At 42.5% G+C, this 42,948-nt stretch carries 32 protein-coding genes; 23 read left to right on the top strand and 9 right to left on the bottom strand.

Features of this window, described 5'->3' with window-relative positions; translation table 11 throughout:
* From BUE31_RS31270 to BUE31_RS30230, 14 genes are all read left to right on the top strand, one after another.
* On the top strand, positions 1-1,035 hold a 1,035-nt coding region (locus tag BUE31_RS31270), incomplete at its 5' end, for a hypothetical protein (RefSeq protein ID WP_073407671.1).
* A gap of 3 nt (positions 1,036-1,038) precedes the next feature.
* Positions 1,039-4,551, top strand: a complete 3,513-nt coding sequence (locus tag BUE31_RS30285; RefSeq protein ID WP_143167312.1) for an RHS repeat domain-containing protein — start codon at positions 1,039-1,041, stop codon at positions 4,549-4,551.
* An 18-nt stretch (positions 4,552-4,569) separates the two neighbouring features.
* On the top strand, positions 4,570-8,016 hold the full coding sequence (locus BUE31_RS30280; RefSeq protein WP_073407669.1) for a DUF6443 domain-containing protein: 3,447 nt from the start codon (positions 4,570-4,572) through the stop codon (positions 8,014-8,016).
* Positions 8,004-8,444, top strand: coding sequence for an SMI1/KNR4 family protein (locus BUE31_RS30275; protein ID WP_073407668.1), 441 nt, complete (start codon positions 8,004-8,006; stop codon positions 8,442-8,444). Before BUE31_RS30280 ends, BUE31_RS30275 begins: the two co-directional genes overlap by 13 nt.
* An 83-nt stretch (positions 8,445-8,527) precedes the next feature.
* Positions 8,528-8,683 carry a hypothetical protein gene (locus BUE31_RS31265; RefSeq protein ID WP_159440773.1) on the top strand — a complete coding sequence of 52 codons (156 nt, stop codon included), beginning with the start codon at positions 8,528-8,530 and terminating at the stop codon, positions 8,681-8,683.
* A gap of 12 nt (positions 8,684-8,695) precedes the next feature.
* On the top strand, positions 8,696-9,121 hold the full coding sequence (locus BUE31_RS30270) for a DUF4265 domain-containing protein (protein ID WP_159440772.1): 426 nt from the start codon (positions 8,696-8,698) through the stop codon (positions 9,119-9,121).
* 432 nt (positions 9,122-9,553) lie between these two features.
* Entirely contained in the window at positions 9,554-10,633 is a 1,080-nt protein-coding gene (locus BUE31_RS30265) for a hypothetical protein (RefSeq protein WP_073407666.1), read from the top strand.
* A 173-nt stretch (positions 10,634-10,806) separates the two neighbouring features.
* Positions 10,807-11,271 (top strand): nuclear transport factor 2 family protein, encoded by a 465-nt coding sequence (locus BUE31_RS30260; RefSeq protein WP_073407665.1) that lies wholly within the window; start codon positions 10,807-10,809, stop codon positions 11,269-11,271.
* A 242-nt stretch (positions 11,272-11,513) separates the two neighbouring features.
* A complete protein-coding gene (locus tag BUE31_RS30255) occupies positions 11,514-11,849 on the top strand; it encodes a hypothetical protein (protein ID WP_143167311.1) in 336 nt (111 codons plus the stop codon).
* Positions 11,850-12,501: 652 nt separating this feature from the next.
* The gene (locus tag BUE31_RS30250; protein ID WP_073407663.1) at positions 12,502-13,473 is read left to right on the top strand and encodes a hypothetical protein; all 972 of its coding nucleotides are present in this window, start codon (positions 12,502-12,504) and stop codon (positions 13,471-13,473) included.
* A gap of 11 nt (positions 13,474-13,484) precedes the next feature.
* Positions 13,485-14,495: a hypothetical protein gene (locus tag BUE31_RS30245; RefSeq protein ID WP_143167310.1), complete on the top strand. Its 1,011-nt coding sequence runs from the start codon at positions 13,485-13,487 to the stop codon at positions 14,493-14,495.
* 18 nt (positions 14,496-14,513) lie between these two features.
* A complete protein-coding gene (locus BUE31_RS30240; protein ID WP_234997939.1) occupies positions 14,514-17,903 on the top strand; it encodes an RHS repeat domain-containing protein in 3,390 nt (1,129 codons plus the stop codon).
* Between the two features lie 49 nt (positions 17,904-17,952).
* Positions 17,953-21,549 (top strand): DUF6443 domain-containing protein, encoded by a 3,597-nt coding sequence (locus BUE31_RS30235; protein ID WP_159440771.1) that lies wholly within the window; start codon positions 17,953-17,955, stop codon positions 21,547-21,549.
* Positions 21,539-22,216, top strand: coding sequence for a hypothetical protein (locus tag BUE31_RS30230; protein ID WP_143167309.1), 678 nt, complete (start codon positions 21,539-21,541; stop codon positions 22,214-22,216). Before BUE31_RS30235 ends, BUE31_RS30230 begins: the two co-directional genes overlap by 11 nt.
* Before the next feature lie 167 nt (positions 22,217-22,383).
* On the opposite strand, the gene BUE31_RS30225 is transcribed toward BUE31_RS30230, so the two are convergent.
* Positions 22,384-23,124 carry an SDR family NAD(P)-dependent oxidoreductase gene (locus BUE31_RS30225; protein WP_073407658.1) on the bottom strand — a complete coding sequence of 247 codons (741 nt, stop codon included), beginning with the start codon at positions 23,122-23,124 and terminating at the stop codon, positions 22,384-22,386.
* Positions 23,125-23,216: 92 nt separating this feature from the next.
* Between BUE31_RS30225 and BUE31_RS30220 the strand changes: the two genes are divergently transcribed.
* Entirely contained in the window at positions 23,217-23,591 is a 375-nt protein-coding gene (locus BUE31_RS30220) for a winged helix-turn-helix transcriptional regulator (protein WP_073407657.1), read from the top strand.
* Between the two features lie 15 nt (positions 23,592-23,606).
* On the opposite strand, the gene BUE31_RS30215 is transcribed toward BUE31_RS30220, so the two are convergent.
* Entirely contained in the window at positions 23,607-23,798 is a 192-nt protein-coding gene (locus tag BUE31_RS30215; protein ID WP_073407656.1) for a hypothetical protein, read from the bottom strand.
* 235 nt (positions 23,799-24,033) lie between these two features.
* On the opposite strand from BUE31_RS30215, the gene BUE31_RS30210 reads away from it, so the two are divergent.
* Together BUE31_RS30210 and BUE31_RS30205 are read left to right on the top strand one after the other, a co-directional pair.
* Entirely contained in the window at positions 24,034-26,109 is a 2,076-nt protein-coding gene (locus BUE31_RS30210) for a beta-galactosidase (protein ID WP_083620544.1), read from the top strand.
* Between the two features lie 118 nt (positions 26,110-26,227).
* Positions 26,228-26,971: a carbonic anhydrase gene (locus tag BUE31_RS30205; protein WP_083620546.1), complete on the top strand. Its 744-nt coding sequence runs from the start codon at positions 26,228-26,230 to the stop codon at positions 26,969-26,971.
* A 252-nt stretch (positions 26,972-27,223) separates the two neighbouring features.
* On the opposite strand, the gene BUE31_RS30200 is transcribed toward BUE31_RS30205, so the two are convergent.
* Both BUE31_RS30200 and BUE31_RS30195 read right to left on the bottom strand, forming a co-directional pair.
* Positions 27,224-27,946: a LytR/AlgR family response regulator transcription factor gene (locus tag BUE31_RS30200; RefSeq protein ID WP_073407655.1), complete on the bottom strand. Its 723-nt coding sequence runs from the start codon at positions 27,944-27,946 to the stop codon at positions 27,224-27,226.
* Positions 27,933-29,003, bottom strand: coding sequence for a sensor histidine kinase (locus tag BUE31_RS30195; protein ID WP_073407654.1), 1,071 nt, complete (start codon positions 29,001-29,003; stop codon positions 27,933-27,935). Before BUE31_RS30195 ends, BUE31_RS30200 begins: the two co-directional genes overlap by 14 nt.
* Positions 29,004-29,422: 419 nt before the next feature.
* On the opposite strand from BUE31_RS30195, the gene BUE31_RS30190 reads away from it, so the two are divergent.
* Positions 29,423-29,911, top strand: a complete 489-nt coding sequence (locus tag BUE31_RS30190) for a hypothetical protein (RefSeq protein ID WP_083620541.1) — start codon at positions 29,423-29,425, stop codon at positions 29,909-29,911.
* 363 nt (positions 29,912-30,274) lie between these two features.
* On the opposite strand, the gene BUE31_RS30185 is transcribed toward BUE31_RS30190, so the two are convergent.
* Complete coding sequence (locus BUE31_RS30185) at positions 30,275-30,517, bottom strand: hypothetical protein (protein ID WP_143167308.1); 243 nt, start codon at positions 30,515-30,517, stop codon at positions 30,275-30,277.
* 148 nt (positions 30,518-30,665) lie between these two features.
* Between BUE31_RS30185 and BUE31_RS30180 the strand changes: the two genes are divergently transcribed.
* Positions 30,666-33,947 carry a SusC/RagA family TonB-linked outer membrane protein gene (locus BUE31_RS30180; protein ID WP_073407652.1) on the top strand — a complete coding sequence of 1,094 codons (3,282 nt, stop codon included), beginning with the start codon at positions 30,666-30,668 and terminating at the stop codon, positions 33,945-33,947.
* Between the two features lie 28 nt (positions 33,948-33,975).
* Positions 33,976-35,814, top strand: coding sequence for a RagB/SusD family nutrient uptake outer membrane protein (locus BUE31_RS30175; protein WP_073407651.1), 1,839 nt, complete (start codon positions 33,976-33,978; stop codon positions 35,812-35,814).
* 157 nt (positions 35,815-35,971) lie between these two features.
* On the opposite strand, the gene BUE31_RS30170 is transcribed toward BUE31_RS30175, so the two are convergent.
* Positions 35,972-36,661 (bottom strand): chloramphenicol phosphotransferase CPT family protein, encoded by a 690-nt coding sequence (locus tag BUE31_RS30170; protein ID WP_083620539.1) that lies wholly within the window; start codon positions 36,659-36,661, stop codon positions 35,972-35,974.
* A 96-nt stretch (positions 36,662-36,757) separates the two neighbouring features.
* On the opposite strand from BUE31_RS30170, the gene BUE31_RS30165 reads away from it, so the two are divergent.
* The 3 genes from BUE31_RS30165 (at position 36,758) to BUE31_RS30155 (ending at position 40,417) form a co-directional block, all read left to right on the top strand.
* Entirely contained in the window at positions 36,758-37,918 is a 1,161-nt protein-coding gene (locus BUE31_RS30165) for an acyltransferase family protein (protein WP_073407650.1), read from the top strand.
* Positions 37,919-38,251: 333 nt separating this feature from the next.
* Entirely contained in the window at positions 38,252-38,680 is a 429-nt protein-coding gene (locus BUE31_RS30160; RefSeq protein ID WP_234997938.1) for a hypothetical protein, read from the top strand.
* A gap of 195 nt (positions 38,681-38,875) precedes the next feature.
* Positions 38,876-40,417, top strand: a complete 1,542-nt coding sequence (locus BUE31_RS30155; RefSeq protein WP_073407649.1) for a S53 family peptidase — start codon at positions 38,876-38,878, stop codon at positions 40,415-40,417.
* Between the two features lie 127 nt (positions 40,418-40,544).
* Here BUE31_RS30155 and BUE31_RS30150 read toward each other — a convergent pair whose 3' ends face one another.
* The 3 genes from BUE31_RS30150 to BUE31_RS30140 form a co-directional block, all read right to left on the bottom strand.
* On the bottom strand, positions 40,545-40,925 hold the full coding sequence (locus tag BUE31_RS30150) for a YybH family protein (RefSeq protein WP_073407648.1): 381 nt from the start codon (positions 40,923-40,925) through the stop codon (positions 40,545-40,547).
* A gap of 34 nt (positions 40,926-40,959) precedes the next feature.
* Positions 40,960-41,727, bottom strand: a complete 768-nt coding sequence (locus BUE31_RS30145; protein WP_073407647.1) for an isocitrate lyase/PEP mutase family protein — start codon at positions 41,725-41,727, stop codon at positions 40,960-40,962.
* A gap of 86 nt (positions 41,728-41,813) precedes the next feature.
* On the bottom strand, positions 41,814-42,626 hold the full coding sequence (locus tag BUE31_RS30140; protein WP_073407646.1) for a helix-turn-helix transcriptional regulator: 813 nt from the start codon (positions 42,624-42,626) through the stop codon (positions 41,814-41,816).
* Between the last annotated feature and the right edge of the window lie 322 nt (positions 42,627-42,948).

Genomic DNA, 42,948 nt, shown 5'->3' with positions numbered 1-42,948 from the left:
GGAACCGCTACTCCTGCGGCATCATCACTCCTGCAGGTACAGAAAAACACGAACGGACCCACAATTTCAACGGTAGTGAACAACGACCCGGGCGCAAATGCAAAAGCGTCCTTTATTGTTGGGTCAGTACCGGGAACAGGATTACCTGGTGGTACTTTCGGCAGCCTGGAATACCTGGGAGCCGGCCAACTTTTAACCGGGCTGTTTGGTCCCGATCGTACAATGGTTCGCGGTTCCGGTGCGGGCGGGCTATTCCTTACCGCCGAAAACACTGCCGGCGTAATATCTTTTGCCACAGGCGGCCCATCTATCGGGAACCAGCGAATGCTGATCAATTCAGCCGGCAATGTTGGGATCGGAACAACGAGCCCCGGAGCAAACCTATCGATTGTTGGAAACACAACAGGAGTTGCAGGTATTGTAGTAGCATCAAACAATGCCAGTGCCGGATATGCAAATGCTGCTGGTATTCAGTTTAACTACAATTCAAATACAACACCCTCAACCTTCCGGGTTGCCCGCATAGTTGCAGGGGTAGAAACAGGTGGTGGCGGCGACCTGTATTTTGATACCGCCCCCAGCGCATCAGGCGCCTTTGACACAAAAATGGTTATTTTACGGGGTGGCAATGTGGGCATAGGCACACCAAGCCCCGATGCAAGATTAACGGTAAACGGAACCGTCCACTCCACATCGGTTTTGGTTGATCTGACTGTAACCGGGCCCGATTATGTTTTCAAAAAAGACTATAACCTTCCTTCACTTACCGAAATAAAAGCCTACACTGATAAAAACCACCACCTGCCCGATGTGCCAGCCGCTGTCGAAATGGAAAAGAATGGCATTAACCTGGGCGAAATGAATATGGTGCTATTGAAAAAGGTGGAAGAGCTGACGCTGTATTTGATAGAGAAGGACAGGGCTGAGAAAGAACAAAAGGAAACCAATAAATTGTTGACAGGACGATTGGAATCACAGCAAACACAAATAGATACGCTTAAAAAGCAATTGGAATTAACTCTTAAACAAAAATAATGCATGAAAAAGAAAATAATTTATTTCCGGCAAAACTTATCGCATAGAGTTATAAATACTCAAAGTGTTATAATCAATCGATCATTAAAATATAAGCTTCATTTATATAGTTTTTGTTTGTTTTTCTTAGGGGTACTAACAGTGAAAGGTCAAAATGCAGGGGTTTATACATCCCCTCCTACAACTTCATCTTTGGGGAAATATGTTGATAATCCCGTTTCCCTCTATACCGGGACTCCGCAAATTACCATTCCGCTATACGAAATTCATTTAGCAAATGGGTTTAAATTGCCAATAAACTTAAGCTATCAGGCAGGTGGAGTAAAGATTGAGGAACAGGCATCGGATGTTGGCTTGAACTGGTCATTATTGGCAGGCGGCATGATTACCCGTGTAGTTAAAGGGTCACCTGATGATTCTGATCCATTAGCTGCTAATTTGTATCCCAATACAAGTGGCCATATTGACGGTACAGTGAGTATTGGAAGATTTTATCACAATGATTCATCTCTACCTAGTAAATGGCAAAAACCGGTTAATTTAGTTGAATTATTTAATCCAACAAGCACCGATCCTGCCTATCTTAAAAGTTATTTACTTAATTGGTACTATGGATCACCTGGACCAGATTATATGCTTTATTCTGGTAGTCCTTATTATGACCTTGACCCTGATGTGTTTTATTTTAATTTTGCTGGAATTTCTGGAAAATTTGTTTTTAATGTCGAAAGTGGTCAAATAGAAGCAAAAACTATTCCGTTTCAAGATTTGAAAATTTCCTTCACCTTTGATAGTTCAAAAAAATTAAATTCATTTACAATAATAGACGACAAGGGAAATACTTATTTTTTTAATGATGTAGAAAACATTTACCAGGATGTTATAAGTACATCAAACAACAATCCTACAGCTAATTTACTTAGTCGTCCTACTTCTGATGGCTCATTCAGCCAAGTCTATACTTCTGGCACAAGTGATGCGGTAACGAATTATAATTCAAGTTGGTATTTAAGTAAAATAATTGCCTCAAATGGTCAGGAAATAGATTTTACTTATGAAAATGACCAAATTAGGTCTTACGAAGCTTTACCAGACTATGAAACAGGGGCGCCCAATAGTCCAGAAAATACAAGAAATGTAGTTTTTCAAAATCAAAAAAATGGTTTTTGGGGCACTACTAGCGCTAAAAGGTTAACTAGTATTTCTACACCAAATGAACTTATAACATTTCCTGCACAATTAAATAGATTAGATGTTGATAATCAGGCAACTTTTGCAACCAATGGTAGCGGTATAGCAAAAGCAATTACAGGTATAAATATTTATCAAAAACAAACAAACCAATTAATAAAATCATTTAGTCTTAATTACTCATATTTTCAAAGTGCAACACTATCTAGCTTTAACTTAAATAACACTAACCATGTAAACACCGAGACCGGTTATAATTCATATTTTAAAAGATTAAGGTTAGATAGTTTACTTGAGATTGGGAATAATAATAGTAAAAGACCTCCCTTTGTTTTTAGCTATGATACGACTTATGCGCTTCCTTTTAGGTTTTCATACCAACAAGATTTATGGGGATATTTTAATGGAGCATCGGGCAATCAGGTTTTGATTCCGAAAATATATATATATCCCGATTTGGCAGGAGATGACCGGTTTCGAATTTATCCTAAAAGCAATTATTCAGGCTCTCCATCCACCTACTTAAATACAGTAGTTTGGGGTAGTCAAATTAATGCGGCAGATCGTTTACCAAACCCAATATATACTGGAGCAGGGTCACTGATTAAAATGACCTATCCTACTGGAGGATATACCATTTATACATATGAACCTTCTGCTTTTTTCTATGATGGAGAAACCTATAGCGGAGGTGGATTAAGAATAAAGCAATTAGATAACTATGATGCAACAGCTTCTTCAAATCCCGCCACTTCCAGGCAATATTTTTATACAGATGATACAAATCAATCTAGTGGCAGAGTTATAAGTCTTCCACGGATGGGGCTTTTAGATGGTAGTTATACGAATATTGTAAATGAGGTTAAAAGAAGTAGTGTCAGTCAAGCGCCATTAGGATCTACATCGGGATCAAATATAGGATATAAACAAGTTACAGAAATAATTAAAAATATCAGTAATGGAACACTAGGAAAAACCATTTATAAATATGATCTGTCTGGAACCCAAGGAGAAATCAATGATTCTTATAGCTATGGCCTTTATAATGCAACACAAATTTATAGATCGCCGATTGATCAGGTATCTAACATTGCAAACTATTCGTTTACCCCTAATTCTTATCCTTTTTCTGAAAATACAGATTATGATTGGAACAGAGGGCAACTTGTTTCAAAAGAAGATTATGATGTAAATGGTAAACTTGTAAATAAACTTGTAAATAAATACGATTTTTTTTATAATCAAAAAGGTGTATCTCCTACAAAGGTGTATGGCTTAACCATCGGTACATTCATAGCAGCTCCTGCGGATGCTCCTAATCCTGATAAAGTTTATGATTATTATGTATTTGGGAAATATTCCTATTTAACCGATGTTGCTAAAATTTTAACATCTTCGAACGAAGTTTATTATAATAATTCGGATTCGGTCAGTACAATTAATAGTTACGCTTATAATGGAACATATCATGCTAATGTTACATCAAGTAAACTAATCAACAGTAAAAAGGATAGTATTTTTAATTATTACTTCTACCCAGAAGATTTTGAAGCCAGACAATTTGCAGATCAAACTGTGTGCATTGATATGGTCAATAAACACATGACGAATTTTGTTTTGCAGCAATCCCTATATAAGAATACAACTTTTTTACACTCTCAGTTTAACCACTTTTGGGAGCCATTTACTAATTTAATTGTTCCCAAAAGCTATGAAAGTTTTTATCCTAACAATCAGCCTTCTGAGATAACAACAAATTTCACTAAATATGATACTTTTGGAAACCTACTTGAATTCTCTAAATATAATGGCCCTGCAACAAGCTATCAATGGGGCTATAACAATGCCTATCCTGTAGCAGTTGTTAAAAGCGCAAAAGCAAATAATGTTTTTTACAACGGATTTGAAGAAGGTTCCGGAAATAGTGCAGCAGGCGATGCTAAAACAGGGCATTATAGTTATATTACCAACACAACGCCCTATGTGAAAGCATTAACTGGCTTAGATTCAGGAAATTACACCTTAACCTATTGGTATAGATCTGGAAATGTATGGAATCTTCAAACAAATTCAGTAGTGGTAACTGCTAATGGTAATTATACAATCAACATACCAGTAGGTAATCAAATAGACGATGTCCGTTTTTACCCATCTGATGCCCAGATGACCACCTACACTTATGACCCGCTGATTGGCTTAACCAGTTCAACCGATGCCAAAGGAGAAATAACCTATTACGAATACGACCCCTTCCAGCGATTGATGAACATAAAGGATAAAGATGGCAACATTATCAAGCACATGGATTATCATTATCAGCAATAACCCTAAACCGCAATAACCATGAAAATTAAGCATATAAATATAAAAAACAGGTTAAGGGCTCATCTTTTACCCTTTGCCTTTCGCCTTTTACCTTTCGCCTTTGTGCTTTCGGCTTTCTGCTCCCAAGCCCAAACCTTTGTAACCGCACCCATGACGGGCACCCCCCTCCCCGGTGATTATTATAACAATATCCGGATCACCACGGCAACGCCAATATTTAGCTTTACGCCAACGGCAGGGCAGCACCTGCGCCTGTATATTAGCGACTGTATCCCTTTAAACACCGCCCCCAGCAACGATAAAAACTATGTAATGACCTCGGCGCCAAGGATCAGTGGCATTACCGATACCAGCAAGCTGCGCAGCCGTAACGCCTGCGGAATGATGCAAACTGTGCAATATCTTGATGGCCTGGGCCGCCCTATCCAAACCGTGCAGGTAAAAGGCAGTCCGCTTGGAATAGACCTTGTACAGCCCATCGCCTATGATCAGTTTGGCCGCGAAGCAACCAAATACCTGCCCTATGCCATCACAACGGGCACCAGCGACGGCAGCTATAAAACGGATGCATTAACGGCACAGCCCAATTTTTACCATCCGCCGGGTAGCACATTAACCCAACAGGCAAACGGGGTGGTAAATACAGCTTACCCAACAGCAACCACTGTTTTTGAACCATCGCCGCTGAACCGGGTAGTAGAGCAGGGTGCCCCCGGCCAGTCATGGCAGCCTGGAAACGGGCATAACGTAACTATTGCTTATGGCACCAATGCAGCAAACGAGGTGTTTTTGTGGGCCGTAAATGCCGCAGGCAATGGCATTGTAGGCAATAGTTTTTACGCACCCGGTACGCTTTACTCCACCACCACAACCGATGAAAACGGTTATACCAGTATTGAGTATAAAGACCTGCAAGGTAAGGTAATTTGTAAAAAAAACCAACTTCCGGCCGGGCCAGTGCAATATGCAACCACCTATTATATATATGATGACCTGGATAACCTAACGTATGTAATGCCGCCAAACCCGGCAGGTGCAGGTTACCCGTCCTCATTTTTAGAAACCGACGTAGCGTTTACCAATTACATTTACGGTTATCATTATGATCAGCGGAACCGGGTAATCCAAAAAAAGATCCCCAACAAGGGTTGGGAATATCTGATATACAACAACCTTGACAAGGTGGTGCTTTCGCAGGATGCCGTACTGCGGCTAACTAACCAGTGGATAGCAACCAAATATGATGCTCAGGGCCGGGTAATCATGACTGGTTTATGGCCATCCGCGGGCCAAAGCCAAAGCGATTTGCAAACCATCATCAACAACGGGCCGCAATGGGATTCAAGAGACTACACCGATACTACCACCGGCTATAAAATAGTAACGTATGCCCTGCCTGCGCAGTTTCTTACCATCAACTATTATGATGATTATACAAACATCCCAAGCCTGCCTCCGGACTTTATAGTAAGCGGCAACAGCACCATGACCAAAGGCTTGCTGACCGCAACAAAAACACTGGTGCTGAATACTACTTACAGCAGTACCCTTGATATGTTGTGCACCGCACATTATTACGATGACCTGGGCCGCAATGTAAAAACCTACCAGCAGCATTATCTTGGCGGTACGCTGAGCCCGTACAACTATGATGTGGTAAGCAGCAGTTATAATTTCACCAACCAGGTAACTGCAACAACCCGGCTTCACTATAAAAACGTTAGCAATACAGCATCATTAGGCTTAACAGTAGCCAATACCTACAACTATGATCACATGGGCCGCAAAACCCAAACATTTGAGAAAATAAACACCGGGACAAACATCCTGCTATCTCAAAACGATTATAACCCAATCGGGCAGGCAATGGCCAAACACCTGCACGGTGCAACCGGCGCAGCGCCTTTTTTGCAGGACATCAGTTACAAATACAACGAGCGCGGCTGGCTGAAAAGGATCAATGACCCGGCAATGGCGCCAACGGCAACCCGGATGTTTTCGGAGCAGTTGGGCTATGATTCGGTTAAGTTTGCTACAACGCCTAAGAATTACAACGGTAATATAACCGAGCAAATATTTTGGGCATACAACACTCCTACGCCACATACACAACAGCATGTGATGTATGCTTACGACCCCATGAACCGTTTAAATTCGGGCATGAGCACTACAGGCCTCAGCGAAACAGGGATCAGTTATGATGAAATAGGCAATATTATCTCCTTAACAAGGAATGGAAATGCCGGCACTTATAACTATACCAACAACCAGCTCAGCACCATCAGCGGGGTAACCGGCAGTACTTATACCTATGATGGAAACGGCAATGTATCGCATGATGGCAGAACAGGCGCAAATGTTAATAATTACAACCTGCTCAACCTGCCGCAAACGGTGACTGACGGTGCCAATATAAACATCGCCTATTTTTATGATGCCAATGGACAAAAACTCCGAAAAGTAAGCACAGCCGGAGGCGTAACTACTAATACAGATTATATCAGCGGCATCCAGTACACCAATGGCGCACTGGCTTTCATCCAAACCGAAGAAGGCAGGGCAAATAATAACGCGGGTACTTACACCTACGAATATACCCTGACCGACCACCTTGGCAACAACCGCGTAACGTTTGACCAAACCAACGGCAAAGTCGGCGAAGAAGATTACTATCCGTTTGGGTTAAACATGCATGTACAAATTAATGGAACAAATAAGTACCTTTACAATAAGAAGGAGTTACAGGATGAATTAGGACAGTATGATTATGGCGCACGTTTCTACGATCCTGTAATAGCAAGGTGGAATACTATCGACCCGATGGCTGAAGAGTATAGGAGAATGTCACCTTATAACTATGTGAAAGATAACCCGATTAAGAATATTGATCCGGATGGAATGGAGACTGAAGATGTTTCCGGCAATGAACAAGGAAAACCAAAACCTAAATCCAAGCCAAAACCTATACAGTTAAAAGAAGTTGCAATAAGGGCTACGAGAACTCATAAAAAAGAAAATGCTGATGATAATCAATATACTAATTTGTATCATCATTCTTATAAACCAGCACACTGGAACCAGGATGATTGCCATTGTCCTACTTTAACGAAAATAGAAGTGGCTACAACTGTTGTTTTACTATCCGAGTTTGGTAGCGAGTTCTTTGCAGCGGGTGCTGACGAAGCTGTGGTTACTACAACATTGACTTCTTCTGAGATGGGTGAAATAATAGGGTGGGGAGAGGGGCAAACTGCTGAAGCTGTTGCACAAACTGAGTCGGTGACCGGAAGCTTAACGGAGAAAACGGTTGAAAGTTTTGCAAAAAAAGGTCTAACCAAAGAATGGGTAAACAAGCAATTGGCAAGCTATGCTAAGTCGCTTTTAGATCCAAGAAAAGCGGGAAACATAAATCTGTTACCGAGAAAGGCATTAATGGAAAAAATAATACAATTATGGCCAAAGTAGAGTTAATTCGTAAACTATTAAATTATTGGAAGAGAAATAATGTTTCTTTTGAATATGTTAATCCTGTGGAGGTAAATTATATGTTAAATAGGACTGACATTACATTGCCAAAGGACTTCCAAGAATTATATAAAAACGTTAATGGGACTGCTGATTGTGATCATGAAGGCTTCTTATTTTATAGGCAGGAAGATATTATAACTATGGGCAAAAAGTTTTCGCTCGATAAAAACGATGAATTTTATAATGTTGCAATATTTATTGATTATATGCAAGGGAGTTGGTGGTATGGTGTTAACATCGAGGGTAATAGCTACGAAATTGGTATTATACCCCATAAAAGAAGATTTAAACCGATAGCGAATTCACTTGAAACATTCATAGATTTATACATCGAAGATTCAGAAATACTTTATGATTATGATTAGTGGAATCCCTCATTCTGGCGCGAGTATGACGGGCCGGCCCAAAGCGTAAAGGCTACTCGTGCCCCGGTTGCAAAGTAGCCCGCTTGTTTAATCAGGCGGGCTACTTTTTTATTGTATTGCCACAGCACCTGCACGGCGCAACAGGGGCAGCACCATTTTTGCAGGACATCAGCTACAAATACAACGAGCGCGGCTGGCTGAAACGCATCAACATCCCCACGCCACCATCACATCAATAACAAAACATGAACATGGAAAAGATAATATTTGAATACAATGATTTTGAAGATAATTATGCATTAGAAAGTGCATGGGCGGAAAAAAAGGGCGAATATTATATATTAAAAAACATTCTTTTTTATGCACCCGGATATTCTTGGGGAGATCTAGTAAGGGTTGAGGATAGAAGCGGGGAGTTATATGTTACAGACCTTATTGAAGAATCAGGGCATAGTACCGTAAGAATAATTTTTTATGACGAAGAAACTATTAAGCAAGTGACAGAACGACTCATAAATATGGGCTGTTCTTATGAAGGAGGCAATATTCCAACTTTAATATCAGTTGATATTTCACCCGAAATAGATTACAAACCAATAAGGGACTTTCTTGAAGAGGGTGAAAAAAATGAAATATGGAGTTATGAGGAAGCCTGTTTAGCTCATAAAATAGATTGAAAGACAGAGTCCGGCCGAAACGCCGGGCTTTGTTATTTAATGGGCATAAGCCTTTTTAGCTTTAAAGTCCCCCGCTGCCACAAGCGTCCCCGGCTTGTGGCCCGCAGGACAGGTAACCAACAAGCAAATAGCCAGCAGGAAAAACAACCTGCAGGCTATTTTACTATATAAATTATAAGCACAAAACTGTACTTTTAATATCTGAGCCGTAATCCCCTCTTCTGGCGCTAAGTATGACGGACCAGGCCAAAGTGCAAAGGCTAGTACCCCGCCTGCTAAGTATCCCCCAGCACAGTAACTTGTATTGCTTTAAATCATAGCGCAGGGTTCCATTTGAAAAAGCCGGATCGGAATTGTTAGGATCAAATGATAACTTTCGAATATTTTATTTTATCTTTAGCTCACAACCACTTATCACCCCAACCTTAAAACATGGAAGAACAACTACCGCGTGCCAGGCATATTGTATTGATCATTTTGATGGGCGCAGCCGGATTAATGGGAACCATTACTTATCTAACCTGGGATCTCAAAATGAGCGCCAATAGCGTCCAGCACTGGGCTGTGAAAGATTCGTCCGGCACGGTTATTAAGGGACAAGCTGCACTTGTGGATACCCTGAGGGTAGTAATTCATCCAAACAGCATGCGGCTTCCTGCCCCGGCAAAACTACCAAAACCGGAAGTTACGCTTAATTACGCTGAGCTATACCTAACTTATAACACGCCGTTTTTGATCTGGATGGTACTTATTGCTGTAACCGTTGCCTGCGCAATGGCCCTGGCTCCGGTAATTATTAAAACCATCCGGGATATTTACAAAACATTCGGACAAAAATGGACCAATATATGCAAGGCGGCGCTTATAGCCCTGCTGCTGGGCATTTTTATATGCCAAACTAACAACAACCGCTATGTGATGATGTTATTCACCTTTTTAAAAGACAGCCATGTGCTGTTGAACCACCCCCGTGCGCTCAACGTATTTATTTTTATCGCGCTATTTACCGGTTTAATGGCCATGTGCGGGCAGTTGCTCATTAACGATGCAATTGGCGCATTGCCGGATGATGTCTCCAATATGGAAGCCGGAAAATTAGCGGTAGCGCTGAACAATTTTTTGCTATTAAAAGGGCGGCTTAAGTTTTTGCTGTCGGTTGACGCTGCAATTATTGTACTGGCTATTTTTACCACGGATGCGCTTAGGCGCGCCATCATACAGGAGGTGCAGGTAACCGGCACAAACAAAAATGGCATATTCCCGCAAGAATTTGCCTATATGTACGGAATGGTGTTTACCCTGTACCTGGCCTTGCTCTATTTGCCTATCTATTATCGCCTGCGCAGCAAAGGGACCGCTATGGTCAGGAATGCTCCGGATACAGATGAAGGAAAAAAGTTGTCCGCAAAATTCGAGATTGCAGAATCTCCGCTTGAAAGCTTTAAAGTTGCCTTATCTATTCTTGCCCCCGTGGTCAGTGCTCTTCTGCCGGGGATCATCAAAATATCCTAAGTGCTTTCCAAACCCGGCTCCGCGTGCCCGATTACCAAATACATACCACGCAAAACTCCTGATTTTTTATATTGGGCTACTTGCCTATGTGAACACGCAACATGTGTGCACTGGCAGAGATAATCTTTTCAGGTCATTCAAAGTTCCTATCATTAATTCCTTATTTTTAGAGCATGAAAACCGCTATTAGAATATTTTTTTGCCTGGCATTTTTGTTTATCATTAAATCAGCCTCCGCACAGGATAAGCCGACCCATTCAGCTTTGTACCAAACGATCTTTCACATGGACAGTGTAATGTTTAACGCATTTAACACCCACGACCTGGAAGTTATAAAAAAGGTATTTGCACCAAACGTTGAATTCTATCATGACCGTGGCGGATTACAAAACTACGAAAAGGTCATCAGTGGCTTTAAAGGGATCTTTGCCGCTACTCCGGACTTGCACCGTGAATTGGTTCCCGGCAGCCTTGAAGTTTACCCTATCCCGGGCTTTGGCGCAATCGAGATAGGAACGCATCGTTTTATCCATATAGAAAATGGACAAACCCAGATAGGTGTATATCAGTTTATTCATACCTGGCAATTCAAGGATGGCCAATGGACGGTTACCCGGGTAATCAGTGTTGGACATTAGGCCCCGCTGTCGCAAGCAGGGGATACAGGGGGATTTAAAAATTCGCAACAGAAATATTAACAGCTAAAATCAATTTAAAGATGAAAGATGAACTTTATAAGTTAATTTTCTTTATTTCATTGTTTTCGTTTAGTTGTAATCACTACACAAAAAATACAGCACCGCTTCGCGGTGATAATTATAAACTTATCAATTATCCTGAACAGTGTTTCATAGCTATCTATCAAAAAGACAGCGCTTTTTTGAAATTTAAAACAATGCCGAACGGTAAAATTTATGGTAGGTTAGTGCTAAAATATTCAGAACCTCAATCATATGACCTGGAAAAAGAGTTTGATCACGGCGAAATTATAGGGCAGTTTAAAAAGGACACTTTATTTGCAGACTACATATTCGCCGATGGCGCCAATAGAACAGTTTACAGGAATCCGATTGCATTGTTAAAGAAAAGCCAAAAATTAGTCCTCGGATTTGGTGCAATCGAAAACTACGTGGGAAAATCCTGGTTCATAAATCACAAGGCAATTAATTTTACCAGGAGCAGATTTCAATTTTTGCCAATTGAATGTGCTAATTAATTTGTCCCCCATGTCCAACCAAACCACGCAGCTTCTGAAGACGCACTTATACAGGTAAATGCCAATGCAGAAATAAAAACAGGATGTCACAGTGAGCCTGTCGAACCGTGGTGCGCAAAGGCCCTGAAGATACTATTCCACAGCACAACGCTCCCACCCCGTTTCGATACCTCAATGCCTATACCCGGCAATAACTTTACGTTGTATAAACATACCAAAAAGAAATAGCCTTGCTGAAAGCCGACGAACGCGCTAACGAGCGCCGCCACAAAAAAGCGGCGAAGGCTGAGGGGACATAGAGAAAATTGCAAGATTAATTAAAAATTTGTCATAGTAAAGCCCCCCCACTCGCTAAGTCCCTCATCCCCCAATGACAAATGACAGATGACGAATGACTAATGAAAAAATGACCCACAAAAAACCTTGTATTATAATTGTTACTTAAATAAAATGTGTAATTTCCCGAAAATCTTCCGGGGTATCCCGTTGCCCTGCTTAAATCTTATTCATGAAATATATTCACTTAACACAAGCCATTCGCAGTTATTTGCTTTTACAGCCATTTGCACACATCCTTTCCCTCTGCAAGCCGAAGTGTATGCTCAAAATTCATTCATTATAACCTGGCCATTAATCCAAAAACACATATAAAATGAAAACTTTTTCACTATCAATAATCGCATTTTTAGCATTTTCAATAACCTGTAAGGCCCAATGGACCTTATCAGGCAGTAACATTTATCCGACAACTATAACCAATAATGTAGGCATTGGAACCACTAACGCTGCTTATCCTCTCCAGGTGGGATCAATCTGGAATAATCTAGGGTCAAGTTTCGCGCTCGCTGTTGGCGGAAATTTAGCTATAGGCAATATAACTTCTGGAAGTCAACCCGAATTACGAATTATTGAAGGAACAGGTGGGTATCCCATAACGATTAAAAAATTTAGTGGCTATACCGTAATTACTGACTCGCAGGGAATTATAAATCTAAACAGCAGCATTGGCATTGGAACAAATAGCCCCCTTACACCGCTGGATGTCAAGCTCGCAGCTAATCAGCATATACAATTCGCCACAAATGTAAATGGCGGTTATTCCGGGGCATCGGGCATCGTGTGCATCAATGATGCAAATACCGGCTATACACCACTCGGCTTTTATGCCAGCAACTATTATTTTGGTGGAGGCAATGTGGGGATAGCCACAACCGACACCAAGGGCTACACATTTGCTGTAAATGGCACGGCAATAGCAACTTCAATTACTGTTAAAGCTTATGCCAATTGGCCCGATTTTGTTTTCAAGCCAACATATAAATTAGCCTCTTTAACCGAAGTAAAAACCTATATCGATCAAAATCACCATTTACCAGACGTGCCGTCAGCTGCCGAAGTTGAACAGAATGGCCTTAACCTGGGCGAGATGAACAAGGTATTGCTGAAAAAAGTTGAAGATCTGACGCTTTATTTGATTGAACAGGACAAAAAATTGGCTGATCAGCAGAAAACGAATCAGGTTGTTGAGGAGCAGTCGAAACTCTTAAAATCACAACAAAAACAAATTGACGAATTAAAAAGAAATCTTAATAATCTGGATCATAAAAAAATCAAACAGCAATAACCAGTCATAAAATGAAAATCTTCTTTATCACAACCATCGCATTTTTAGCATTTTCAGTAACCTGTAAAGCACAATGGACACCATCCGGCACTACTATCTATAACACGAACACCGGAAATGTGTTGATTGGAACAACAACGTCATCAAATGGTCTTTTACAAATTAATGGAACAGGCGACTTGTTAAGTCTCACTTCAACTAGTATTAACCCGGCCCAATTTAATGCCTGGAATAGTTTAGATTTTAGAATTATACAAAGAAGTAATGGTGTAATGACTTTATGGACCAATACAATTGAAAGAATGCGCATTGACCAAAACGGGAATGTTGGTATTGGAACAACAAGCCCATCATCGTACTTTCATGGTGGTAATAACAAAGTGATCGAAATATTCAATTCCAATACAACTGCAAACAGTCAGTCGCATTTAGTATTAAGCACAGGCGCAACATTAGACGGAAGTGGTGCAGGTACATTAACCTGGATATCAAAAAACTCATCCGGATTCCAGGGAATGGCATACATCGGATCTGCTCTTCAAGGCGATGGCACATTGAATGCTGCAGGTAAATTGATTTTTGCAACTTCGAATGGAACTGCCGTTTATCAAAGAATGTTTATTGATAAAGATGGTAATGTTGGTATAGCTACAACCGATACTAAAGGATACACATTTGCCGTAAACGGCACAGCCATCGCCACATCAATGACGGTTAAGGCGTATGCCAACTGGCCCGACTTTGTTTTTAAACCAACCTATAAGCTCCCCACTTTAACCGAAGTAAAAACTTATATCGACCAAAACCACCATTTACCCGATGTGCCATCCGCCGCAGAAGTTGAAAAGAACGGCCTTAACCTGGGCGAGATGAATAAGGTTTTAGTAAAAAAAGTGGAAGAGCTGACATTGTATTTGATTGAGAAGGATAAGCAGTTAAGTGAGCAACAAGATCAAATAAATCAAATAAAAAATCAACTTGAAAAAGAAGCGGCGCCTGCAAAAATTAAAAACATTAAATAATACTTACCAATGAAAATCATGCATTTTAAAACACAGAGCCGGATATTAATTATTACCCTGTTAGCCCTGTTACAATATACTGCATACGCCCAGGTGGATCAATCTTTAGAAAATCTGCGTAATCCTATACCGCCATCACCTAATGCTTCCGCTTTAATAAGGTATTCTGAATGGCCGGTCAGTTTGTATACTGGCGTTCCGGAAATTAGTATCCCCATTTACGAGCTAAAGGGTAGAAATATTAGTTTGCCTGTTAGTCTTTCTTATCATGCATCAGGAAACCGGGTAGGCGACATCGCTTCATGGGTGGGATTGGGCTTTAGTTTAAACGCCGGTGGCTTGATCAGCAGAACGGTTAGGGGATTACCGGATGAGGACACTTATTTCACCTATGCTAACGGTTATTCCAACCCAAATGACTTTACCTCTACCGAAGTAGTTACCGGAAATTATGAGAGACAGAGAGTTGATGCGGCTAATCAGAATGGGGACAGCCAGCAGGATATTTATACGCTGAGCGCGATGGGGCGGTCATACAGGTTACTGCTAAAGGCAGATGGTTCAGTAACCACCATGCCTTACAGCAACCTTAAAATAATTTATACAATGGCCGACTCCTGGACTGTGATTATGGAGGATGGCACCAAATTACTATTCGGAGGCGGTAGCAACTTTACAGAGAGTAATAATAATACGCGATACGGTAATAACGTAGGCGGAATTGCCTATAACTCTTCCTGGTACCTAAAAAGCATTACTTCACCAAATGGCGAAGTAGTAAATTTTACTTACACAATCGCTACTATTACCCAGGACACACACATAACGCAAAGCGATGCCATACAATACAATACCGGGGGAAGCGGAAGTTGTAGTACCATAACCAATTTCCCGGTAACAACACATGCCGAAAATCAATTAGTTACCGCTTTGTCTTTAGCGTCAATAGAATCTGATTTAACAAAGGTTACCTTTATTCCTGTAGCAACCGGCAGATCAGATCTGAACGGCGGTGTCGCACTGTCCGAAATTAAAGTTTATTCTAAACTTGCAAGCAAGTACATTGATGATTACCAGTTTAATTATACCTATTCACAGGCGGTTAACGGCAATGAATATATTATTACTAATCCGGGCGATACAATATACTTTCATAAACGGTTAAAATTGCTCAGCCTGAAAAGATTAGCAATTGATAATTCAGCCTACGAGCTTTGGTCTTTCGGATATAACCCACAGCATTTGCCGTCAAGGCGATCCTATGCACAGGACCATATGGGGTTTTTTAACGGCGCAACATCCAATACAACACTAGTCCCGCCAAGCAACTATATAGCGCCCGGTAATCCTTCAAGCGGCTTTACACCGGCTAATAACCACGATTTGGGTGGATCAAGAGCATTTAACGGAACATATATGCAGGCAGAGATGCTTACGCAGATCACTTACCCTACAGGTGGTTATACCCAATTCAATTATGAGCCAAACAGTATTCCTATATCTTCCGAACAGTTTACCAATACCACGCTTAGTTCATCATTAAATATCACAGTTAATACCAGCCCTTTTGTGAATTCAAAAAGCTCAACTTTTAGCGTAACCAAAGCCGAGTCTGTTCAGCTTATTCTTACCAGCAGCATCAGTTCGGGGATTAAAGCTGATATGCCGTCTGCTCAGACATATGCACAAATCTTAAATTCCAGCGGTACTGTTATCGGCCAACTGGCGGGGAGCGGCAACACCTATTACAGCTTACCTGCGGCAGGTACCTATACTTTAAAAATCTACACCAATGTGGGCAGCGATGAATTTACCTCATCTGCTGATAATGTAACCATTAATGCATCCGTAAATTACAGCCAGTCATTGGGGATGCAAACCATCAATCAAATGGTTGGCGGCTTAAGGGTTAAAAGTGTTATTAATTATGACGGCGTGAGTTCAACACCAATAAATGACCGGTATTTTAGTTATGCAAGCGGATTCGTCATTAGCCCGATCGATTCACTGAACGGATACCTTACCAGTCAGAACGGAACCGGGAGCTGTAATTATACTAAAGTAACCAGAAACGCTTCAACAAAATATTCGTTAGGATCAATCCAGGGAGGAGCTATCGGGTATGGGGTTGTTACTACGCTTTATGGCCCTACTGGCGGCAATGGAAAAACGATATCATATTTCAGCAATGTGCCGGATAACGGGCTTTCGGTTTCACTGCAATTTCCATATCCGCCGACAGATCCCCGCGAATGGAGGAGGGGATTATTGCTCTTCCAGGCAGATTACAATGCTACACAAAAAATAAAACAGGTTAGCAATAGCTATTCTTTTTATATAAAAAACCAGGTAATAAATTTTGCCGCAGGTTATAATACGTTTGTTGATCCCAGCCTATGTACCGACACTTATCATTACTGCGGTATAACTGCTTCAGCATTCTATATCTCCTCTGAAAGTGTTCAGCATGATACCTCCAGGGAAACAGTTTATAATACTGCTGGGCCGGATTCTGTAATGACTACAACTAATTACCTGTATGACAATGCGGCAAATATGCAGCCGGTAAGGATAGTAAAATCAGATAGTAAAGGACAAACGGTTACCAGCTATAATCGCACAGCACTCGAAAAAGGCGATATTAACAGCAGTATCCCGCTTTCAGCCGCCGCGTCCACTGCTATTGATACAATGCTAAACCGCAATATGGTGGGTGTACCGATAGAATCAGAAAAGTATGTAAACGGCGTAATTGCCAGCAAACTTTTGATAAACTATCAGCTAAATAATAACCATGTTTTGGCACAGGAAGTTAAAAGCCAGGATGGCAGTAACGCTATACAAAGCCGGATGCTGTTAAATAATTACGATACTTATGGTAACCTGACAGAACAGCAGAAAACAGGCGGCCCAAAAGTCAGTTATCAATGGGGTTATGTTGGGCAATATCCTGTAGCGCAGGTAACCAATGCACCTGCAAAGGATATTTTTTATGATAGTTTTGAGGAAGGGAACGGTAACAGTACGGCCGGTATTTCAAAAACAGGAAACTATAGCCATACTGGCGCCTATACTAAGGCATTAAGCAACCTCGATGCGGGAAGCTATCTACTTACTTATTGGCTATTATCCGGCAGCACATGGTCGCTCCAAAGCAGCACCGTCCCCGTAAGCGGTACCAGCTCTACGATAAGTTTAAGCGGTCAGATTGACGATGTGCGCTTTTATCCGGTTAACACGCAAATGAACACTTACACCTATGATCCGATTGTTGGAATGACCAGCAGTACAGACGCTAAAGGGATGACAACCTATTATGAATACGACAGCCTCCGGCGCCTGATTAATATAAAAGACAAGGATGGCAATATAGTAAAACACACGGACTATCATTACCAGGGCCAGTAACATATTATTAACCACCTATCTTATCAAGATGTTAATTAAAAATAAAAAAATGAATATAGGAAACAGGTTAAAGCTGGTAGTAGCAGCTTTGGTCCTGTTATTATCCGCATTTAGCTCAAAGGCCCAAACCCTGGTAAGCAGCCCGCTCAACACCAGCACGCTAGCACCCGGAAAATATTATAGCAATACCAGTATTGTAATGACAACTGGTTTTAGTGTTAACGGCTCCACAGGCGCCTACCAGTTTTATATCATAGGGGATTGCTATCCCTTAACCACTGTGCCCAGCGTAGCGCAGAACTATGTCATGACTTCTACACCCCGGAACCCCGCTTATGTACCCGGGACAACAGGCTATACCAGCTGCGACCTGATGCAAACAGTTCAGTACTTTGACGGGCTTGGCCGCCCATTGCAAACTGTACAGGTAAAGGGCTCGCCATTAGGCAATGATATTGTACAGCCCAATGCTTATGACCAGTTTGGCAGGGAAGCGGTAAAGTATCTGCCTTATGCTTTCCAGGGGACAGCAGATGGCAGTTATAAAACAGATGCCTTAACAACCAGCACAACAAGTCAGTCAGGCTTTTATAAAAGCCCACAGACGCCTGCAGGTATAAGCCCTATATCTACACCAAAAGCGGTTACCGCTTTTGAGCCTTCGCCATTGAACAGGGTTACTGAACAGGGCGCACCTGGCGACCCCTGGCAGCTAACCGGCACTACGGGATTGAGCGCTACGCCCGGGCATACCACAAGAGTATTATATACAAACAATAATGCAACCGCGCTGACTGATACAGCTCACAGTACCCTTGCAGCACTTTATACCATAACCATAAACAGCGACCAGAGCCGCACATTGGTAAAAGGTACAGGTACGGCAGCTAATTACCTGGCAGGACAGCTCTATATGACGGTATCAAGGAATGAGAATTTGCCGGCAACAGGCAGAGGCGGAACAACAGAGGAATACAAGGATAAGGACGGACATGTAGTGCTAAAGCGAACCTTTAACTATACAGGGTCGCCGGCAACCCTGCAAATGTTGTCTACTTATTACGTTTATGACAACCTTGGCAACCTGGCCTTTGTACTGCCCCCTTTATCAGGAGCAGACAGCGCCACGCCTACGCAAACCCAGCTTGATAACCTTTGCTACCAATACCAGTATGACCTGCGGAACCGCCTTGTTCAAAAGAAACTGCCGGGAAAAGGATGGGAGTATATGGTTTATAACATTCTTGACCAGGTAGTGGCCACCCAGGATGCAAATCAGCGCTCAGTGAGCCCCCAGCAATGGACATTTACCAAGTATGATGGCCTGGGCAGGATGATTATATCCGGGATTTACTTATATACCGGCACTGCCGGTGTAAACTACCGTTCAGCGCTGCAAACCACGGTAAGCGGCAACAGCACTTTTTGGGAAACTCCAATTGCCACAGGCAATGGTTATTCCTCGTTGGCATGGCCACTCAGCTGGACAGGTGGCACCTTGCAGATAAACTACTTTGATAACTACAGCATTCCAGGTTTTCCCGCACAATACACCGCTCCATCAGGCGCCAGCGTCAACACAACCGGTTTGCTGACCGCTTCACAAACAAATATCCTGGGAAGCAGCAATATGCTTTGGGCCGTACATTATTATGATGACCTGGGTAGGTCTATACAAAGCTACCAGCAGCACAACCAGGGAGGAGGTACGCTAAATGTTAACAACTATGATAAGCTGACAAATAGCTATGATTTCACTAACGAAGCGATTGCAGCAAACCGCAGTCATTACAATGCGGCAGTAAGTACAACAGCCCCTGCCTTAACCATAGCCAACAGTTATACCTATGACCATGTGGGCCGAAAGAAACAAACGTTTGAAAGTATAAACAGCGGCACTAATGTGCTTTTATCGCAAAACGATTATAACGAGATAGGGCAATTATTGACCAAACACCTTCACAGCACCAACAGCGGGGCAAGCTTTTTGCAGAATATAGCCTATACATACAATGAAAGAGGCTGGCTGCTTAGCAGCATAGCGCCGCTTTTTCAAATACAGCTGCAATATAATAACAGTGCTATTTCAGGGGTCAGTATCAGCCCGCAGTATAATGGCAATATTGCAAGCCAGAGTTGGGGAACCCAAACAGCGCCCAATACCAAAAGCTATACTTATGGTTATGATCACCTTAACCGCCTGATGGCCGGTAACTCTACCGATAACTATAATGAAGGCGGGATCACCTATGACCAGTCAGGGAATATTCAAACCTTGAAGCGGACAATGGGCAGTACTACCCTGATTGATAATCTTAGCTATAATTATACTAATGCAACCGGGGACTATACCAACCAGGTGCAAAGCATCAGCGACATCGCACCTGATAACAGCATATATGGTTATAAATATGGCAACAACTATGCGTACCAATATGATCTGAACGGGAATATGCGGAGCGATGCCAGTAAAGGCATCACCTCGATAACCTACAACCTGCTTAACTTACCGCAAACTGTAACTAACGCAAGCGGAACAGCTACTTTTACCTATGATGCAAGCGGAAGGAAGCTGAGAAAGGTAAGCACAATTAACGGCGCCAATACCGATTATATTGATGGTATAGTATATGATGCAGGAGCCATAAATTTTGTGCAGACTGAAGAAGGCAGGGCGCTGAACAGTGCCGGTAATTACCATTATGAATACAATCTTGGCGACCATTTAGGGAACAGCCGTTTAAGCTTTGATACTTACGGCGGCTCAATAAGTACCGTACAACAGGATGATTATTTTCCTTTCGGGTATGAAATATCAAGAGGGAGTATTGTTAGCCCCAAAAACAAGTATCTTTACAATAAGAAGGAATTACAGGATGATTTGGGGCAGTATGATTATGGGGCAAGGTTTTATGACCCGGTGATAGCGCGTTTTACTACAGTAGACCCACTTTCTGAAAAAAATAGGCGATTTTCACCTTATGTGTATGTTGAAAATAATCCCATGAGGATGATTGACCCTGATGGTATGGAGGGCATTAAATACACCGATAAGGATGGTAATAAAATTGTTGAATCTAATGTTGTTGTATTGCTTAAACAGAAAAAGGAAATCCCCAAAGACGCTACCGATAAGCAAATAGCAAAAATTGAGAAATATAATAAAAGAGTGGATCGGGCAAATGCAGATAGAATAAGTGATGTTTCTGAAAAGCTGAATGAGGCTTACAACGGGAGCGATGGAAAAGGAACTCAAAACTCGGCAGGAGAAACTGTTAAATTTAAATTCAATATAAAAGGTATAGAAACATCTAATACCGATGGAGGTTCAATGACTGATATTAGAAAGATCGCAACGGAAAATGGATTAAGCACAAGTGAAAAAGGCTTTTCAGGAAATCCTGTTATTGCTCTTGCAGCTGTAGTTACTACGCGATCTGCCAATGGAAACCAGGGATTGAGTAACGGGATATACACCGCAGTGTCGCCTAACGCTCCAAGAATTGCATTAGCACACGAGATTGGCCACACATTTCAATTAGGGGATAATTTCCCTCAATCCACGGGAGGTTTAATGGATTACCCCCCAGGAGGACTTGTTCGTTCAGAAGTTGATGAAATATGGAATAAAGCTCATGATAAATAAGAATATTACACTAACACTAACAATACTATTGCTTCTTTGCAATGGCATAAAAGCTCAGTCAAACACTGTTGGAATCAAAAAATACGTAATTTTTACTTTTGAAATAATACATAAAGAATCAAAGGTGAAAGATTATTATTATTGGATAACCCCGCAGGATTCTATCGCGAAAAAAAACGCATTCGAGGTATTTCCTTTATATACAGAAGAGTACTCAAAGGATATTTTGAACAGATGTAAAACAGGTAACACTATCGATATATTTACTGCTTCAACAGCAACAGATTTCAATTTTGATGATAATTATAAATCTGAAGTAAGGAATCTGCTTTCATTAATAAGTATTAATAAAGTCAAAATTCAAGACTTTAGAAAGAGATGGACGAAAAATGGTGATGAAGTAAATATAGATGTTTATGCATCTCCAATTATTGGCGAATTTTGTGATTGTTTGGAAAATCATGAAAATAGATCATACGGTTTTAAGGGGTTAATTTATTTACCCGTAACGTCCTTTAATTATGATAAGGGTTTTTGGACCAGCAAAGATGAAAAAGTAGTTAGGTTTGTCGATTATAGCTACGTGGAATATTCAAGCCATTACCCCTCAAATATACATGGTAATTCCAATATTCGTGTAAAAAGTAAAGTTCAGACTTTTAAATAATTCTATGATTGATAGAATCTGCTGGTCGAGATATTCCCAATCTGGCGCGAGTATGTCGCGTAGGCCAAAAGCGTAAAGGCGTACTCATGCCCCGCGTTTAGGTAGCCAAAATTCTTAAACACACAAGAGGCTGTCTCAAAAAGGCAGCCTCCTGTACATTTACCTCATCAGGCGTTTGAGCCGCCGTCGATCGTTAAAACAGAACCCGTTGTATATGCCGCAACTGTGTCTGCAAGATAAGCTACCAGGTCAGCAATATGCTCCGGCCTTCCATACTTGGGTATTGCCATAAGGCCCCTTTGAAAATCAGCATGACCGCCATTTTCCGGGTTCATATCCGTATTAACCGGTCCGGGCTGAACCAGGTTAACGGTAATCCCTTTATGCCCCAGGTCCCTGGCGAGTCCTTTGGTAAGCCCTACCAGCGCCGATTTGCTCATCGCATACAAAGTTCCCTGAACAGATGGCACCCTTTCAGCCATACAGCTGCCTATAGTTATTATCCGGCCCAGGTTTTCCATTTTTTGGGCTGCGGCCAGGCAGGCTTCCACCACCGCCCGTACATTTACCGCCATTACCTGGTTGTACTCTTGCAGGGTATGCTGCTCAAAAGGCTTCCCGATATAAATGCCGGCGCTATTAACTAAAATGTCCAGTTTCCCATATTTGCCAATCGTTTCTTCAATCGCTAAGCTAATTTCTCCTTCTTTTGCACTATCCGCTTTAATGGCTGTCGCTTTTAACCCGGTTGCTTCCAGTTCTTTAACAAGGGCTTCCGCTTTGTCTTTCCCATTAACATAAGTAAAGGCAACGGCTGCCCCGGCAAGGGCCAGGCGCTTTACAATAGCTGCGCCTATGCCACGACTCCCCCCGGTTACGAAAGCTGTTTTGTTTATTAATTTTTGCATTTTTTTTGTTTTAATGTGGAGGTAAAATTAGGCGGCGACTATTATATTTGCAGGTACTGTTAAATTTGTATAATACTAACATAAATGTAAGTATGCGGAAAGCGAGCTCAAAAAACCTGGAAAATGAAATGCTGATCAACGCCAGCTGCGGAATGGCCTATACCATAGCGCTTATTGGCGGGCGCTGGAAATTGCCCATTCTTGGCAGGTTAGCGGCAGGAACACTTCGTTATAACGAAATCAGGAAATCGCTGCCCATGGTTTCCGAAAGGATTTTGATCCTGCAGTTAAGGGAACTGGAACGGGATGGCTTGATTTACAGGAAAGTATATCCGGAAGTTCCGCCAAAAACTGAATACCGCCTAACTCCGCTGGGCGTTAGTTTAAGGCCGATACTAAAACTCTTGTCAAATTGGGGAGCCACAAACCGCCCCCTTGCTGCCGAAAGCGTAATGGCATTAAGCTAAGGGACTTTTTGCACCCTATCGCTGGTGTTTAACCACCAGTTCCTTCAAAATAGCTATCCTTGATGCTAGCGATTTTTGATCAATCGGGCCTTTCGCACGGAGAGTTTCAGGGCATAATGAAACTTCATCCTTTGAGGCCTTCTTTTGAAGTTCTTCCTTCGCATTCGCAGCATAAAAGACCCCCAACTGCTTTTCTAAATTTTTCATTTGTGAATGGAATGTTTAGGTTTTAATGGTTAATTGAAGGTAAGTAAATTATATAGTATTTCAACAATTATTCCTTATTTCCGGATAAGCTTCCGCGGGGTATTCTGAAAGCCCCCTTGAGCCTGTCAGATCCTCACCAGCCTCACCGTTGATATTTTTTTAAAATCTGTTTCATTTATCTTACTTTTAAGCGTCCAATTTTAATCAACCAATCAAATAACTAAATATTAAATACATGAGAAGAACAACTTTGCTTATTTTAATAAGTGTTTTTTATACAATTATTTTCAATGCAGATCCGGGCTTTGCGCAAATAAAGAAAGATCAGCTTTTATTTGGCGTTGCTTATTATGATGAATACATGCCCTATAACCGTCTTGACAAGGATGTGAGCATGATGAAAGAGGCCGGGATCAATGTTGTCCGCATTGCGGAATCTACCTGGAGCACAATGGAACCACAGGAAGGCGTTTATGATTTTAGCCATATCGACAGGGTGCTGAATGCCATGCACAATGCCGGCATCAACGTAATCATAGGTACCCCCACCTATGCGGTGCCCACCTGGCTGGTAAAAAAGTATCCCGATGTATTAGCCATTACCTCCAGGGGGCCTAACCAGTACGGTGCGCGTCAGAATATGGATATCACCAATGTCCACTTCAGGGCTTATGCCGAAAAAGCGATCCGTAAAATGTTGGAGCATATTAAGGATCATCCGGCGATCATCGGGTACCAAATCGATAACGAAACCAAGTCATACGGAACAAGCGGCCCGGATGTGCAGGCCAAGTTCGTCACTTATATGAAAGCCACGTATCCTTCGCTGGATAGCTTGAATAAGACCTTTGGCCTTGATTACTGGAGCAACCGGATCAACAATTGGGATGATTTCCCTTCCGTTAACGGGAGTATCAATGCCAGCCTTATCGCAGAGTTTGCTAAATTTCAGCGTTCGCTGGTTACTGACTACCTGGCATGGCAGGCGAAGATCGTCCGTGAATATAAAAGGCCAGATCAGTTTATTACCCAGAATTTTGATTTGGACTGGCGGGGCTACAGTTATGGCATCCAAACGGAAGTAGATCATTTTGCGGCTGCAAAGGTGTTGGATATTGCGGGGATTGATATTTACCATCCATCGCAGGATAAACTTACCGGGGCCGAGATTTCGTTTGGGGGTGATTTGGCCCGGTCAATGAAAGGCGGACAGAACTACCTGGTTATAGAAACGGAGGCCCAGGGATTTCCGCAATGGGTGCCTTATCCGGGTCAACTGCGGTTACAGGCGTTCAGCCACCTGGCTTCGGGCGCCGATATGGTTTCTTACTGGCATTGGCATTCCATCCATAATTCAGCCGAAACCTACTGGAAAGGCCTGCTCAGCCATGATTTTGAACCTAACCCTACTTACGAAGAGGCCAAAACCATTGGCGCCGACTTTAAAAAACTAGCGCCCCACCTCGCTAACCTTAAAAAGAAAAACGAGGTGGCGATCCTGTTCAGTAATGAAGCATTAACCGCGTATAACTCCTTTGGCCCGGGTAATTACAATGGTATTCTGAGGCCGATGTACGATGTTCTTTATAATATGAACGTTGGGGTCGACTTTATCGACCCATCCAGCAGGCAAATGGAAAAATATAAGTTAATTGTGGTGCCGGCATTATATGCTGCGCCCGACAGCTTGTTACAGCGTTTAAACCTGTTCGTTAAAAATGGCGGCCATGTTGTGTATACCTTTAAAAGCGGCTTTGCTGATGAGCATAATAAAGTAAGGTCAGTGCGCCAGCCGGGTATTATTAGTGAAGCCTGCGGAATCACCTACAGCGAGTTTACGGTGCCCGAAAAGGTTAGCCTTAAGGATGATCCTTTTCAGGTGGGTAATCAAAACTATGCCGACAAATGGATGGAACTGATTACACCAACCACCGCCAAGGTATTGGCATGGTATGATCACCCTGCCTGGGGTAAATATGCAGCGGTAACCCAAAATAACTATGGCAAAGGATTAGCTACCTATATCGGTTGTGGCACCAGTGATGCCATTACCGAAAAAATATTCAAAATTGCCGTAAAAGGTGCAGGGCTCTGGGGAAAAGATCAGGCGCTGAAGTTTCCGCTGATCACCAAATCGGGGACGAACCAACTTGGCAAAGCCATTCATTACTATTTCAACTATTCTGCCGAACCCAGGACATTTATCTACCCGTATGCAAATGGTAAAGCCTTGCTTACTGATAAAACCGTGGCCATACAAAGTCAGGTCACTTTAGCTGCCTGGGGATTCCAGGTTATTGAGGAACTATAAAGCAGAAAGTAATTGAAAAAAAATATTGTTAAAAATAAAAGCAAACAAAATAATTTCAACTCCGTATTTTTATAAAAAAATCAACCTTATTAAACCTTTCTTAAAACACAATAGAAAAATGAAAAATTTAATTGTACCAATAATCGCACTGTTTTTATTGCAAAACAGTGCAAATGCTCAAAATGCAAAATCCGCCCAGCCGGAAAAAAAAGCCAACCATTATATTGTAGACCGCGATTCCGCTTTTACTGATCCCAGGCTTGCCATTAAGAAATTAATTGGCGGTAATAAACGATTCATCGAAAACAAATCTATCCGCCCGAGGCAGGATGTCGAAACCATTAAAAAATTAGGGTTTGGCCAAAAGCCTTTTGCCACCATTGTAAGCTGTTCCGATTCCCGCGTACCCAATGAAATAATCTTTGACCAGGGTTTAGGTGATTTATTTATTGTCCGCACGGCCGGACAAGTATCATCGGCAGCCTCTTACGGAAGTATGGAATATTCGGTGATAAAATTGTACACCAAATTAATAGTCGTTTTAGGGCATACCGACTGCGGCGCTGTGGCGGCGGCAGTGGAAAGGCCGGAAGATGTTCCGGGCCATATTGTTACTTTAATAAATGAAATTAAACCGGCTGTAGCCAAGGTTGCACATCTTCCCGGAAATCCGGTGAATAATGCAGTGAGGCAAAACGTGATCGACCAGGTAAACAGCCTCAGAGATCTGGATCCCATTTTACATAAAAAATATTCAAAGGGCGAGATCCTGATCGTAGGCGCCGTTTATGATATCCATACCGGGAAAGTGGAATTCTTAAAAGAAACCATGCTGCATCTTCCGGAAAAGAAATCAAAATAACTCATCGCTTCCAACCGTCTCAGCAGGGTCTCTCGCAGAGGGACCCTGCATTGTATAAAGCCGGATCAACAGGAATTAGTCGGAGGCCCTAAGTCGAATTCTTGTCTTACTGTCTCAGCAGGGTCTCTCGCAGAGGGACCCTGCATTGTATAAAGCCAGATCAACAGGAATTAGTCGGAGGCCCTAAGTCGAATTCTTGTCTTTTCCGACTTAGAACTCAAGACTAACCGTCAATTTTTGAGTAACATGACACTAGCCAGTCCTTGAGATACTTTCCAGCAAATTGCCCACAATTTCCTTATAGCTGCGCCCTATGGGCAGTTGTTTGCCGCCTATCTGTATTTCGGTGCTGCTAAATGCTTCAATGCGTTCTTTTGCCACAATAAATGAGCGGTGGATCCGCAAAAAGTCGCCCTTGGGCAGGTTCTCCTCTATCAGCCCTACCTGGTACTTGGTTACGATCATTTTATCGGCGGTAAAAATCTTTATATATTCCTTAAAGCTTTCAATGTATAAAATCTCGTTAAAATAAAGCTTTACCTTTTTCTTGCTGGTATTTACAAACATGTAACTGTTTCCAGGGGGAATAAATACCGGCGAGGCATAGGATTTCTTCGAATTGATCATTTTTAACTTATTCACCGCCTTCAGAAACCGGCTGAACTCAATGGGCTTTAATAAATAATCAACCACATCCAGTTCATAACCTTGCAGGGCATATTCGTGGTAAGCCGTGGTAATAATAATATGCGGTGGATTTTTTAGCGTCTTAATAAAATCAAACCCTTTCAGTTTGGGCAGATTAAGATCTAAGAAAATGAGGTCTACATCATCTGTACGAAGATCTTCCAATGCCGCAAGCGCATCGGTATACGTATTTTTCAAATTCAAAAACGGCACATTCCCAATATATTCCTGTAATATTTCGGCAGCCAGGGGCTCATCTTCAATAATAATGCAATTATAATTTTCCATTGCTGTTCAGGTTAACTTTCAGGTCCACAAGGAAGGTTTGTTCTAAATTAGTTATATTCAGTGAGAAATCGGCATACGTAAGTTCCAGCTGGCGCCTTACGTTTTTCAGCCCGATGTGCTCATTTATCCGGCCGTTATCAGGATGGTTATGGCTGTTTTCAACCACAAAAGCAAGCCGGCCCTTATTAAGCGCAACATCAATAGCAATAACTGTAGCGTCAATGGTATCATTAACCCCATGCTTAAAAGCGTTCTCCACAAAAGGTAATAAGATCAGCGGGGAGATCAGCTGGTTATAATCATCAATCTGCTTGTTAAAACTTACCTCCAGCCGTTTACTGTACCTGATCTTTTCAAGCTGAACATAATCATCCAGTATTTTTATCTCTTCCGAAATTGCTATGCTGTCCTTTGCCGATTCATACAGCATAAACCGGAGCAGGCTGGCCAGTTTTACCACCACATCGGCCGTTTCATTTGATTTTTTACGGGCCAGCGCATAAATATTATTCAGCGTATTAAATAAAAAGTGGGGGTTTATCTGGTTCTTTAAAAATTTCAGCTCGGTTTCCAGTTTATCCTTCATCAGCTCCTTCTCATTTTTTAAGCTGATTATTTGCATCCTGAATAGTTTTAACGCCACCGCAATACCGGCAACATACCCGATATCCAAAACCGCAACAAACATCCAGGGCAGACTAAATACTTGCTGCCAGGTATATAAGGCACGCTGCGGAAACTCATGCGGAATTATATAATAGGCGCTGCCCAACCGGTGAAGGGCAACAGCTATTAACAGGGCAACGCTTAGCTTAAAAAAAATAAGCCAGGCGTTAACATGCTTTTTAAATGGCTTGCCGGCCACCGTATTTAAGGCATAATAAGTAAAAAACAACCTTGATGGCGTTAATACAAGGTTAAAACAGGCGGCCTGCATAATAATGTTGAGCGGCGGCTCATTGTTATATACAGTATGGATCCAGGCATACTCCAGTAAAGTGCCCTGTATGCTTGTAGCCAGCCAAAAAGTGAGGTGCCTGTAAAACTTATTCTTCACTGTATGAAGATCGTTATTAATTACAATACATCAGGTAAATAAGCATATACAGCAAAAAATCACCCACTAAAGTCACTTTTCTCCACATGAACAACAGCCCATTTTATTTAAGAAATGAAAAGGTTTTATAAAGCCCCTGAAAGTAAGTATCCTGTGCAGATCTGTTTCGCAAAAAACACCACCGGCAATTAATCGCGTATCAAAGCAGCTAATTTGCCTATGGGCGGTTACTAATAAATAATTATACCTGTTGATCTGTTTTAAAGGGTTGTATGTTGGGATCTCTTTTTATAAAGCATTTCAATGCTAATATTTGTTAACGGCTTTTTTGATTTGAGATTGAGAAAAAGTTGAATTTATTTGACAAAGAAAGGCTTCGCGATGAGGCCTTTCTTTTGTTATACTTAAGAATAATAAAAATGGAAATAATAGCTAAACCGCCATTACAAAAATCAAATTACAGGCTACTGTTCAGGTATATCATTATAACCGCTTTTACTGCCGGTTCGTTAGATGCGCTGGCAGCTATTTTTATCCTGTCGCACGGCAATGCTCAATCCATATTTAAATTTATTGCAAGCGGCATATACGGCAAAGACGCCTTTACAGGTGGTGCAGGGATGGTACAATTGGGCATTGTACTGCATTACTTTATTGCATTTTGCGTTACTATATTTTACTTCGTCATCTTTAAATACGTGGCCATTTTTCACAAAAGCGTGTTTGTAAGCACTATAATATACGGCTTGTTCATTTATATAATAATGAACATAGTAGTTTTGTCGCTCAGTAACGTTAATATCCCTCCCCGCACTGCCATAAGCGTTATCCGCAATTCGATAATCCTTATTGTTTGTATCGCGTTTCCAATCGTATGCTTTAACCGGGTTTATAATTCAAAGCGCTAAAACTACTCGGCCTGCGAGATATCAAGCCCTGAAAGGGCTCAATATCCCAGCACAGGTCGAAGGCCTGTGAAATAATGGTGTTAGAAATTCTAAAAGCGATTGCCCCTACCAGGCTTAAAAGGGTAATGTGTTCGTCGCCATGTAATCCAGCTAAAACACAAAGATGATGGGCCCCTCTAAATCCCCCCCGGTTGGGGAGACTTTAGCTTCGCCCGCGTTTATTTTTTTAAAGTCCTCCCTACCGGGCTACCGTGTACCCACATCTTTTATTTCAATTAATTATCAAGAAAAGCTGCTCCGGTAGGAGCAAAATATTGGTAGAAAAATAGAAAATAATAAATTTTCGCTCCGTAGGTGCGAAACCTATTGGACTATTTTACCACGGATTTTCTTTAACCAACCAAAAGGCGGAATAGGTGTTGTACCTACGGCACAAAAAATATTTTTTGACATTTTTCTACCAATATTGAACCCCGCTGGGGTTTTATAAAAAGATGTGGGTACACGGTAGCTCTCAAGAGGAGAATCGCACTTTCCCGCGCTTTTTTTTCCTCCGCCCCCCATGAAAAAAACACCAACAACCATTTCCACTGTAAGTATTACCACAATTTACCGGGTAAATAGCTTTGATAAGCAGTTTTAAGGCTTATATACGCTTTAGCACACCCCCCGGAGAAGAATATTGATATGCCTGCCCATCTATGGTACATTTCATCTTATCAATTTATTAACCTATAAATCAAATCAACATCTTATGTTTAAAAGTTTACTCCTAAAAGGAAGTACACTGTGCGTGCTGCTATGCTGCATAGTTTCTTCATTGGTAGTTACAGCCCAAACAAAACACTCAGGTAAAGTTATCGGCGGCGATGACAAACAGCCTGTAGTAGGTGCGTCCTTACGGATAAAAGGCACCAACACGGGTGCTGTAACAGACGTTAATGGCGAATTCACGCTATCGTTAAGTCCGGGTAATGTGCTTGTGGTAAGTTACCTTACCTATCAAACAAAAGAGGTAACGGTTCAGGGCGATCAATACCTTACCATTGTTCTTACCCCTGCAACCACTGCGCTTAACGAAGTAGTGGTAACCGGTTACACCACTCAGCGCAAAAAGGACATTACCGGTGCGGTGGCCTCGGTAAGCATAACCGATGCCAAAAAGATCCCTGTTACCTCATCAGAACAGCTGTTGCAGGGCCAGGCTTCGGGTGTTACGGTAATTAACCAGGGCGCTCCGGGCTCTTCAAGCACGGTATTTGTGCGCGGTATCACCAATTTTGGCAATACAACTCCGCTGTATGTGGTTGACGGGGTGCAAATTGGCGATATGTCGCGTGTAAACCCGAACGATATCGAAAGCATCAGCGTACTGAAAGATGCCGGCGCGGCAGCCATTTATGGGGTATCGGGCGGTAACGGTGTAATTGTGGTAACTACCAAAAAAGGTAAGGCCGGCAAAACTACATTCAGCTATGATGCCTACTATGGCGACCAGGTGCCTTTACAAGGCAATGTTTGGCATTTAATGACCCCGGCACAACAGGCGCAGCTATCGAAGGAGTCCGGAGACTCGGGGCAAAAATCACTGTATGACCCCAATAACACCGGTAACTGGACCGTGCCTGCTTATGGATATCACGGAACAGCAGCTCCTGCCGGAACATCATTCGGCACAGCCGGCGTAACCAATGATCCTGCCATCGTATCACACTATATCTTCGATGCGGTAAAGCCGGGTAATGACTTCCTGGTGCAGAAATTCAACCAGGCAGGTACTGATTGGTTTCATGAAATTTTTAAGCATGCGCCACAGCAAAGCCATTCGGTTACAGCCAGTGGCGGCAGCGATAAAAACACCTTCCTGTTTTCGCTGCAATACCTTAACCAGCAGGGCACGTTGATTAAAACTTTTGAAAAACGTTACCAGGCACGTGTTAACTCAACCTTTAGCCTGCTGGATAATCATTTCCGCTTTGGCGAACAGGGCTATGTGTTTTACAGGGAGAACAATGGCGGCAGCCCTTTTAATCAGCAAAAGGAAGGCGGCAGTATCTCACATACTTACCGTGAGATGCCGATCATCCCGGTTCATGACGTTGGCGGCAACTACGGCGGCGGTTATGACGGCCCGGGCGGCGAACCTTTGGGTAATGGAAGTAACCCGGTTGCCATACAGGAAAGAAGCAGGAACGACAGGAACAAATCATGGAATATGCAGGGCACCATTTTTGCCGAGGCCGACTTCCTGAAATATTTTACCGCACGTACTGCTTTCAGCGGCAATGCCAATAACACGTTTTACTATTTTACCGCTTATAACCCTTATAATGATTATGAGTCGCATGCCAACCCTAATGCATATGCCGAAGTTTCAAATTATAGCTATACTTATAATTACACAAACTCCATCAATTACAAACAGGTTATAGGCAAACACAATATCAGCGTTTTTGCCGGCTACGAGATCAAACAAAACGGGGGCCAGCAGCTCGGGATAGCGGCAACAACCTTTGTTACGCTCGACCCAAACTTTCTTACAGTTGCAGGTACCACCCTGCCGGCTTCTCTAAATTTGGCAGGCGGCAACGGAACTTTCCTTTACCAGCCTACCGGCACTGAATCATTATTCACCCGTTTGGATTATAGCTATAATGACAGGTACCTGCTTGGCGCCACAGTACGTCGTGACGGCTATTCATCATTCTTCCCCGGTCGCCAATGGGGCACCTTCCCTTCGGTGTCTTTAGGCTGGAGGATCTCGCAGGAAGATTTTATGAAAGGTGTAAGCTGGATAAATGACCTTAAGCTGCGTGGCAGTTATGGCACAACAGGCAGCAATGCCAATATTACCGGTTCAAATGCGGTAAATACCTATAACTATGGCTTCGGCAGCACGGCTTATGGCATAGATGGCAGCTTAAGCAACACTACAACAGGTTATGCCCTAACCGGCATCGGTAACCCCAAAACTACCTGGGAAACCGATAAGATCATCAACGTGGGTATTGATGTTTCCCTGTTCAATCACCTTGATCTGAATGTTGAATATTATAAAAAGTCAATCAGCGGCTTATTGTTCCCGCTGGCGCTGCCTGCAACTACCGGTGGTGCAACTGCCCCTACAGTGAACGTTGGCGATGTACAAAATAAAGGATTTGATATTGCGGCAACTTATCATGATGCTATCGGCAGTGATTTCAAATTCAGTATTGGCGCATACATCACCGCTTACAAAAACAAGATCACCAAGCTGAGCAGCACTGATTTTTTTGACATCTTTTCAGGTTCGCGCGTCGGTTCCTTCGTAAGGGAACAGGTTGGGCAGCCAATAGGCGAATTCTATGGGTACAAGGTGAAGGGTATTTACCAAAATGCATCCCAGCTGGCAAGCTTGCCGGGTTATTCGGGTGCAACTGTAGGCTCATACATTTATCAGGATGTTAACGGCGACGGAAAGGTTAATGCGGATGACCGTACATTTATAGGCAACCCCAACCCTAACTTTAATTACGGTATAAACCTTAATGCCAGCTATAAGCGCTTTGATGTTTCGATGGTATTGTACGGCGAACAGGGAAATAAGGATTTCAACTATGTTAAATACTGGACTGATACTTACCACAGCTTCCCCGGTGGCAAGGATCTCGACCTGCTTACCAAATCGGCAATTGTAGATGCTGCTACCAATACTGTAACAAACCCGGGTGCAACCCAACAGGCATTAAGCGTTGCCAACACCATCCCAAGCACTTTCTATGTCGAAAACGGCTCGTTCTTAAAATGCCGCGTTGCACAGCTTGGGTACACTTTTAATCCCGGCCTTTTAAAATCAGTTGGTGTAACCCAGCTGCATATTTATGTGCAGGGTACCAACCTGTTCACCATTACCAAATACAGCGGTTTGGATCCTGAATTAGTTCCGTCAATTTCTAACATTTCAGGTAACCGGGCAAGTGCCTCAACCGGTGTTGACTGGGGTGCATATCCCAACAACCAAAGAACATACCTGGTTGGTGTTAACATGACATTTTAATTATTAAATAAAGAAAAATAACAGTGTTATGAAAAAATTAAATTATAAAATAATTGTTTTGGGCCTGGTGATCTTTTTTACAGCAGCATACTCTTGTAAAAAGGTTTTGGATAAAGCCCCTACAGGGGTGCTGGCAGGTCCCACACTTGCCAGTAAGGCAGGTGTTGATGGTTTATTAATTGGTGCTTACTCTTTATTAGATGGCTATTACCAGGGCGAACCCGGCACCGGTTACGGCGGAGCAGTAAGCAACTGGCACTACGGTGGTGTAGGGGCCGACGATGCCTATAAAGGCTCAACTACGGATGACCAGGGCCCCGAAGGTTTAGCGGCAATTGAACAGCATGTTGGGATCCCTTTAAACGATCCGTATCTTTACTCTAAATGGCAGGTATGCTACGCCGGCATTCAGCGGGCCAATAACGTGATCCAGGAAGTGCCTTTGGTTACAGATGGCTCTGAAGCAGGTGCGATAGGCCAGAATGCTATTGCCGAAGCGCGTTTTTTGCGGGGTTTCTATCACTTCGAGCTTGCCAAACTATGGAGAAATGTACCTTATGTTGACGAAACCATAACCTATGTTGCCGGTAACTATAATGTAGGCAACCCCGGCCCTATCTGGGATAAAATTGAGGCTGACTTTGCATTTGCAATGACCATATTACCTAAAACCCAGCCACTGGCGGGCCGTGCCAATTATTATGCTGCCGAAGCATTTTTGGCAAAAGCATACCTGTATGATCACCAATATGCAAAAGCCTTGCCGCTGCTAACTGATTGTATCAATAACGGCACAACAGCAACCGGTACTAAATATGCATTGGAGCCTTACAATAATAACTTTAACGCTTCAAGTAAAAATGGCTCCGAATCGGTATTTGCCGCACAAATGACGGTAAATGACGGCTCCGCTGGTCAAAATGATAATGCAGGCGATGTGTTGAATTTCCCGGGCGGCGGTACCTATACCGGTTGCTGCGGCTTTAATGTACCATCATACCACTTAGCTAATGCATTTAAGGTAGATGCCAATGGTTTACCTATGTTCCAGATCGATGCAGCTACCGGGTTTCCAACTTATGATGATGTGAACCTGAAGAATGATCATGGGCTTGGCAGCGGTGATGCCTTTACACCTACTACTGAAGCTGTAGATTCACGCCTTGACTGGACCATGGGCCGCAGGGGGATCCCGTACCTGGACTGGGGATTATGTGCCGGCGAGACATGGACACGCGGTGACCTGGTTCCGTACACTCCTAAAAAGAATTCGTTTTATAATGCGGCCAAATCTGCAACCACTGATAATTTTGGCACATGGGCTACTAACCAGGGCTCCGCAAATAATTATAATATCATCCGCTTTGCCGACGTAATTTTATGGCGTGCCGAATGCGAGGTAGAAACCAATGCTTTATCAGCCGCCGAAGCCGATGTAAACTGGGTAAGAGGAAGAGCTGCTGACCCAACCGGTTGGGTTCATACTTATGTGGATAATAGCGCCCCATCAAAAGGCTTTACCAACACACCTGCCGCCAACTACAAGGTGGGTTTATATACCGGGCAATTTACAGCGAATGGCCAGGCATATGCCCGTGCAGCAGTTATGATGGAAAGACAGTTGGAACTGGGTATGGAAGGCCATCGTTTCTTTGACCTGCAGCGCCAGGATGGTGTAACCGGCGGTCCGGGTGGTACCGGGTACATGGCCGGTGTAATGGCTGCCTATTATAAAGCAGATAACCGCATAGATAACCCGGTGCTTAAAAAAGCAAAATTTACGGCAGGCAGGGACGAGCTTTATCCTGTTCCTTTAGATGAGATAGGTAAGGAAGCCGGGAAATTAAAACAGAATCCTAATTATTAATAAATCAAACTTATAAAAAGAGGCTGTCCCGAAGGTAATTCGGGGCAGCTTTTTTATTAAAGCAGATTCCTGTGCTCCCGGGTGTCCTCGCAGAGTACCCTTCATCAGACAAAGCTGCCTTTTTTGGTCAATAGCACATTAACCGCTCATTTGCAAATTAAGGGAGCTTATACAGTCTGTTCATAACAGCCGGAAATTTCCTGAGCGACCATGCAGAAATAATTTCACCCGCATTCCTATCCGGGGATTGACGTGAATCTATTTCAAAGTCGTAGGAGGTGAATGTATGAACTGTTTCCAGGTCTCTTTTTGCATCGCCTGGCGAACGGTCGCCCCGGGCCAGTTCCCTCCGCTCCAGTTCTTCTAAGGGGCAATGTACGCCCACCAAAAAAGTATCAAAACATCCAAGCTTTAAAGTAAGATACTGAAGCTGATCGTCTGACTCTATAATATAATCCACCAAAAGATTGTTCCCTGCAGTTGCAAGGCCTGAAAGGCAATTAAAATATCCGTTAAAAAGCTTAGCCCGCATTGCCGGCCAGGAAAATGCCCCCCGGGCTTCCCTGCGCTGTGGCAGCACACCGGAGTTAAACATGAAAAAATCCAGGGAGAAATTTAAAAAAGGCTCATCCAGCTTTTTTTGTAATGCTTCGCAAAGCGTAGATTTCCCCGCGCTGGAAGCGCCATTGAGTATAATAATTTTTCCAAAGCCGGGATCAATAAACATGCTCAAAAATAGAAAATCCGCTATACTTCCGGTTGCTAATATGCTAATTCCTGCAGATAACCCCTGCCCGTGCTTACCAGGCAGGTACTTTTTGACCAATAGCCTTAATCCTTTGACCACCGGGTCGTGCTTTAATTAATAACGGTTTAAAATTGTAAACTTTTAATACACAGTTAATTTAGTTTATAAATTTTAAATTTTAAAAAATATAACACCATGAACCAAGTCCAAACATTAAAAAACATTAACCCCGGAAACGCCGACAGACAGTATTACCTCGACTGGTTAAGGGTAATCACCATTTGCCTGGTGTTTCTTTTTCATTGCGGCCGGTTTTTTGATTTTGATGACTGGCATGTAAAAAACGCAGCTGTTTCATCAACAGCAAACCTGTTCACTTTTTTTATGGTACAATGGATGATGCCCCTGTTTTTCTTTATTTCGGGCGCTAGTACCTGGTTTGCGCTTCAATCAAAAACAAGTGGTAAGTTTCTTAAAGACCGGATGCAAAGAATTTTGGTCCCATTAATTTTTGGCATTTTCATCCTTTCGCCACACCAGGTTTATTTCGAAAGGCTTTCGCACCACCAGTTTGCAGGTACGTTTTTTGAGTTTCTGCCCCATTATTTTTCAGGGTTGTATGCCTTTGGCGGAAATTTTGCGTGGATGGGCTTGCATTTATGGTATTTGCTGCTGCTCTTTATCTTCTCTGTTATAACCCTGCCCTTGTTATTGCTTTTAAAGCGAAAATCAGCAAGCCGTACAAAATCCGGATCATCTTTTATTTATCTGTTCATGTTCATGATCCTGCTTGCACTGCCTGGCTGCTTGTTCTCACCCGATAGTATCATTGGAGCCAGGGTTTGGGGAGGCTGGAATATGATAGAGCATTTGGTCCTTTTTATCCTGGGATACTTTGCATTTTCAATAATTAATATTCAAAACACATGGTTAAAGTACCGCAACCTTTTACTGGTAATAACAGTTTTATCAACAGCGGTAAACATCTATCTTTTTATAAATAACATCAAATTTGATTTCGGCACTTTCCCATATTTCCTTAAAATAGCATTAAGAAGCCTGGTTTGCTTCAGCTGGATCTGCACACTTCTGGGTTTCGCCAAAAACAAGTTAAACTATACCAATAAATTCCTCAAATATGGCAATGAGGCTGTGCTGCCGTTTTATATTATTCATCAGCCCGTTATTGTGCTTATTGGCTATTTTGTTGTACAATCACAGCTTTCTATCGGCCTTAAATATGTGGTTATAGTAGTTGTATCCCTAAGCATTGTTATGTTTTGTTATGAATTTTTAATAAGAAGAGTTGAACCAATAAGGTATCTTTTCGGGATAGGCCGGGCAAAGAAAAAATAGAACGGACAGGTTACTGGCACCGTAGACTCGCCTCAATACTATTAAGTTAAGAGGATATAAAAAAGCGCGAAACTAAAGTCTCCCCTACCGGGGGAGATTTAGAGGGGGCTACAAGGCTTTTGGAGAGACTTACATTTGTATTATCCTACCGCAAGCGTCCACCGCTTGTGGCCAGCAGGACAGGTAACAAACAAAGTAGCCTGCAGGACAAACAACCTGTAGGCTATTTTACCAAGTAGATTACAGTCAAAAACTGTACTTTTAAAATCTGAGAGTAATTATAAATTCAATAAACAGAAAGAGTTACAGATTAAACAGCGGATTACTTAGCACATGAGCCACAAGCCGTGGATATATGCGGCAGCTGGGGAAACATGGTTGGTAAATAATATTTTATGTATGTTGAGCAAAGTTGAAAAAATTATTCTTTACAGCATTTTTGGATCAGTTCCTGCCGGCCTTCTCCTGTTTTTTCTTTATTGTGTGATTTTTGGCCCTTCTACAAGGGAAGTTATTATCGAAAGAGATCTGTCCGAGAATGTTAATGGTGTGGTAGACACGGTATATAATGATGAACCAAATCATAATATAAGGACAATCATATTAAAAAATAAAGATATTTTTCAAATTGAACATCTGTGGGAATTACAAATTGAGATAGGTGATTCATTATATAAGAAGAAGGGGTCTTTTTTCTTGGAGGTCTATAAAAAGCAAGGTAAAAAAATAGTCTTGGACTATAGAACGCTGATTCCGAACTAACAGCATCCCTCGCTATCGCAAGTACATTGTCAGTAAACAGAGAAAAGCCTTCCCGTCCCATTTTTTCAGCTCACCTCAACCATGGACTATGAGCCATCAACCATGAACTCCGCTCAAACTTTAACCCAAAAAATAACCACATTTAATTGTAAGTTAATTCAAAATAGTTGTAGCTTTAATTAAAAATACCTAAACATGAAAACATCAAATAAAGTTGCATTAGCAGGCAGTTACAAAAAGGCCCACTCCGGCGAAACCACTGCTAAAATAAACCGCAATACGTTTATAGAAGTAACCTTGCGCATCCGCCGGAAAAAATCGATCGAATCACTTTTAAATGCCGGAAAAAGGGTTGATCACGCCGATTATGAAAAAGAGTTTGGCGCTTCGCAAAAAGATGCAGACCAGGTGGAAGCCTTTGCCCGGCAATACAAGCTAAGCACAGTTGAAGTAAGCTTATCGCGCCGCAGTGTTATTTTGCGGGGCAGCATTGCCAACATGGAGGCTGCGTTTGATGTGAACCTGTCAAAAGCTGTCGACTCGCATGGCGACGATATCAGGGTTAGAAAAGGTGATATTTACATCCCGGAAGCATTAAAAGATGTAGTTGAAGGTGTTTTTGGTTTAGATAACCGTAAAGCCGCCAGGCCCCTGTTTAAATTATTAAAAAAGGCCGATGGCATTAGTCCGCAGGCTTCGGTAAGCAGTTCATTTACGCCAAACCAGCTGGCCGGCATCTATGGCTTTCCGGCAGGCTTTAACGGCAAAGGGCAAACCATAGCCATTATTGAGCTGGGCGGGGGCTACCGCACTACAGACCTTACCAATTATTTCAAAAAATTGGGAATAAAAAAGCCTTCAATTAAAGCAATTTTAGTAGATAAAGGCAAAAATAACCCGTCAAACGCCAACAGCGCCGATGGTGAGGTGATGCTGGATATTGAAGTAGCCGGTGCAGTAGCTTCGGGCGCCAAAATTGTGGTTTATTTTAGCCCAAACACCGATAAAGGCTTTCTTGATGCAATAACCAAAGCCGTGCATGATACAACGCACAAACCATCGGTAGTATCCATAAGCTGGGGCGGTGGCGAAGCCGTATGGACCCAACAATCATTAAATAGCTTTAACGAGGCGTTTAAAGCCGCTGCCGTGCTGGGTGTTACCGTATGTGCGGCTGCGGGTGATAACGGATCGAGCGATGGTTTAACAGACAATAGTGTACACGTGGATTTCCCGGCCTCAAGCCCCTACGTATTGGCATGTGGCGGAACCACTTTAAAAGTAAAGAACAATGTGATTACATCTGAAACCGTTTGGCATGATTCGAACGATTCGGCAACCGGCGGGGGTGTAAGCAATGTATTCCCTCTACCCGATTACCAAAAAAACGCCGGCGTACCCGCTGCGATAGGAACCAACTTTATTGGCCGTGGTGTGCCTGATGTAGCCGGCAATGCCGATCCGAATACAGGCTACAATGTACTGGTGGACGGGCAACAGCTGGTTATTGGCGGCACAAGTGCGGTAGCGCCATTATTTGCCGGACTGATTGCCTGCCTGAATCAAAAAAGCGGTAAATGGTCCGGGTTTATTAACCCCACACTGTATGCGGCAAACCCATCGGTATGCCGCGATATCACCGTTGGTAACAACAGGACTGCCACAGGTAATGCAGGTTACGATGCCCGCGTTGGCTGGGACCCATGTACAGGGCTTGGGGTATTTAGTAAGTTATAGTAAATAACCCTTGGGCTTTATAAAGGCCCTTTCAGAGCCGGGGCAAATCCCCGGCCCTGAAAGGGCCTGACATCTCAGCGCAGGGCACCGCCCTGCGCTAAAATTATGGATTAATCACAACCCCACCTTAAGCTACCAAATTAGCCTCGGCTCCAAAAGCGTGGTCTACTACAATTTTCCAGGTACCGTCGGCTTGTTGCAGCATTACTTCAATACCTTTGGCGCTTATCTTTACTTCGTCGCCATCTGTAATGCTCCATTCAGATCTCCCTACGGCTACGTTTCCTGTCTGGAAGCAATAAACCGTCTTAATCTCCATTTTACCTTTTACAGATAAAATAGCCGTTATTGCTTCTTCAAATTTTTCTCTGCCCGATACCGGTTTTCCCGGCTCTGGCACAATAATGCCGGTAACATCGTACATATTCATTACTGTGGCAACATCGCCTGTGTTAAAAGCGGCTGCAAGTGTGGCGTGGGCATCTTCTGCTCTTTTTGGTAAATTCATTTTTGTTTGATTTTTTATTGATGATTAGAAACTATTATAGAATTGATGAAAAATTATTGTCGCCGATAACTCTCTTTGCCAGCTTACGGGCGTTATCATAAACCTTGTTAAAAAGGAACGGCCCCATGCTGATCCTTTTTACGCCCAGCAGCCGCAGCTCCTCAAAACCGGGCAGATCTGGCATGCACATTACGTTAATGGGGAGCCTGGTGGCGCTCACTACCGCTTTAATATCAGCACTGCCGGTAATACAGGGAACAAAAATGCCGTTGGCGCCTGCGCTTTCATAACTATTAATGCGGATGAGGGTTTCGGTAAGCGCGGTGGGCATTCCAAGCAAAAAGCCGTCGGTCCTGATGTTTAAAAACAGCCGCAAATTGTTCCGGCTAATGTGATCTGCCACTGCCGATAATGTTCTTTGAAATTCGGCGACAGGTTGTAACTGCCGGGTAGCGCCGGCAATGGTATCTTCCAGGTTTATACCTGCAACACCGGCGTCATGCAGCTTGTTTATATTGTCAATAATCCCGGTGGTGGTGCGGCTATACCCGCCTTCCATATCAACCGAAAATGGGATGTTAACTACTTCAACTACTCTTTTAGCTACCTGAAGCAGAATTTCAAAAGGCAGGTTTTCCCCGTCGTCGTACCCAAAGGTGTTTGATAGTGCCTGGCTTGATACGCCAATTGCTTTATAACCATTGGCTTCAAATATCTTTGCGCTATTTACGTCCCAGATATTTCCTAACAATAAAGGCGCTGAGCCTTGATGCAGTTGCGAAAATGTTTCGAATAAATTCATACAATAACTTTGTTTAATAATTAATTTTAACAAAGGTATTGAGCCGTCAAATCCGGAAATTGTACAAACCGGAACCGTCTTAAAATTTATTGAAGTAGCAGCTGGTTAACGGGGGTTATGTTTTCCATATAGGCCGAAGGGGTAACGCCGGTAAACGATTTAAAATCTCTTATAAAATGCGACTGGTCAAAATAACCGCAGTTATAAGCTATGGAAGTAAGCGGTTGATTATTTTTTGCGATCAGCTTCAGGCTAAACTGGAACCGGCTTATTTTATCGAATGATTTTGGCGAGAGGCCGGTATGCTGATAAATTAACCGGTGTAAATAACGCGAAGTAATGCCGTGTTTTGAAGCAATATTATTGATGTTATTTTCGGTGTGATCTTTTTTTATGCTCGTTAAAATATGGGCGACTTTATCAATCCTGAAAACTCTTTTTTCGTTGCTGATCAGTCTTTTCAATAAAAAAGTTTCTATAAGCGCTATTCTTTGGGCTTCGTCTTTTGTTTCCAAAAGCTGCGCGTGTAAAATTTTTACCGGGCTGCCAATAACATCATAAAGGTCAGAGATCTGATCGTTAAAAATACCTATCCCGTCATTAAAAAAATAGGCGGCCGAATGGGTGAAAAACTTAATGCCAAGCATGGTATGCCTGCCCTTTGATTTTATGGCCAGCGGTTTTGTGATCTGCCCCCAGAGCTCTATTTTGGGGGTTTTGAAGAATTTATCCTCAACTGCCGACTCCCATGTACCTTCGCCCAAATTAAAGATCGCTTCCATATCGCCGCTGGGAAATACGGTATCGTCAAATTCAATATCCGAGTCCGATTCAAAAATATAGTAATGCCTTACGTATGGCTTTAAGATGTCTGATGGCGAAAAAAGCTTAAATTCCATGGTGTTATACTTTTACAACGTAAATTTAATGGTAAATATAATATACCACCAAATCTAAAAATTGTACAAATCGGACCAATTGCCTATTTTACGCCATCCCTCAATTCCACCCATAAGCCATCTGCTATGTCCGAAAAATCATCCTTGCTATACCCTCCCGCAACTTTCACACTATGAACTATGAACCATCAACCATGAACTTTCCCCTATTGCTTCTCCCAAATGCCCCTTTCCGGCTATGAACTATGAACCATCAACTATGAACTCCCCCTATTGCTTCTCCCACATGCCACTTTCCGGCTATGAACTATGAACCATCAAC

It is taken from the genome of Mucilaginibacter sp. OK098 (assembly GCF_900142915.1).
In the GTDB taxonomy this organism is placed as follows: domain Bacteria; phylum Bacteroidota; class Bacteroidia; order Sphingobacteriales; family Sphingobacteriaceae; genus Mucilaginibacter.
This window is presented reverse-complemented; position numbering and strand designations above follow the sequence as displayed.

Excerpts from the sequence above, each read along its gene's own strand:
- BUE31_RS30280 (WP_073407669.1), top strand. The coding sequence starts at position 4,570 with ATGAAAATTAAGCATATAAATATAAAAAACAGGTTAAGGGCTCATCTT.
- BUE31_RS30165 (WP_073407650.1), top strand. The coding sequence starts at position 36,758 with ATGAACCAAGTCCAAACATTAAAAAACATTAACCCCGGAAACGCCGAC.
- BUE31_RS30180 (WP_073407652.1), top strand. The coding sequence starts at position 30,666 with ATGTTTAAAAGTTTACTCCTAAAAGGAAGTACACTGTGCGTGCTGCTA.
- BUE31_RS30285 (WP_143167312.1), top strand. The coding sequence starts at position 1,039 with ATGAAAAAGAAAATAATTTATTTCCGGCAAAACTTATCGCATAGAGTT.
- BUE31_RS30140 (WP_073407646.1), bottom strand. The coding sequence starts at position 42,626 with ATGGAATTTAAGCTTTTTTCGCCATCAGACATCTTAAAGCCATACGTA.
- BUE31_RS30260 (WP_073407665.1), top strand. The coding sequence starts at position 10,807 with ATGAAAACCGCTATTAGAATATTTTTTTGCCTGGCATTTTTGTTTATC.
- BUE31_RS30160 (WP_234997938.1), top strand. The coding sequence starts at position 38,252 with ATGAGCCACAAGCCGTGGATATATGCGGCAGCTGGGGAAACATGGTTG.
- BUE31_RS30250 (WP_073407663.1), top strand. The coding sequence starts at position 12,502 with ATGAAAACTTTTTCACTATCAATAATCGCATTTTTAGCATTTTCAATA.
- BUE31_RS30200 (WP_073407655.1), bottom strand. The coding sequence starts at position 27,946 with ATGGAAAATTATAATTGCATTATTATTGAAGATGAGCCCCTGGCTGCC.
- BUE31_RS30230 (WP_143167309.1), top strand. The coding sequence starts at position 21,539 with ATGATAAATAAGAATATTACACTAACACTAACAATACTATTGCTTCTT.
- BUE31_RS30220 (WP_073407657.1), top strand. The coding sequence starts at position 23,217 with ATGCGGAAAGCGAGCTCAAAAAACCTGGAAAATGAAATGCTGATCAAC.
- BUE31_RS30205 (WP_083620546.1), top strand. The coding sequence starts at position 26,228 with ATGAAAAATTTAATTGTACCAATAATCGCACTGTTTTTATTGCAAAAC.
- BUE31_RS30145 (WP_073407647.1), bottom strand. The coding sequence starts at position 41,727 with ATGAATTTATTCGAAACATTTTCGCAACTGCATCAAGGCTCAGCGCCT.
- BUE31_RS30235 (WP_159440771.1), top strand. The coding sequence starts at position 17,953 with ATGAATATAGGAAACAGGTTAAAGCTGGTAGTAGCAGCTTTGGTCCTG.
- BUE31_RS30225 (WP_073407658.1), bottom strand. The coding sequence starts at position 23,124 with ATGCAAAAATTAATAAACAAAACAGCTTTCGTAACCGGGGGGAGTCGT.
- BUE31_RS30150 (WP_073407648.1), bottom strand. The coding sequence starts at position 40,925 with ATGAATTTACCAAAAAGAGCAGAAGATGCCCACGCCACACTTGCAGCC.
- BUE31_RS30175 (WP_073407651.1), top strand. The coding sequence starts at position 33,976 with ATGAAAAAATTAAATTATAAAATAATTGTTTTGGGCCTGGTGATCTTT.
- BUE31_RS30240 (WP_234997939.1), top strand. The coding sequence starts at position 14,514 with ATGCATTTTAAAACACAGAGCCGGATATTAATTATTACCCTGTTAGCC.
- BUE31_RS30215 (WP_073407656.1), bottom strand. The coding sequence starts at position 23,798 with ATGAAAAATTTAGAAAAGCAGTTGGGGGTCTTTTATGCTGCGAATGCG.
- BUE31_RS30270 (WP_159440772.1), top strand. The coding sequence starts at position 8,696 with ATGGAAAAGATAATATTTGAATACAATGATTTTGAAGATAATTATGCA.
- BUE31_RS30190 (WP_083620541.1), top strand. The coding sequence starts at position 29,423 with ATGGAAATAATAGCTAAACCGCCATTACAAAAATCAAATTACAGGCTA.
- BUE31_RS30155 (WP_073407649.1), top strand. The coding sequence starts at position 38,876 with ATGAAAACATCAAATAAAGTTGCATTAGCAGGCAGTTACAAAAAGGCC.
- BUE31_RS30210 (WP_083620544.1), top strand. The coding sequence starts at position 24,034 with ATGAGAAGAACAACTTTGCTTATTTTAATAAGTGTTTTTTATACAATT.
- BUE31_RS30265 (WP_073407666.1), top strand. The coding sequence starts at position 9,554 with ATGGAAGAACAACTACCGCGTGCCAGGCATATTGTATTGATCATTTTG.
- BUE31_RS30245 (WP_143167310.1), top strand. The coding sequence starts at position 13,485 with ATGAAAATCTTCTTTATCACAACCATCGCATTTTTAGCATTTTCAGTA.
- BUE31_RS30275 (WP_073407668.1), top strand. The coding sequence starts at position 8,004 with ATGGCCAAAGTAGAGTTAATTCGTAAACTATTAAATTATTGGAAGAGA.